This is a genomic window from Pseudoalteromonas sp. SiA1, assembly GCF_018732205.1.
Lineage (GTDB): Bacteria > Pseudomonadota > Gammaproteobacteria > Enterobacterales > Alteromonadaceae > Pseudoalteromonas > Pseudoalteromonas tetraodonis.
The window spans coordinates 3,069,606-3,126,090 of the sequence record NZ_CP076084.1 but is presented as its reverse complement, the minus strand read 5'-3'; the positions used below and the strand labels follow the sequence as shown (position 1 = coordinate 3,126,090).

General features: G+C 41.8%; 61 protein-coding genes and 3 rRNA genes (2 of these 64 only partly in view). 48 read left to right on the top strand and 16 right to left on the bottom strand.

Annotation, left to right across the window (positions count from 1 at the left end):
• Window positions 1-1,435, bottom strand: partial view of an ABC transporter transmembrane domain-containing protein gene (locus KK487_RS14515; RefSeq protein ID WP_036957096.1) — the 5' portion only. It extends 344 nt beyond the left edge of the window; only the first 1,435 of its 1,779 coding nucleotides appear in the window; it begins with the start codon at window positions 1,433-1,435; its stop codon lies beyond the left edge, outside the window.
• A gap of 88 nt (window positions 1,436-1,523) precedes the next feature.
• Between KK487_RS14515 and KK487_RS14510 the strand changes: the two genes are divergently transcribed.
• The 4 genes from KK487_RS14510 (at window position 1,524) to KK487_RS14495 (ending at window position 3,369) form a co-directional block, all read left to right on the top strand.
• The gene (locus KK487_RS14510; protein ID WP_013466088.1) at window positions 1,524-1,922 is read left to right on the top strand and encodes a DUF3224 domain-containing protein; all 399 of its coding nucleotides are present in this window, start codon (window positions 1,524-1,526) and stop codon (window positions 1,920-1,922) included.
• 17 nt (window positions 1,923-1,939) lie between these two features.
• Window positions 1,940-2,122, top strand: coding sequence for a hypothetical protein (locus KK487_RS14505; protein ID WP_008109493.1), 183 nt, complete (start codon window positions 1,940-1,942; stop codon window positions 2,120-2,122).
• A 9-nt stretch (window positions 2,123-2,131) separates the two neighbouring features.
• Window positions 2,132-2,749, top strand: coding sequence for a LysE family translocator (locus KK487_RS14500; protein WP_013466086.1), 618 nt, complete (start codon window positions 2,132-2,134; stop codon window positions 2,747-2,749).
• Window positions 2,750-2,826: 77 nt separating this feature from the next.
• Window positions 2,827-3,369: a PH domain-containing protein gene (locus KK487_RS14495; protein ID WP_036957097.1), complete on the top strand. Its 543-nt coding sequence runs from the start codon at window positions 2,827-2,829 to the stop codon at window positions 3,367-3,369.
• 62 nt (window positions 3,370-3,431) lie between these two features.
• Here KK487_RS14495 and KK487_RS14490 read toward each other — a convergent pair whose 3' ends face one another.
• Together KK487_RS14490 and KK487_RS14485 are read right to left on the bottom strand one after the other, a co-directional pair.
• The gene (locus tag KK487_RS14490; protein ID WP_008467278.1) at window positions 3,432-3,776 is read right to left on the bottom strand and encodes a rhodanese-like domain-containing protein; all 345 of its coding nucleotides are present in this window, start codon (window positions 3,774-3,776) and stop codon (window positions 3,432-3,434) included.
• A gap of 5 nt (window positions 3,777-3,781) precedes the next feature.
• The gene (locus KK487_RS14485) at window positions 3,782-3,970 is read right to left on the bottom strand and encodes a YgaP family membrane protein (RefSeq protein ID WP_008467276.1); all 189 of its coding nucleotides are present in this window, start codon (window positions 3,968-3,970) and stop codon (window positions 3,782-3,784) included.
• A 131-nt stretch (window positions 3,971-4,101) separates the two neighbouring features.
• Between KK487_RS14485 and KK487_RS14480 the strand changes: the two genes are divergently transcribed.
• Genes KK487_RS14480 through KK487_RS14470 form a run of 3 tightly spaced genes read left to right on the top strand, consistent with a single transcriptional unit; the run spans window position 4,102 to window position 8,745 of the window.
• The gene (locus tag KK487_RS14480) at window positions 4,102-4,404 is read left to right on the top strand and encodes an ArsR/SmtB family transcription factor (RefSeq protein WP_008467273.1); all 303 of its coding nucleotides are present in this window, start codon (window positions 4,102-4,104) and stop codon (window positions 4,402-4,404) included.
• Between the two features lie 5 nt (window positions 4,405-4,409).
• A complete protein-coding gene (locus tag KK487_RS14475) occupies window positions 4,410-7,685 on the top strand; it encodes an efflux RND transporter permease subunit (RefSeq protein WP_036957123.1) in 3,276 nt (1,091 codons plus the stop codon).
• Window positions 7,675-8,745, top strand: coding sequence for an efflux RND transporter periplasmic adaptor subunit (locus tag KK487_RS14470; RefSeq protein ID WP_128583458.1), 1,071 nt, complete (start codon window positions 7,675-7,677; stop codon window positions 8,743-8,745). The genes KK487_RS14475 and KK487_RS14470 overlap by 11 nt, the downstream gene beginning before the upstream one ends.
• Here the strand turns inward: KK487_RS14470 and KK487_RS14465 are convergent.
• From KK487_RS14465 to KK487_RS14435, 7 genes are all read right to left on the bottom strand, one after another.
• Complete coding sequence (locus tag KK487_RS14465) at window positions 8,742-9,419, bottom strand: nitroreductase family protein (RefSeq protein WP_013466082.1); 678 nt, start codon at window positions 9,417-9,419, stop codon at window positions 8,742-8,744. The two genes, KK487_RS14470 and KK487_RS14465, sit on opposite strands and share 4 nt — an antisense overlap.
• 212 nt (window positions 9,420-9,631) lie before the next feature.
• Window positions 9,632-10,870, bottom strand: coding sequence for an ABC transporter permease (locus KK487_RS14460; RefSeq protein ID WP_013466081.1), 1,239 nt, complete (start codon window positions 10,868-10,870; stop codon window positions 9,632-9,634).
• Complete coding sequence (locus tag KK487_RS14455; protein WP_033102758.1) at window positions 10,863-11,570, bottom strand: ABC transporter ATP-binding protein; 708 nt, start codon at window positions 11,568-11,570, stop codon at window positions 10,863-10,865. The genes KK487_RS14460 and KK487_RS14455 overlap by 8 nt, the downstream gene beginning before the upstream one ends.
• Window positions 11,570-12,736 carry an efflux RND transporter periplasmic adaptor subunit gene (locus KK487_RS14450; protein ID WP_033102757.1) on the bottom strand — a complete coding sequence of 389 codons (1,167 nt, stop codon included), beginning with the start codon at window positions 12,734-12,736 and terminating at the stop codon, window positions 11,570-11,572. Before KK487_RS14450 ends, KK487_RS14455 begins: the two co-directional genes overlap by 1 nt.
• 48 nt (window positions 12,737-12,784) lie before the next feature.
• The gene (locus KK487_RS14445) at window positions 12,785-13,495 is read right to left on the bottom strand and encodes a YIP1 family protein (RefSeq protein WP_013466079.1); all 711 of its coding nucleotides are present in this window, start codon (window positions 13,493-13,495) and stop codon (window positions 12,785-12,787) included.
• A 194-nt stretch (window positions 13,496-13,689) separates the two neighbouring features.
• A complete protein-coding gene (locus KK487_RS14440) occupies window positions 13,690-14,367 on the bottom strand; it encodes a TorF family putative porin (protein ID WP_016899323.1) in 678 nt (225 codons plus the stop codon).
• 372 nt (window positions 14,368-14,739) lie between these two features.
• On the bottom strand, window positions 14,740-15,903 hold the full coding sequence (locus tag KK487_RS14435; RefSeq protein WP_033102756.1) for a hypothetical protein: 1,164 nt from the start codon (window positions 15,901-15,903) through the stop codon (window positions 14,740-14,742).
• Between the two features lie 266 nt (window positions 15,904-16,169).
• Here KK487_RS14435 and KK487_RS14430 point away from each other — a divergent pair, with 266 nt between their 5' ends.
• From KK487_RS14430 to rrf, 21 genes are all read left to right on the top strand, one after another.
• Window positions 16,170-18,128 carry an AsmA family protein gene (locus KK487_RS14430; RefSeq protein WP_215521875.1) on the top strand — a complete coding sequence of 653 codons (1,959 nt, stop codon included), beginning with the start codon at window positions 16,170-16,172 and terminating at the stop codon, window positions 18,126-18,128.
• 274 nt (window positions 18,129-18,402) lie between these two features.
• A complete protein-coding gene (rplN, locus tag KK487_RS14425; protein WP_008115397.1) occupies window positions 18,403-18,771 on the top strand; it encodes a 50S ribosomal protein L14 in 369 nt (122 codons plus the stop codon).
• Between the two features lie 10 nt (window positions 18,772-18,781).
• Window positions 18,782-19,096 carry a 50S ribosomal protein L24 gene (gene rplX, locus KK487_RS14420; RefSeq protein ID WP_004589210.1) on the top strand — a complete coding sequence of 105 codons (315 nt, stop codon included), beginning with the start codon at window positions 18,782-18,784 and terminating at the stop codon, window positions 19,094-19,096.
• A gap of 16 nt (window positions 19,097-19,112) precedes the next feature.
• Window positions 19,113-19,652: a 50S ribosomal protein L5 gene (gene rplE, locus KK487_RS14415; protein ID WP_010392500.1), complete on the top strand. Its 540-nt coding sequence runs from the start codon at window positions 19,113-19,115 to the stop codon at window positions 19,650-19,652.
• 10 nt (window positions 19,653-19,662) lie between these two features.
• Window positions 19,663-19,968, top strand: a complete 306-nt coding sequence (gene rpsN, locus KK487_RS14410; protein WP_006794245.1) for a 30S ribosomal protein S14 — start codon at window positions 19,663-19,665, stop codon at window positions 19,966-19,968.
• 21 nt (window positions 19,969-19,989) lie between these two features.
• Window positions 19,990-20,382 (top strand): 30S ribosomal protein S8, encoded by a 393-nt coding sequence (rpsH, locus tag KK487_RS14405; protein ID WP_016899320.1) that lies wholly within the window; start codon window positions 19,990-19,992, stop codon window positions 20,380-20,382.
• 13 nt (window positions 20,383-20,395) lie between these two features.
• Window positions 20,396-20,929, top strand: coding sequence for a 50S ribosomal protein L6 (gene rplF, locus KK487_RS14400; RefSeq protein WP_006794247.1), 534 nt, complete (start codon window positions 20,396-20,398; stop codon window positions 20,927-20,929).
• A 9-nt stretch (window positions 20,930-20,938) separates the two neighbouring features.
• Window positions 20,939-21,289: a 50S ribosomal protein L18 gene (gene rplR, locus KK487_RS14395; protein WP_008115388.1), complete on the top strand. Its 351-nt coding sequence runs from the start codon at window positions 20,939-20,941 to the stop codon at window positions 21,287-21,289.
• A gap of 9 nt (window positions 21,290-21,298) precedes the next feature.
• Complete coding sequence (rpsE, locus tag KK487_RS14390) at window positions 21,299-21,805, top strand: 30S ribosomal protein S5 (RefSeq protein WP_008115387.1); 507 nt, start codon at window positions 21,299-21,301, stop codon at window positions 21,803-21,805.
• A 3-nt stretch (window positions 21,806-21,808) separates the two neighbouring features.
• The gene (rpmD, locus tag KK487_RS14385; RefSeq protein WP_008115384.1) at window positions 21,809-21,991 is read left to right on the top strand and encodes a 50S ribosomal protein L30; all 183 of its coding nucleotides are present in this window, start codon (window positions 21,809-21,811) and stop codon (window positions 21,989-21,991) included.
• Between the two features lie 4 nt (window positions 21,992-21,995).
• On the top strand, window positions 21,996-22,430 hold the full coding sequence (rplO, locus tag KK487_RS14380) for a 50S ribosomal protein L15 (protein WP_013466073.1): 435 nt from the start codon (window positions 21,996-21,998) through the stop codon (window positions 22,428-22,430).
• Between the two features lie 10 nt (window positions 22,431-22,440).
• Window positions 22,441-23,769, top strand: a complete 1,329-nt coding sequence (gene secY / locus KK487_RS14375; protein ID WP_008115380.1) for a preprotein translocase subunit SecY — start codon at window positions 22,441-22,443, stop codon at window positions 23,767-23,769.
• A 22-nt stretch (window positions 23,770-23,791) separates the two neighbouring features.
• Window positions 23,792-23,905: a 50S ribosomal protein L36 gene (gene rpmJ, locus KK487_RS14370; RefSeq protein WP_002959476.1), complete on the top strand. Its 114-nt coding sequence runs from the start codon at window positions 23,792-23,794 to the stop codon at window positions 23,903-23,905.
• A 125-nt stretch (window positions 23,906-24,030) separates the two neighbouring features.
• The gene (gene rpsM, locus KK487_RS14365; RefSeq protein WP_008115377.1) at window positions 24,031-24,387 is read left to right on the top strand and encodes a 30S ribosomal protein S13; all 357 of its coding nucleotides are present in this window, start codon (window positions 24,031-24,033) and stop codon (window positions 24,385-24,387) included.
• 12 nt (window positions 24,388-24,399) lie between these two features.
• Complete coding sequence (gene rpsK / locus KK487_RS14360; RefSeq protein WP_002959471.1) at window positions 24,400-24,786, top strand: 30S ribosomal protein S11; 387 nt, start codon at window positions 24,400-24,402, stop codon at window positions 24,784-24,786.
• A 21-nt stretch (window positions 24,787-24,807) separates the two neighbouring features.
• Window positions 24,808-25,428 carry a 30S ribosomal protein S4 gene (gene rpsD / locus KK487_RS14355; protein WP_002959461.1) on the top strand — a complete coding sequence of 207 codons (621 nt, stop codon included), beginning with the start codon at window positions 24,808-24,810 and terminating at the stop codon, window positions 25,426-25,428.
• 24 nt (window positions 25,429-25,452) lie between these two features.
• Window positions 25,453-26,439: a DNA-directed RNA polymerase subunit alpha gene (locus KK487_RS14350; RefSeq protein ID WP_008115371.1), complete on the top strand. Its 987-nt coding sequence runs from the start codon at window positions 25,453-25,455 to the stop codon at window positions 26,437-26,439.
• 39 nt (window positions 26,440-26,478) lie between these two features.
• A complete protein-coding gene (rplQ, locus tag KK487_RS14345; protein ID WP_013466072.1) occupies window positions 26,479-26,880 on the top strand; it encodes a 50S ribosomal protein L17 in 402 nt (133 codons plus the stop codon).
• 980 nt (window positions 26,881-27,860) lie between these two features.
• Window positions 27,861-29,394 (top strand): 16S ribosomal RNA (locus KK487_RS14340).
• Window positions 29,395-29,689: 295 nt separating this feature from the next.
• Window positions 29,690-32,576 (top strand): 23S ribosomal RNA (locus tag KK487_RS14335).
• A gap of 134 nt (window positions 32,577-32,710) precedes the next feature.
• Window positions 32,711-32,825 (top strand): 5S ribosomal RNA (gene rrf, locus KK487_RS14330).
• Together the 16S, 23S and 5S rRNA genes form the textbook arrangement of a ribosomal RNA operon.
• Window positions 32,826-33,907: 1,082 nt before the next feature.
• On the opposite strand, the gene KK487_RS14325 is transcribed toward rrf, so the two are convergent.
• A complete protein-coding gene (locus tag KK487_RS14325) occupies window positions 33,908-35,446 on the bottom strand; it encodes a phosphoenolpyruvate carboxykinase (protein WP_215521874.1) in 1,539 nt (512 codons plus the stop codon).
• A gap of 138 nt (window positions 35,447-35,584) precedes the next feature.
• Between KK487_RS14325 and KK487_RS18610 the strand changes: the two genes are divergently transcribed.
• Window positions 35,585-35,713, top strand: coding sequence for a hypothetical protein (locus KK487_RS18610; RefSeq protein ID WP_013464244.1), 129 nt, complete (start codon window positions 35,585-35,587; stop codon window positions 35,711-35,713).
• Here the strand turns inward: KK487_RS18610 and hslO are convergent.
• Entirely contained in the window at window positions 35,710-36,555 is an 846-nt protein-coding gene (hslO, locus tag KK487_RS14320; RefSeq protein ID WP_013464245.1) for an Hsp33 family molecular chaperone HslO, read from the bottom strand. The two genes, KK487_RS18610 and hslO, sit on opposite strands and share 4 nt — an antisense overlap.
• Window positions 36,556-36,567: 12 nt before the next feature.
• Window positions 36,568-36,990 (bottom strand): ribosome-associated heat shock protein Hsp15, encoded by a 423-nt coding sequence (hslR, locus tag KK487_RS14315; protein ID WP_013464246.1) that lies wholly within the window; start codon window positions 36,988-36,990, stop codon window positions 36,568-36,570.
• Window positions 36,991-37,191: 201 nt separating this feature from the next.
• Here hslR and gspC point away from each other — a divergent pair, with 201 nt between their 5' ends.
• The 13 genes from gspC to KK487_RS14250 all read left to right on the top strand — a co-directional run bounded on the left by gspC (window position 37,192) and on the right by KK487_RS14250 (window position 49,224).
• Window positions 37,192-38,136 carry a type II secretion system protein GspC gene (gene gspC / locus KK487_RS14310; protein ID WP_013464247.1) on the top strand — a complete coding sequence of 315 codons (945 nt, stop codon included), beginning with the start codon at window positions 37,192-37,194 and terminating at the stop codon, window positions 38,134-38,136.
• A gap of 23 nt (window positions 38,137-38,159) precedes the next feature.
• Window positions 38,160-40,226 carry a type II secretion system secretin GspD gene (gene gspD / locus KK487_RS14305; protein ID WP_016900322.1) on the top strand — a complete coding sequence of 689 codons (2,067 nt, stop codon included), beginning with the start codon at window positions 38,160-38,162 and terminating at the stop codon, window positions 40,224-40,226.
• Window positions 40,219-41,784 (top strand): type II secretion system ATPase GspE, encoded by a 1,566-nt coding sequence (gene gspE / locus KK487_RS14300; protein ID WP_286673120.1) that lies wholly within the window; start codon window positions 40,219-40,221, stop codon window positions 41,782-41,784. Before gspD ends, gspE begins: the two co-directional genes overlap by 8 nt.
• Window positions 41,785-41,786: 2 nt before the next feature.
• Window positions 41,787-43,022, top strand: coding sequence for a type II secretion system inner membrane protein GspF (gene gspF / locus KK487_RS14295; protein ID WP_016900324.1), 1,236 nt, complete (start codon window positions 41,787-41,789; stop codon window positions 43,020-43,022).
• A gap of 69 nt (window positions 43,023-43,091) precedes the next feature.
• Window positions 43,092-43,514, top strand: a complete 423-nt coding sequence (gspG, locus tag KK487_RS14290; RefSeq protein ID WP_016900325.1) for a type II secretion system major pseudopilin GspG — start codon at window positions 43,092-43,094, stop codon at window positions 43,512-43,514.
• A 49-nt stretch (window positions 43,515-43,563) separates the two neighbouring features.
• A complete protein-coding gene (locus tag KK487_RS14285; protein WP_016900326.1) occupies window positions 43,564-44,151 on the top strand; it encodes a prepilin-type N-terminal cleavage/methylation domain-containing protein in 588 nt (195 codons plus the stop codon).
• Window positions 44,151-44,525, top strand: a complete 375-nt coding sequence (gspI, locus tag KK487_RS14280) for a type II secretion system minor pseudopilin GspI (RefSeq protein WP_016900327.1) — start codon at window positions 44,151-44,153, stop codon at window positions 44,523-44,525. Before KK487_RS14285 ends, gspI begins: the two co-directional genes overlap by 1 nt.
• A complete protein-coding gene (gene gspJ, locus KK487_RS14275; RefSeq protein ID WP_013464254.1) occupies window positions 44,526-45,191 on the top strand; it encodes a type II secretion system minor pseudopilin GspJ in 666 nt (221 codons plus the stop codon).
• Window positions 45,191-46,177 carry a type II secretion system minor pseudopilin GspK gene (gene gspK, locus KK487_RS14270; protein WP_013464255.1) on the top strand — a complete coding sequence of 329 codons (987 nt, stop codon included), beginning with the start codon at window positions 45,191-45,193 and terminating at the stop codon, window positions 46,175-46,177. The genes gspJ and gspK overlap by 1 nt, the downstream gene beginning before the upstream one ends.
• Window positions 46,174-47,382, top strand: coding sequence for a type II secretion system protein GspL (gspL, locus tag KK487_RS14265; protein ID WP_036957275.1), 1,209 nt, complete (start codon window positions 46,174-46,176; stop codon window positions 47,380-47,382). The genes gspK and gspL overlap by 4 nt, the downstream gene beginning before the upstream one ends.
• Window positions 47,379-47,852 (top strand): type II secretion system protein M, encoded by a 474-nt coding sequence (locus KK487_RS14260; protein WP_016900330.1) that lies wholly within the window; start codon window positions 47,379-47,381, stop codon window positions 47,850-47,852. The genes gspL and KK487_RS14260 overlap by 4 nt, the downstream gene beginning before the upstream one ends.
• Window positions 47,853-47,855: 3 nt before the next feature.
• Window positions 47,856-48,614 carry a type II secretion system protein N gene (locus KK487_RS14255; RefSeq protein WP_013464258.1) on the top strand — a complete coding sequence of 253 codons (759 nt, stop codon included), beginning with the start codon at window positions 47,856-47,858 and terminating at the stop codon, window positions 48,612-48,614.
• Window positions 48,615-48,636: 22 nt separating this feature from the next.
• Entirely contained in the window at window positions 48,637-49,224 is a 588-nt protein-coding gene (locus tag KK487_RS14250; RefSeq protein WP_036957273.1) for a UPF0149 family protein, read from the top strand.
• A 12-nt stretch (window positions 49,225-49,236) separates the two neighbouring features.
• On the opposite strand, the gene KK487_RS14245 is transcribed toward KK487_RS14250, so the two are convergent.
• A complete protein-coding gene (locus KK487_RS14245; protein ID WP_013464260.1) occupies window positions 49,237-49,443 on the bottom strand; it encodes a hypothetical protein in 207 nt (68 codons plus the stop codon).
• Window positions 49,443-49,802 carry a hypothetical protein gene (locus KK487_RS14240; protein WP_013464261.1) on the bottom strand — a complete coding sequence of 120 codons (360 nt, stop codon included), beginning with the start codon at window positions 49,800-49,802 and terminating at the stop codon, window positions 49,443-49,445. The genes KK487_RS14245 and KK487_RS14240 overlap by 1 nt, the downstream gene beginning before the upstream one ends.
• Before the next feature lie 282 nt (window positions 49,803-50,084).
• Between KK487_RS14240 and ccoG the strand changes: the two genes are divergently transcribed.
• The 4 genes from ccoG (at window position 50,085) to KK487_RS14220 (ending at window position 53,888) form a co-directional block, all read left to right on the top strand.
• On the top strand, window positions 50,085-51,515 hold the full coding sequence (gene ccoG, locus KK487_RS14235) for a cytochrome c oxidase accessory protein CcoG (RefSeq protein ID WP_138764663.1): 1,431 nt from the start codon (window positions 50,085-50,087) through the stop codon (window positions 51,513-51,515).
• A gap of 81 nt (window positions 51,516-51,596) precedes the next feature.
• The gene (locus tag KK487_RS14230; RefSeq protein ID WP_013464263.1) at window positions 51,597-52,571 is read left to right on the top strand and encodes a serine/threonine protein kinase; all 975 of its coding nucleotides are present in this window, start codon (window positions 51,597-51,599) and stop codon (window positions 52,569-52,571) included.
• A 35-nt stretch (window positions 52,572-52,606) separates the two neighbouring features.
• Window positions 52,607-53,230 (top strand): thiol:disulfide interchange protein DsbA/DsbL, encoded by a 624-nt coding sequence (locus KK487_RS14225; RefSeq protein ID WP_028834987.1) that lies wholly within the window; start codon window positions 52,607-52,609, stop codon window positions 53,228-53,230.
• A 19-nt stretch (window positions 53,231-53,249) separates the two neighbouring features.
• Window positions 53,250-53,888: a thiol:disulfide interchange protein DsbA/DsbL gene (locus KK487_RS14220; protein ID WP_008113400.1), complete on the top strand. Its 639-nt coding sequence runs from the start codon at window positions 53,250-53,252 to the stop codon at window positions 53,886-53,888.
• Window positions 53,889-53,962: 74 nt separating this feature from the next.
• Here KK487_RS14220 and trmA read toward each other — a convergent pair whose 3' ends face one another.
• The gene (gene trmA / locus KK487_RS14215; RefSeq protein ID WP_036957271.1) at window positions 53,963-55,060 is read right to left on the bottom strand and encodes a tRNA (uridine(54)-C5)-methyltransferase TrmA; all 1,098 of its coding nucleotides are present in this window, start codon (window positions 55,058-55,060) and stop codon (window positions 53,963-53,965) included.
• Between the two features lie 164 nt (window positions 55,061-55,224).
• Here trmA and KK487_RS14210 point away from each other — a divergent pair, with 164 nt between their 5' ends.
• Window positions 55,225-56,349 (top strand): DUF5610 domain-containing protein, encoded by a 1,125-nt coding sequence (locus KK487_RS14210; RefSeq protein WP_036957269.1) that lies wholly within the window; start codon window positions 55,225-55,227, stop codon window positions 56,347-56,349.
• Between the two features lie 66 nt (window positions 56,350-56,415).
• Window positions 56,416-56,485 carry the 5' portion of a glutamate racemase gene (gene murI / locus KK487_RS14205; RefSeq protein ID WP_036957268.1) on the top strand. 719 nt of this gene lie beyond the right edge of the window, so the window shows 70 of its 789 coding nt (coding positions 1-70); the start codon lies at window positions 56,416-56,418; its stop codon lies beyond the right edge, outside the window.

The following is a 56,485-nucleotide window of genomic DNA, read 5'->3' as shown; positions in this document are numbered from 1 at the left end:
AGCCTTGTGGTAACTGTTTTATAAATTCATCAGCATGTGCATGTTTGGCGGCCGCATAAACTTGCTCGTCACTGGCGCTTGGGTTGCCATAGCGAATGTTATGCATGACATCAGAGCTAAATAAAATCGGGTTTTGTGCCACCATGCCCATTTTGTTGCGTAAGGTGTTTAACGACAACTGTTTAATATCTATATTATGAAACTTAATCGCTCCGCTGGCTGGATCGTAAAAGCGCTGCAATAGTTCAAATAAGGTAGTTTTACCCGCACCGGAAGGGCCAACAATAGCCACAGTTTTACCTGTTTCAATATTTAAGCTGATATTATTTAATGCGCTTACATCTGGGCGAGAAGGGTAATTAAAACTAATACCTTCAAGTGAAATTGCACTGTTGCTGGTTGTTGCATGTAACTCATCATCTTGTGGAATTTCGGGGTTTTGTATTTTACTTTCAACGGCGAGCAGTTCGAGCAATCTTGCTGCGGCTCCTGCGGCGCGCTGTAGTTCACCATAAACCTCTGCAACGGTCGCTACCGACATGGCCACCATAATGGCATAAAACACAAAAGCACCGAGTTCACCGCCCGTCATAGTGCCTGCTAACACATCACTACCGCCTACCCAGAGCATGGCACTAATAGCACTAAAGGTAAGAAAAATAACAGCTGCAATTAAAAACGAACGTTGTTTAATTCGGCTTTTAGCCACATTAAAGGCCTTTTCGGTTTCAAGCGCAAAAGCAGATTGTTCTTGATGTTCGTGGCTATAACTTTGTACCACTTTTATGTTTTGAATGATCTCACCCGCGTAGGTGCTTATATCGGCAATAGCATCTTGGCTAGAACTGGCGAGTTTGCGCACCTTTTTACCAAACACTATCATAGGCACCAGTACTAAAGGGACGCAGGCCACAACGACCAAGGTAAGCTTTAAATTAGTAACAAGCAGCATAATTAAACCACCGACTAACATTAGCGCGCTTCGCAGTGCCATAGAAAATGACGAGCCAATAATAGATTGTAATAATGTGGTGTCGGTGGTTAAACGCGACATCAGCTCGCCGCTACGATTTTCTTCAAAGTAACTCGGGTGCAAGGTAACAATACGATTAAACACGGCTTTTCGAATGTCGTTACTGACTCGTTCGCCAATCCACGACATTAAATAAAATCGGCTGAATGTACCCACTGCCAATAAACTGATCAAACCAATTAATACCAACACAGCTTGTTGTAATTGCGCTTGCGAGCCGGCAATAAAGCCATGATCAATCACAAATTTAACGCCTTGCCCTAGCGATAAGTTAACTCCTGCGGTGGCAAGTAACGCCACTAAAGCCCCTAAAACTACCCATTTATAAGGCTTAATAAAATTGAATATAGGGAATAAAGCGCTAAAGGCGGCTTTATCTGAAGCAGGCTTGTCTGTAGGCATAGTAGATTCTTATTGATGATTAAGGTATAGATATGGCATCAATAGATTAAAAATCAATAGTATTAAAAATCATCAATAAGGAAAAATTATGACAACTAAACAGGTAACAGGCGAGTTTACCGTTTCATTAGCGCCTATAGAGGGGTATGCACACGGGCAGCAAGGCGTTAATTTAGGTCGTATGTCGATTGATAAACAATTTACTGGTGGCCTAACCGCAACTAGCCAAGGTGAAATGCTCAGCGCCATGACCCCCACCCAAGGCAGTGCCGGTTATGTGGCTATTGAACAAGTAATAGGCGAACTTGATGGTTTGCAAGGTGGTTTTGTACTGCAGCATTTTGGCACCATGGATAAAGGCCAAGATAGCTTGATTTTAAAAGTGGTACCCGACTCAGGCACTGATGAGCTCGCAGGATTAACCGGCAGTATGAAAATACGGATTGAGCAAGGGATTCACCATTACGATTTTGAATACATGTTATAAGTTCAATAAGGATTAAAATGCAAAAAGTAATCGAATTCAGAAAGGCCCGTTTTTTGGGTGGGGTAGATATAGTCGCACTAAATGATCGCATACAGGAATTAAACCAAGACGGCTGGAAAGTAATAAACGCAGTGCCATTGACAGGCTTTTATGGGCAAGTGCATGGTTATGCATTACTTATTGAAAATGAAGAAATATAAGGGTTACTAATGGCATTATCATTATGGTTTAGCTTAGCACTGGTATGCATGATGGGCGCAATGTCGCCAGGGCCTAGTTTAGCTGTGGTATTAAAGCATAGCTTAAATGGCGGGATGAAAAATGGCATGCTGGCAGCGTTAAGCCATGGTTTTGGGGTTGGCTTATATGCAGCGGCCTCATTATTGGGATTAGGCGCATTGATGTTGCAGTTTCCTACTGTGTATCAATTTTTAGTGTACTTAGGGGCAGCCTATTTAGCGTATTTAGGTTTGAAAATACTATTTTCAAAACCTAACGACAGCGAGCTGCAAGTTCAAAAAAGTGCAGTGAGCAGTTCTAAGGCGTTACAAGATGGTTTTGCGATTGCATTTTTAAATCCTAAGTTGGCAATTTTCTTTTTGGCGCTATTTTCGCAGTTTATCGATCCAGAAAACCTTACATTAAACATCGGTATTATTATGTGCTTAACCGTTTTTGTAATAGATACTGGGTGGTATTTATTGGTGGCTTTACTCACTGATGTGTCTAAAAAGCGCTTTGGCTTTACCAAGCAAAATGTGTGGTTAGATAGACTATTAGGTATGGTATTTATTGCGCTTGCGATCAAAGTGGTAATAGGATTTTAACTATCAAAGTGATTGAATTGCGTACAGTTGGTAATTAATGTAACTTAAAAAAACTATAATTTAAAAGTGATAAAACGATGTCTAATATAATTTTAAAAAGTGCCACTTTTGATAACAAAGTCAAACAGTACTGGATGTGTTTAGCTGCAATATTTAGCCTTTTTCCAGTTGTAACTATTGTGCTTTTACCCGTTGTATTGCTTTTGGTGTGGCTAGTCGCAGGGCGAGTATTAGCAGCTATGTCGGCCGATTTACTAGAGCGCAAGCTAGTGGTTAAACGTGGTATTTTGTTTAAAGAAGAAAAATCGATTCCGCTTGAAAAAATCACTGATGTGGGATTAAGTCAGGGGCCATTAATGCGACTATTTGGTTTATACCGCTTAAGCTTTGAAACTGCAGGGCAGTCTGGTCACGGTGCATTAGTATCGTTACTTGGGGTAGTTAATGCCAGTGAATTTCGTGAAGCCATTTTAACTCAAAAAGATAACCTCACTGCAGATCAGCCAGCCCAATCTAATAACGATGAACCACAAAGCCAAGTAGAGCTCATCCGCTCGCTTACCTACAGCGTAAAAAATATCGAGCAAATGTTAGTCAACTTGTTGGATGAGAGGAAGTAAGGCGCAGGTATACATTAATTTTCGGCGATCGGTTGATCGCCGAGAGATTTAATTTTTGGCCTTTAAAATGCCTGACAAACAGCTTCTGCTTTACAGGTAATAACTGTGACGTTTTCATAACCTACGCGTGTCAGTGCTTCAGCACTTAGTGTTGCACGCGCACCACTAGCGCAATGTAAGTAAATAGGGCGTGCTGCGTCTTTTTCTATTTCCATTAACTTCATTTCAAGTAAGCCGCGCGGAATATTAATTGCGCCGGTAGCGGCTTTGGTTGCATGTTCAGCCGGTTCACGCACATCAATGAGTAATCCTTTGTTTTCACTGATCTCCTGTTTAGCTTGTTCGGCGTCGATACGACGTTGATTAGGCGTAATAATTTTTAGTAAATCGGGGATAGATGTAAGCATGGTGATTATTCCTTAAAGCCAAGTTTGCGTAATAGAGTGATCATTGGGCACCAGCTAGTAAAAGCTGATTGGATTAAGTTTACAGCGATAAAAGCGGTAAAGTATATCCACTTCGGATCGTGATACGTTTGCAAAAGGATTGATACAACAATCATGATGCCAGCGATAAGACGAAGTGCGTTATTGAGTTTCATAATAGTAGGCCACTTATTTGATTGAGTACAGAGCTACTATATTAGATATTATTAAATTAGTAAATTCTAATATTAGACATTTCTTATCTAGCAATTTATACTAAGTGCATATTTTAGAATAAGAGCATAGTATGAAAATTGACTTTACAGCGATGGCGACTAATGTAGATCAAGCTGAGCAGCTATTAAAAATATTAGCGAATAAAAATCGACTAATGATTTTATGCTCATTACAAGATACCGAAATGAGTGTGTCGCAGCTTAACGAAGCCGTACCGCTAGCGCAGTCTGCGTTATCACAGCACCTAGCGGCACTGCGCAAAGCCAATGTAGTGGCTACTCGCCGCGAAAGCCAAACTATCTATTACCGCGTGATTGATCAAAATGCCGTGCATTTGTTAGGCACATTATATGGACTGTTTTGCAAGGGCTAAAAGTTATGAGCATGATTGATAACGCAGTAAAAAGCAGCTTAAGTGGCCGTATTCCGGTTATTATTTTTGTGTTGTCGATTTTGTTTGGCTTATTTGCTTTACAACAAACAGCGCGAGAAGAAGAACCACAAATAGTGGTGCCTATGCTCGATATATACGTATCGGCGCCCAACGTAGAAGCTCCAGAGGTAGCCAGATTGGTTACCCAGCCACTTGAAAAGCTACTTGCCCAACTTGGCGGTGTGGAACATATTTATTCCACTACACAAACGAATGCCGCAGTGGTTACACTTCGCTTTGAGGTTGGCCATGACCGCGAACAAGCTATTTTAGATACCTATGCAAAACTTAACAGTTATCAACATACTATGGCTTCTGTTATCAAAAGTTGGCAAATACGGCCCGTTGAAGTGGATGATGTACCTATTGTTATGCTGGGGCTATACAGTAAAGACCCACAACTTTATGGTGATTACGAGTTAACCCGCTTTGCTAACGAAATAGCCAACAGTTTACAGCGTATTGAACACACCAGTGAAGTAAAAGTCATTGCTGGTCGTAAACGAACCCTCACCATTAATTTAAATGCCAGCGCATTGGCTGCCCACCAAACAACCGTAAATGACGTTTTTTATGCATTAAGCGTGTCTAATCAACTAACGCAAGTAGGCAGTGTGGTTGATGGTCAGCAGCAAATTGAATTGCAAGCAGGTGATGTTCTACGAAGTCAATCTGCTGTAGAACAGCTAGTAGTGAATGTTGTTAATGGCAAAAGTGTTTACTTGCTTGATGTTGCAAACGTTATTGATGGCCCAAGTGAAGCTAAGCATTACCAATGGCTTGCTCAATCGGCAAACCAGCAGCATTTACCAATGGTAACACTAAGCGTTGCAAAACAAACCGGCACGAACGCTGTTGCCGTCGCCAACGATGTTCATCAAATGATGACGCAGCTAACACGCACGCTATTACCCACTGAGGTGAGCTATGCGGTATTAAGAGATTATGGCCAAACTGCCGATGAAAAAGTAAATAACCTCACTTCAAGTTTAGTCTTTGCGGTCTTTACTGTGGTGATATTTGTGGGGGTGTTTTTAGGTTGGCGTCCGGCGGTTGTGGTAGGGCTGGCTGTGCCTATTTGTTATGGCATTACACTCTCATTAGATTTTGCATTTGGTTACACCATTAACCGGGTGACCTTATTTGCGCTTATTTTATCTTTGGGTTTACTGGTAGATGACCCAATCACAGGTATTGATAATATTAGCCGCTTTTTGAATAAAAAAGGCGATAAAAAACAGCAGATTGTTGGTGCAATGAGCGAAATTCGAAATGCCTTGCTTATGTCGACACTCACTATAATGGTGGCGTTTATTCCACTGGCATTTATCACCGGAATGATGGGGCCGTACATGGCACCTATGGCATTTAATGTGCCGGTTAGCGTGATGGTTTCTACCATTGTTGCATTTTTTGTAACCCCTTGGCTTGCGATGAAGTTACTCAAGCCTGATAACGAACAACCCTCCGAGCTTGCTCCTAAAGTTGGTGCATATCAAAGAATATTAAGCCCATTATTGGTTTCTAAGGGGCGAGCAAAACTTGTTTTGTGGCTAACCCTAGCATTATTTATTATTAGCGCCATGTTACCCGTGATGCGTTTGGTGCCTTTAAAGCTACTCCCTTTTGATAATAAAAATGAGCTGCAAGTACTGATAGATATGCCAGAGGGGACTAATCTGGAGCGCACAGCTGCATTTACTAAACAAATCCAAACACTCACATGGCAATTAAACGAAGTAAGTGAAATAGCGGCCTATGTTGGCCAACCCTCTAGTATGGATTTTAATGGTATGGTGCGCGGTTATTATCGCCGTGAGGCAGCGAATCTCGCCGAGCTGAGGGTATTGTTAGTGGATAAGTCTGAGCGCGATCATCAATCCCATGGAGTGGTTATGCGCCTTCGCGAACAGCTCGCGATGCTAGCAACCGATGGCATTGTAATAAAAGTCGTTGAAGTACCACCAGGGCCGCCGGTACTGAGTACCTTAGTTGCTGAGGTTTACCGGGATGCTTTTGTTGATGAGCAAACACATTCTCACGCTGCCCAGCAGTTAGCTGCGCGTTTACAACAAGAGCCTCATGTAGTTGAAGTTGATACCTCAATGGTGGCACCCTCGCCATTACAACGTTTTGTTACCAATAAAACCAAGGCCGCACTCAGTGCGGTTTCAACTCAAAATATTGCACAAACACTCAGTATTGCCTCTCAAGGTGAAAACGTAGGTGTACTTTATGTGAGCAATGAAACAGAGCCCGTTGATATTAAATTACAGCTACCGTACAGCGAGCGAAATCAGCTTTCGCAATTACTTGCACTTCAGGTAAGGGGCGACAGAGATTTAGCTAAAACCAGTAACGAGTTTGGTTTTAGCAGTGCGCCAAGGCCGTTAGTATCGCTTTCAGAACTCGGTGAATTTACACAACATCATGTTGCTAAAACGATTGTTCGTAAAGATCAGCGCGACGTGATTTATGTTATGGCTGAGCTTAATGGGCGCACACCAGCGGAAGTGATTGCTGATGTGAATGCTGATTTAAATGTATCAAACGATGAGTTTGTTAAAACATCGTGGGTAGGTCGTCACTTTTTTAATAATGGCGGAACTGCTCCATGGCAATTACCAAAAGGAACCCATGTCAGCTTTAGCGGCGAGGGGGAATGGCGCATAACCATTGATGTATTTAGAGATATGGGCATTGCCTTTGCGTTTGCGCTCAGTGCCATATTTATAATTTTACGGGTACAAACACAGTCGGCGAGTTTATCGCTGATTATCATGTCGGCTATTCCGTTAACAGTGATAGGTATAATGCCAGGTTTTTGGCTGTTAAATCAGTTTGGTGAGCGCTCCATAGCAGGTGCCCCAGAGCCGGTATTATTTACTGCCACAGCGATGATAGGCATGATTGCCCTTGCAGGTATCGTGGTGCGTAACTCACTTATTTTGGTTGAGTTTATTAATCAAGCTCGCGGCCAAGGCATGGCAATTAAAGAGGCGCTTGTTGCAGCGGGTACGGTGCGAATGCGCCCTGTGCTCCTAACCGCAGGTACCACTTTGTTGGGTAACTTAGTGATCACACTCGATCCGGTATTTAGCGGGCTCGCGATTGCGATTATTTTTGGCATTGTGGCGTCTACATTATTTTCATTATTTGTAGTACCGCTTGTTTATTATTTAGTGTTTGCAAGCACAGAGGATAAAGCGCATGCAGGGTAAATCAAAACTTATAGGCACATTTGCCGCGTTATTTGTCATTATTATGGCTGTGTTTTATATGGCAGGCAGCTTTTCTGACAAGAAAGCTGCTGGCTTAAAAGAATCACAAATAACGAGCTATCAAGGTGAGCGAGTAACGGTAACGCTGCAAAGTATTGCAGGCACTGAGCAGGTACCAGGTAGTGTAATAGCAAAACAAAATACGCAAATTTCATCGCATGTTATGGCGCAGGTTGAGCAGTTAAAAGTACGTGCTGGCGATAAAGTCGCTAAGGGAGATTTACTTATTATGCTCAAGCAAGATGATTTTAAAGCGGCGTTAGCGCAAAGCAGCGCAAATATTAATGCGGTGCAAGCGTCGTTAACGCAAGCTAAAAAGCAACTAGCCAGAATGATTGATTTAAATGCGCAAGGATTAGTATCTGTTAGTGAATTAGATGACGCCAAAGCAAAGTTTGAAAACTTAACCGCTAATTTAGCGGTTGCTAAGCAACAGCAAACGCAAGCTCAGGTATCGCTTAATTATACGCGTATTACTGCCCCTATTTCGGGCGTGGTCGTTGAGCGTCTAACTGAACCTGGCGATACTGCAACACCCGGTAAACCGCTGATTACTTTGTATAACCCATTACAGTTACAGCTTGAATTTAATGTACGTGAACAACAAGCAGTAAAATTAAGAGTAGGGGACAGTTTAAATGTGGTATTACCTTCTCTAGATATAACAACACCCGCAACGGTGAGCGAAATTGTACCAGTGGCAGATAACGCGGCGCGCAGCTTGCTTATTCGTTTAGAAGCCGATGCGCAACTTGGTTTAATGCCAGGCCTTTATGCTCAACTACAGTTACCAATAAAAAGTACCCAAGGTGTATTAATTGATCCACGTTGGGTGCATGAATTTGGTCAGCTCAATATGGTGTATGTACTTGAAAACGAAACGCTGGTTAAACGTTTCGTGCGTTTAAGCAGTATTATAAATAACCAGCAACACGTAATAGCAGGCCTAAAAGAGGGTGATGTACTTGCTGTTGATTACATGCCAAGTCAAAGCGACTAAATAAAACTCGCAATTTCATCAATCGACTTTTTATCTAGGGCGTGCAGCGGCACTGTTGCATGCTCATCTGGGTAACCGGTAATAAGTAACATATAAGGGCGTTCGTTGTCTTTATCACGCCCACAAATATCGGTTAGAAAACTCATCGGTTTTGGTGTGTGGGTAAGTGTTGCAAGGCCTGCGCGGTGCAAGGCTTGAATTAAAAAGCCAGTGGCAAGGCCTACCGATTCATGCACATAGTAATTGGTGTTTTTATCGTCCGTATTTACACCCCCCTTTTTTTGACTAAACACCGCGATTAACCATGGCGCGTGCTCTAAATAGGGTTTGTTAGCATCGGTGCCTAAGGGTTTTAATGCATCAAGCCATTCTTCGCCTGCGCGACCTTCATAAAATGAGCGCTCTAGCTTTTCAGCGGCCTCTCGTATTTGTTTTTTAACATCTGCACTATTAATGGCCACAAAATGCCATGGCTGGTGGTTTGCGCCACTAGGTGCTGTACCTGCCGCTTTTATACAGGTTTCGATGATTTCTTTTGGCACTGGGCGGTTACTAAAGCTGCGAATACTATGACGGCGTTGACTCGTTTGTAAAAACTCATTCGCACGCGTCAGCATTTCCTCTTGAGGGTATTCTATAAAATCGGCTAATGGTTGGCTTTTATGATTTTGCATGGCTGTTCGCTTCTTATTTTTAGAGTGTGTGGTTTAAAATAGCAGCAAAGGCTTTATCTGCTAAGGTTTATAAAACCCGCGCTACGCATAAAATATTTATATCATATTACAAGGCTTAGCCAATAGATAAGAGCCTATTAGGTATCCTAAAACAGTAAAAGTCAGCTATTTTAGGATACTATTTTAAGCAAACAGGTCGCTATTTTGAGTGTTTATTCATAACGTAAGGCATCAATGGGATTAAGCCTAGCTGCTTTTATTGCGGGAGCTAAACCAAATACAATACCGATTAAAGAGGTAAAACCAAACGACAGCATAATAGCCCAGCCTGGTATATAAGCGTCGGGCATGCTTGGTACAGAGAGCGAAATGAGCTCGGCAGCACCATAGCCAATGACTAAGCCAATTAAGCCTCCAAATAATGACAGCACCACGGCTTCAACTAAAAATTGCAGCATGATAAAACCAGGAGTCGCCCCCAGTGCTTTTAATGTGCCTATCACACGGGTGCGTTCGGTGACAGATACAAGCATAATGTTCATTACACCAATACCGCCAACAACAAGACTGATACCTACAATCCCTGCGGTAATTGCTGTAGCGCTACCTGTAAATTTATCAACGTTAGCGCGTGCTTTTTCAGCTGTTTCAAATTCAAAGTCGTTTTCTTGATTGTCTTTTAGTTTATGTAATTGGCGTAAAATGCGAGTGATTTTAGCAAGTACCAATTCTTCATCACTGTCTTCTTTGAGTCTAAACATAATTTGTACATTGCTGCTGCTACTTGGACCCTCTAATGCGCTCATGGTACTGATGGGAATATTAATATAATCGTCTTGATCGAACCCCAATAAACTACCTTGTTTTTCAGCCACGCCAATAATTCTAAACCACTCGCCGCCAAGTTTAATATATTCGCCTACAGGGTTTTTTGGCAGGTTTAGCTTTTCAATAATGGATGGACCAATAAAAGCGACTCGACGGCGCTTTTCATCATCCTCTGCGCGAATAAAGCGCCCAAGTTCTGGAAAGGTTCTATACGCTTTTTGGTAATCTTGCTCTGTACCCATTACTCGTGATGAGTGGCTTTTATTTCCATATTCAGCGCCACCAGAAAAACGCCAAGTAAACATCAGTGCAGTGAGTGTTTCAGCCTCTTTTACTCGGGCTTTTAAGACTAAAAAATCGTTGTAAGTGAGTTTAGCATTTTTGCCCACCATTTCTTGTTCAATGCTGGTAAAGGGTTTAATTGTGGTTACATCAGGTGCCATATCTGCGAGTTGATCGTTAATTTGCTTAGTAAAGCCTTGCATAACGGCTACCACTGTAATAACCGCGGCAACCCCAATTATAATCCCTAAACAAGTGAGTGCGCTTCGCATGGCATTGGCTTTAATGGCCATTAGTGCTGCTTTTGTTCCTTCCATAATTGCAATAGCAGATTTAAACATGCTGTTTGTCTCCTTCACCTTTACGCACATCGCTCACTACCTTGCCATCAACTAAGCGAATAACTCGCTGGCAATGATCTGCAATATCTTGTTCGTGAGTTACCAAAATAATGGTGTGGCCTTCATTATGTAGCTCATCAAATAGCGCCATAATTTCAGTGGTAGTTTTGCTGTCTAGATTCCCGGTTGGTTCGTCACCGAGTAAAATATGCGGTTTAGTCACTAGCGCTCGTGCAATGGCAACACGCTGGCGTTGCCCACCAGACAACTGGCTTGATAGATGATCCACTTTATCACCGAGTCCTACACGTTTGAGTGCATCGAGGGCTTTTTGTTTACGTTGTTTTGCGGGTATAAACCTATAAACCAAAGGCTGCATCACATTTTCAAGTGCCGACGCACGCGGAAGTAAGTTAAAGCTCTGAAAAATAAAGCCAACACTTTCGTTACGCTGATGAGCGAGCTCGGTTTCTGTCATACTTTTTACAAGTTTATCTTTTAAAAAGTAATCCCCAGTAGTTGGAGTATCTAAGCAACCCAATAAGTTCATTAAAGTTGACTTACCTGAACCTGAAGGACCGATTATAGCGACATACTCGTTTTCATTAATGACCACGTTTACATCATCTAGGGCCTTAAATATTTGCTCACCCATTTTGTATTGCTTGTTAATATGCTCAAGCTTGATTACCGCCGACATTATTGCGCATCCTTGGCAGTTGTTTGCTTAACTTTTACCGTATCATTTTCTTTTAGTTTACTGATAGGACGTGCAGGGCCAATAACAATTCGCTCCCCTTTATTTAAACCTTGGGTAATTGCTTGCTCTATATCTGAAGAAATACCCACTTCTACATAGGCTTTGCTTACAGTGTTATCGTCGTTTAAACGCCATACAAACGTTTTGTCATCTTCTTTTTGTACGGCTTCGATAGGGAGCTTTAAGCCATTCACAGCAAGGCTTGTTGCGATTTCTGCACGGCAGCTCATACCTGCATATAGTTGCCTATCGGTATTATCAAGTAACACTTTCACTCGAAATGATAAACCTTGTGAACCTGCTTGGTTTTTTGCTGAGGTTCCAATGTTAATGACCTTGCCAGTGAAGGGTTGATTGGGGTACGCAGCAGCATAAATATCTGCATGCTGGTCCAATTTAATGCCAGCAATATCAGTTTCATCAACTCTGAGCTCAGCTAAAATAGCGCTTGGGTCGGCAACCAGCATTAAATCTGAGCCAATAATATTAGTGGTGCCGGCAATAACGGTTTCGCCTTCTTTAATATTTACTGAGGCGAGCAAACCACTCATTGGAGCACGAAATACACTTTTGCTAAGTCTATCTTCAGCGATTGAAAGAGAGGCTTTGGCTTGATTATAAGACTCTACTCTGGCTTCAATATCTATTTTGGCAAGGTCGCGTGCATTTTGTAAGTTCTCGTATACTTCTTGCCCTGCTAGGCCTACGTCATAAAGCTCTTTTTGACGTTTAAGCTGACGTTCAAAGTTCAAAAGGCGTGTTTTACTGTGTTTAATTTCTATTTCGCTAGCTCGCAATACCGCTTTATTACGTGTTACTTCTGACTCAAAAGCAGTGGTATCTAAGCGCATTAAAATGTCGCCTTGTTTTACACTTTGCCCTTCTTCAACAAACACCTTGTCGACTCGTCCGGTTACCTCTGAACGTAACTGCACTTGAGTATTAAAGACTAAATTGCCAGAGGCCATAATGGAGTCTGCAATACTACCTTGCTCAACCTGTGCAACATTTACCTCTGGTGCTTTTTCATCGCCAGTAATTTGCTTTGATACGATAAGAGCAATAAAAGCTGCAATTGCAAGGGTAATGATAATCGCTTTTTTCATTTTTATTTCCGTATTTATGAGTAGGCAGAAAAGTTTGCCTACATTCCTTTAAGCAACAATAATAATTGTCCAGATGCTGTAAATGATAATGGTCGGTAGCGCAGCAAAAAGAAGTGCTTTATTAAAGCTGAAATTAGTCCAACACTTTAACCCAATAGCAACCAAAGCTATGCTCCAAAGACTAAAAATACTTAAACTCTCCATCATATTATAGAAGCTATCTCCAAGCTCTAATCCCAGAAATAACTGATTTATAGACGCGTAATTGAATAAACTAATAGGTAATTCATTGTTACTGGCTGTAAGAACTAGCGCAACAACACCTAAACTTGAAATAACCATGGGCATCATGCTCCAAACACCAAAACCATACCACGCACCATAGCTATAATTAGCATCAGGGTCTTGCTTAGATATCAACATGTAATACCCAGATAGGAGTGCATTTATAAAAAGAAGGCCGAAAATACCCCCGCCAATTGCAAACCACACTTGGTTATCGAGGCTTTGCTCCATACTTTGACGGATCATTTTTTTCTCGCCGATTGTGGCATCCACACTCGCTGCAGCAACCTGCTGGTCTAAAATAAATTGTGAGTCTGCAGTGGTATAAAATGTATAAGCAGAGGCTGCAAGGGTTAGAGCGAGAAGTGCAAAAGCAAGCCAAGACCAGCCTTTAGCTTCTTTTAGCCCATTAAAAGCCTTGCTTGGGCTGATAAAAATGTCGATACAAGCAGATAGCGCGTTAGATGACTTCATGATTATTCCTTTATGATTTTCTCAATAGTGAACTATATAGTTATCAGTCATATACTAAGGTAAAAGCGAGGTAAGTTGATTTATTAATTGTAACGGTTTGTTAACAAGGTGTGGCGTGATTAGATCTAGTTAAGTTATTTAAAACGAGAAAGGGCCTTTCGGCCCTTAGTGTTGCAGCAAGTAACACATTCTTTTTATAGGCTAAAGTCGACAGCGTAGGCTACATAAGCTTTAACATCTGAGCCGTCCATGTCGTTATCAGATAGGCCAAAGGTAAAACCATCTTTAGACACTGATACACCATAATCAATAATATTGTCATCACCGATGAAATCGCCTGAGTAATGCCCTATGTGTAGCGCCATTTCAGTGCCATTGCTACCAACAGCGAAGCTGTAATCGGCGTTTAAATACAGTGAATCACCAAAATCAGTACCATCACCACTGGCAGCAGATGTTGCAAGTACGGCTGCACCAAATGTAAAACCTTGCACACTAATGCTACCGTAAACTTCTGAAAAATCTGCATCGGCACCTGATGCCGCATCTGGGTAAGCGTAATAAATATAACCTACGTCATAACTTACGTTTTCATTAATAGCGCCGCCAAAACCGGCGTATAAGTCTAGTTCGTAGGTCATTTCATCGGCCCAAGACGCATTTGACGCCCACGTACCTGCATAAAATCCAGATTCATTAGCGTAATCAATACCGCCAGATACAGCTGCATCGCCCCCAGTTTGCTCTTGTCCGCGCCATAAGTAGTTAGAAGTAGCGGCTGCATTGGCTGTTACTTCGGCAAATGCAGTAGTTGATGTCATTCCTGTTAATGCCAATGCACCGATGAGTATTGTTTTTTGTAGTTTTAGCATGTTTCATTTCCCATTGTATGATTTTGCACGCCAAGGTTTTTTATTATAAACGACTACAACCTTTTGAACGGCGGCGTATTATTACGTTACTGCAGGGGGAATTGCACTGTATGTGCCAGCTTCCATTTATTTAATAAAAAATAAATTTTATATTATAAAACAAGGTGTTGAAGTTATGCGCAAAGACGCTTAGTGAAAAGTATGTAAGGAAAGAACACACTGCTGGTGCAAAAAAAAGCCTGGCTGCACCATTAGAGCGCTACCAGGCTATCTATATTAGGATCTATTGACCTTTGAAAATTTAACCTTGAAAGGTCTACAGACCCTAACGTTAAGCTAGTTTATTAAAGCTAATTGCGTTTGATATACGTTTTAACCAAAAATGGTACGCATAAGTGTAATTGTTTCGTTTACACTACGGCCTTTTTGTACTTCGCTAATAATAGAGTCACGTTTAGCACGAATATGTTCTGGGATATCATCAGCAGCAAGAGCGCGATCCACTAAAATCTCAGCAGATTCTTTACCTCGGCGTGGCGCTTTACTGCTGCTCGAAGTGCTACGTGTAGGTTTATTTAGTAGCTTAATGTAGTTAGAGTTATCTGCAGTATTCGTATCTGCATAATAAAAAAAGCAAGGTATTAGCGCTTTTATATCCACTAACTGAGTTTCTAGTTCATTACCTGCATTGGCCATTTTAAACCATGACATAGCGTGAATGCTTTGTACTACATCTTGCCAGTAACGCTCAAAGTCACGGTTATTTAATTTGGTGATACCAAGTGCGGAGCAAAGTGCATCTAAGCGACTGTTACTAATCGGTGTAAATACATCAGGGCGGCGCATTGCTAATAAACGGGTGGCAGGCGCCAGAGTTGGTTTTTCATCACTACCATTAAATGCACTCAAATAAGCAATTACAAATTGTTGGTAATTACCTAGCGCTACATCACCCTCAAGTGGAATGTTGCTGAGTGCATCGTCGAATGCACCTGGCAAATCAGCCAGCATCAGGTGAAAACCTTTGGCGCTTTTGGTAGAGGCAAACCATTCTACATCAAAGTTATAAGTACTCGGATCGAGTGATGCCATATGCTTACCGCTAAAAGCGAGTAAGTCTTCAGGGATCATATCTTTTAACGGCTTTTCACGCAGGCCTGAGATATAAGCAGTTAAACGTAATTGCTCATCAAGTGCCACCAGTTCTTTATGTTGTTCTACAAACATACTCACTACCGGCCAAGGTGCTACCCGTAATGTTTTTAACTGTAAAAAGCTAATCGCTGAAATAAGTTGGTCGTGCAGTTTTTTTAATAATGGTAATTGTGAGGTTTCGAGTAAGTCGTAATTAATGCGGTCGCGGCTTGCACTTAATAGCTCGTAACACCAACCTAAAAAATCTTCTGGATGGTTTTCCACTTTCACGGCCATCAGGTTTAGGCTTAGCTCTGAAGATTGCTTCAGAATGTTTTGATAAATTTGACTTTCTTGTTCGCCTAATGCCATTTTTGACGGTGAAATTAGCAGTTTCTTCATGCCTTGTAGACTCTCCGGTTAGATATATTTTTTAGTCGCTACATTTTAGCTTATTTAGGCTAAATACAACAGGGGCGCGCATCATACCGAACAATTGCAGCAATGTAATCAGGGGCATGAATCTTTAAATTTATTAAAATGAGTTTTGAAAACCTGATTTTAAAAAGGGATGCCCTAATTGATATGTTTTTTATTTATTTAACAATGCTTTTAGTGTTAACTCCCGCTATGATAAGAACATTATTTGCACGTTTGAAAGGATGATCATGAAGACCTTATTTAAAGTTATTGGTGTCATATTATTGCTATGCATAGCGTTAATTGTTGCTGCACCTTTTTTAATTCCTACTGATACCATTTTTAATAAAGTGTCTGAGCAGGTTGAAAAAACAACCGGGCGCACATTAACCATAAAGGGCGATAAAACCCTCAGTGTATTCCCTGCATTAAAATTAGAGCTTAATGATGTGCATTTTGCCAATATGCCTAGCGGCTCTCGCGCTGATATGGCAAGTATGCAGCAACTTGCCATTCATATTCCTTGGCTTTCATTACTCGGTGGCGAGTTAAAGCTAGAAAAGTTTGTCATTAATGAGCCTGATATTTTGCTAGAAACCGATAAAAGCGGTAAAGCTAACTGGCAGTTATTTGATGCAGTGGCCAAGCAACCTGAGCAGCAAACTCAATCGGGTGAGGCAGTCAAACTACCTGAAAACTTTGATATTCAATTAGGTGAAGTCGCTATTTATGGCGGGTCGTTTACATATTTAGATGGTCAAACGGGTGCTAAACAACAAATTAGCGATTTAGAACTGGCTATATTACTGCCTTCACTGCGCAAACAGCTCGAAGTCAAAGGGGCTATTACTTATATGCAAGAGCGATTTGAGCTTGATGTAAAACTTGATACTCCAGCAAAAGCGATTGAAGGTGCCCCATTTAATGTAAAGCAAACGCTTAACTCACGTTTAGTCGATTTAACGTTTGATGGCAGCATAGCCAAACAAGGCCAAGATATTAAAGGGTTATTAGCACTTAACGGTGATTCAGTTAAAAATATTGCTAACTGGCAAGGGGTTGACTTAAACGCTAAAGACAATGCGTTTAATGCCTTTAGTATCAATACCCAAATGCACTTGCTCAGTGAGGAGTTTAACCTAACAGAATTAGTTGCAACGCTCGATGCTCTCGAGATTAAAGGTAAAAGTAAGGTGAATCTAGGCAGCCGTTTAGCGGTTAATGCTGATATTGACCTAGGGATGCTTGATTTAAATCCTTACTTACCAGAAACCGTAGCTAAAAAAGAAGCCCCAGTAAAAGACGAGTCTAAGCCTGCAGAGCCAATAGTGTGGGATGATACTAAAATTGATTTAAGTGGCTTAAGTGCATTAGATGCAAATGTGATTGTTCGTTCAAGTGGTTTAAAAGCTAACGACATTAAACTAGGCGCTAATCAGTTTACTATGGCACTTAAAAATAGCATTGCTAAATTAAGCTTAGATAGCTTTGTCGCTTATGAAGGAACAGGTAAAGGGGTGGTTACTATCAATGCCCAAAATACCCCTTATAAAATAGCAACCAACTTCGATTTAGATAAAATAGAGGCACAGCCCTTACTTACTGATGCTGCAGGCTTTGATAAGCTAATGGGCAAGGGCTCTTTAAGTTGGAATCTAACCACAGCAGGGCAAAGCCAAAAAACGTTTATTAACGCGCTTAATGGTAAGCTAGGGTTCAAGTTCGCGGATGGTGCCGTTAAGGGAGCAAACGTAGCGGAAATGGTGCGTAAGGGTAAAGAGCTAGTTAAAGGCAACTTTAATGCCGTGTCTGAGGGATTAGATACAGGATTTGAAGAATCTGAGAAAACCGATTTCTCTGCACTTTCTGGTAGTTTTAACTTTACCAATGGCGTAGGCAAAAATACTGATTTATCGTTGATCAGCCCTTTAATACGCATTTCAGGTGAAGGAGACGTTGATTTACCGCAAACGCTCGTTAACTATCGACTAGTAACAGGCGTCGTGGACTCTATTGAAGGTCAAGGTACAACCGATGACAGTACTGGCTTTAAAGTTCCTTTACGCATAAAAGGCCCGTTTCATGACGTGAATATAAAGCTTGATGTAAGCAATGCTTTAAAAGATGAAGCTAAGCAAAAGCTTGATGATGCAAAAGACAAAGCTAAAGATAAAATTAAAGACAAATTAAAAGGTTTGTTTGGCTAATTTTAATTACTGATATAAAACAAGGCATCAACAAGATGCCTTGTTTGTTTTATAACCACCTGTAAATTAGATAAATAGCATAGAAAACCTCGTTTTAATTTAGCATCCCTATTAAATTAATTAAAAAATAACCTACCACTCCCCCCTCAATGCTGATACAATTGCCCGCCCTTAAGAGACATCTAGTATGTTTTTTGAGTGGAATTCAATCGAAATGTCTTGATTTTAAACAAATTTAAGACAAGTTGTAATTACTACACCGGAGGTCATTAACATGATCCAAATGCAAACTCAGCTGGAAGTTGCTGATAACAGCGGCGCTCGCAAAGTGCAGTGTATAAAAGTCCTTGGTGGTTCACACCGTCGCTATGCAGCGATTGGCGATATCATTAAAGTTTCTGTAAAAGAAGCGATTCCTCGCGGTAAAGTGAAGAAAGGTGATGTTAAAAACGCGGTAGTTGTGCGTACCAAAAAAGGCGTTCGTCGTCCAGACGGTTCATTGATCCGTTTCGACAGCAATGCGGCTGTTATCTTAAATGATAACTTGCAGCCTATTGGTACTCGTATTTTCGGCCCTGTGACTCGCGAACTTCGTAATGAAAAGTTCATGAAAATCGTTTCACTAGCCCCAGAAGTACTGTAAGGAGTCTATCATGGCAGCAAAAATCCGTCGTGATGACGAAGTAATCGTACTAGCAGGTAAAGACAAAGGTAAGCGCGGCAAAGTGCTTTCAGTTGTAACCGAGTCTGGTCGAGTATTTGTCGAAGGCATTAACTTAATCAAGAAACACCAAAAGCCGGTTCCACAGTTGAACCAAGCTGGCGGTATTGTTGAGAAAGAGGCGTCTATCGACGTATCAAACGTTGCGATCTACAACTCGGAAACGAGCAAAGCAGATCGTGTAGGTTTCAAGATTGAAGATGGTAAGAAATTACGTATCTTTAAATCTACTGGTAAAACTATCTAATAGTTGGAGTAGAATGATGGCGAAACTGCATGAAGTATATAAAGACAAAGTAGTTGCTGAACTTCAAGAGAAGTTTGGTTTCAGCTCTGTCATGCAAGTCCCTCAGATCGAGAAGATCACATTAAATATGGGTGTGGGCGAAGCCTTAGCTGACAAGAAGATTTTAGATAACGCTGTTGCGGATCTAGAAGCTATCTCTGGTCAGAAACCTTTAATCACTAAAGCACGCAAATCTGTTGCTGGCTTCAAAGTGCGTGAAGGTTACCCGATTGGTTGTAAAGTAACCCTACGCGGCGAGCGTATGTGGGACTTTTTTGAGCGTTTGGTTTCAATCGCTATCCCACGTATCCGTGACTTCCGTGGTGTGAGTGCTAAGTCTTTTGATGGACGCGGTAACTACAGCATGGGCGTACGTGAACAAATCATCTTCCCAGAAATTGATTATGATAAAGTAGACCGTGTACGCGGTATGGATATCACAATCACTACATCTGCGAAATCAGATGAGGAAGGCCGTGCGTTGTTAGAAGCGTTTAACTTCCCATTCAAGAAATAAGGGTAGGGTTATGGCAAAGAATTCTATGAAAGCGCGCGAAGCAAAGCGCACTAAACTAGTTGCTCAGTACGCTGAAAAGCGTGCAGCACTAAAAGCTATCATCAGTGATGTTAATACATCTGAAGATGATCGTTGGGACGCGGTACTTAAGCTACAAGCTTTACCTCGTGATTCTAGCCCTGCACGTCAACGTAATCGTTGTAACATTACGGGCCGCCCACATGGTTTCCTTCGCAAATTCGGCATGAGCCGTATTAAAGTTCGCGAAGCAGCTATGCGCGGTGAAATTCCTGGCCTTAAAAAGGCTAGCTGGTAATAGAATCATGGGAGTAAGACTATGAGCTTGCAAGATCCTATCGCGGATTTATTTACACGAATCCGTAACGGTCAGTCAGCGAAGAAAGTATCTGTAACGATGCCTAATTCGAAACTGAAAGTAGCAGTAGCTAATGTATTAAAAAATGAAGGTTACATCGCAGACTTCTCAGTAAGTGGTGATGTAAAACCTGAGCTTTCTATCGAGTTAAAGTACTTCGAAGGCAAAGCTGTTATTGAAAATATCCAGCGTGTAAGTCGCCCTGGTCTACGTATCTATAAGAGACGTGACGAATTACCAAAGGTAATGGGTGGTTTAGGTATCGCTATCGTATCAACTTCTAAAGGCCTAATGACAGACCGCGCAGCACGTAGTGCAGGCGTTGGTGGTGAAATCATTGGTTTTGTAGCTTAATCGGAGGGGAACTATGTCTCGCATAGCAAAGGCACCAATAAACGTTCCTGCCGGTGTAGAAGTTACATTAAAAGGCCAGGAAATCACAGTTAAAGGCAAAAACGGTGAACTTACTCGTACTATCAACGATGCAGTTGAAGTACAAGTTAACGACAACGTTATTACAACTTTACCTCGTGAAGGCGTAGCCAATGCATGGGCACAAGCAGGTACTGCTCGCGCTCTAATCAACAACATGGTTGTTGGTACGCATGAAGGTTACGAGAAGAAACTTCAGTTAGTAGGTGTTGGTTACCGTGCTGCAGCTAAGGGCAAAGTTTTAGACTTAACTCTTGGTTTCTCGCACCCAGTTAATTTCGCAGTTCCTGAAGGAATTACGATTGAAACTCCAAGCCAAACAGAAGTTCTAGTTAAGGGCGTAGATAAGCAGTTAGTTGGTCAAACAGCTGCTAACATTCGTGCATACCGTAAACCTGAGCCTTATAAAGGTAAAGGTGTTCGTTATTCAGATGAGAATGTACGCCGTAAAGAGGCTAAGAAGAAGTAAGGTAAGACGATGGATAAAAAAACAGCTCGTCTACGTCGTGCTAAACGCACTCGTAGAAATTATATTGAACAAGGCACAACGCGTCTTGTTATCCACCGCACGCCACGTCACATTTACGCTCAAGTTGTAAACGCTGAGGGTAATGTACTGGCTGCTGCTTCTACTGTTGAGAAAGCTATTAGCGAAACAGTTAAAGGCACAGGCAACGTTGCAGCTGCACAAGCAGTTGGTAAAGCGGTTGCTGAACGTGCGGCTGACAAAGGCATCGAAAAGATTGCTTTTGATCGCAGTGGCTTTAAATATCACGGCCGTGTGAAGGCGCTAGCTGATGCTGCGCGTGAAGCCGGTTTGCAATTCTAGGAGTAGACAATGGCTAACGTAGAAGCAAAGCAACAACAGCCTGATTTAGCTGAAAAGCTAATCGCGGTGAACCGTGTGTCTAAAGTAGTTAAAGGTGGTCGTATCTTTAGCTTTACTGCACTAACTGTAGTTGGTGATGGCGCAGGTAAAGTAGGTTTCGGTTATGGTAAAGCACGTGAAGTTCCAGCTGCTATTCAAAAAGCAATGGAAAAAGCACGTCGTAACATGATCAACGTAGACCTAAATGGCAACACATTACAGCATCCTGTTAAAGGACGTCATGCTGGCTCACAAGTGTTTATGAAACCAGCATCTGAAGGTACTGGTATCATTGCAGGTGGTGCTATGCGTGCAGTACTTGAAGTGACTGGTGTGCAGAACGTACTTTCTAAATGTTACGGTTCTACTAACCCGATCAACGTTGTACGTGCAACGATCTCAGCTCTTGAGAACATGAATTCTCCTCAGTCGATCGCTGCAAAACGTGGTCTTCGAGTAGATGAGATTTTGGGGTAAACCATGGCTAATAAAACTGTAAAAGTAACACAAGTAAAAAGCTCTATCGGTCGTTTACCGAAGCATAAAGCTACATTACGCGGTCTTGGTTTACGTCGTATCAATCACACTGTTGAGTTAGAAGACACAGCATGTGTACGTGGTATGATTAACCAGGTTTATTACATGGTTAAGGTAGAGGGGTAATTCGATGCATTTGAATACACTTTCACCTGCTGCAGGTTCAAAAACTGCTCCAAAACGTGTTGGTCGTGGTATCGGTTCTGGTCTTGGTAAGACTGGTGGCCGTGGTCACAAAGGTCAAAAATCACGTTCTGGCGGTAAAGTACGCGTTGGTTTCGAAGGCGGTCAAATGCCTATGCAACGTCGTCTACCTAAGTTCGGTTTCACTTCTCGCAAATCATTAGTATCTGCAGAAATTAACCTATACGAAATCGCTAAAGTTGAAGGCGATGTGGTAGACCTAAGCGCGTTACAAGCAGCTGGTCTAGTTAAAAAGAACGTTCAGTTCGTTAAAGTTGTTAAATCTGGCGAAGTTTCACGCGCTGTTACCGTTAAAGGCCTTAAGGCTACTAAAGGTGCACGCGAAGCTATCGAAGCTGCCGGAGGCAAGGTAGAAGACTAAGGAAGTACTAATGGCTAAACCAGGTCAAGATACACAAAGTGCACAAGGTGGACTTTCGGAATTGAAGCGCCGATTACTCTTCGTATTGGGTGCTATCATAATTTACCGTCTAGGTTCATTTGTGCCGATCCCTGGGATTGACGCCGCTGTACTTGCCGATTTCTTCGAGCAACAAAAGGGCACCATTGTTGAGATGTTCAACATGTTTAGCGGTGGTGCGCTTGAGCGAGCTTCAGTGTTAGCACTGGGTATCATGCCGTATATCTCGGCTTCGATTATTACGCAACTATTAACGCATATGTATCCGCCGTTTATAGAGCTTAAGAAAGAAGGTGAGCAAGGGCGTAAAAAGATAAGCCAGTACACACGCTACGGCACGCTTGTGCTTGCTACTATCCAATCAATCGGTATTGCCACAAGCTTACCGGGCATGATGAACGGGTTAGTTGTTAACCCAGGTATGGGATTCTATTTCACCGCAGTGGTGAGTTTAGTAACCGGTACTATGTTCCTTATGTGGTTGGGCGAACAGATAACAGAACGTGGTATCGGTAACGGTATCTCAGTTCTAATATTTGTTGGTATTGTAGCTAACCTGCCGTCTGCTATTGGTTCGACAGCCGAAATGGCGCGCCAAGGTGATTTGAATGTTTTTGTACTGTTGATGGTTGCGGTTATAGTATTCGCTGTTACTTATCTTGTTGTATTCTTTGAACGTGGACAACGACGTATCGTTGTTAACTACGCCAAACGTCAACAAGGTCGTCAAGTATTTGCTGCTCAAAGCACGCATTTACCTCTGAAAGTAAATATGGCGGGTGTTATTCCACCAATCTTCGCTAGCAGTATAATTCTGTTCCCTGGTACAATTGCAAGCTGGTTCGGCCAGGGTGAAGGTCCGGTTGCTGATGTGCTACAAGCAATTGCTACAACGTTGACTCCAGGTCAGCCTTTGTATGCAATGGTTTTAGCTGCGGCTATCATCTTCTTCTGCTTTTTCTACACAGCGTTGGTTTTTAACCCGCGTGAAACGGCAGACAACCTGAAAAAATCTGGCGCATTTATCCCAGGTATTCGTCCAGGTGAGCAGACATCTAAATACATTGATAAAGTGATGACACGCCTGACATTGGCAGGTGCTTTGTATATAACCTTTATCTGTCTGGTGCCCGAATTCATGACTATGGCATGGCAAACGCCATTCTATTTCGGCGGTACATCAATTTTGATTATCGTTGTAGTAATCATGGACTTTATGGCACAAGTACAGACGCATCTGATGTCACATCAGTATGATTCTGTGCTGAAAAAAGCGAACCTTAAAGGCTACGGTCGATAAGGTCAGTTTACGGAGTTGAGCAATGAAAGTACGTGCTTCCGTTAAGAAAATATGCCGTAACTGTAAAGTTATTAAACGTGCTGGTGTAGTACGCGTAATTTGCAGTGAGCCTAAGCATAAGCAAAGGCAAGGCTAAGTAAACAGTCGTGCAGGCTGAGGTTTCTCGGCCTGTGTTTTTAGTTGTGATTTGGTCTTCGTTTGAGTATCCTTACGGGCTTTTCAAACAGATGATTACCAAATTCAAATATAGGAGATGTGTTAGTGGCCCGTATCGCTGGCATTAACGTCCCTGATCATAAACATGCAGTTATTGGTTTAACAGCTATTTATGGCATAGGTAAGACTCGCTCTAAGGCTATCTTAGAAGCGACTGGTATCGCCGAGACCACAAAAATCGGTGAACTTTCAGACGAAACACTTGACGTATTGCGTGAAGCAGTTGGCAAGTACACTGTAGAAGGTGACCTTCGTCGTGAAGTTACTTTGAATATCAAGCGCCTTATGGACCTTGGTTGTTTCCGTGGCCTACGTCACCGTCGCTCTTTACCACTTCGTGGTCAAAGAACAAAGACTAACGCGCGTACCCGTAAGGGTCCTCGTAAGCCTATTAAGCGATAAGGGGATAGTAAAATGGCTAAGACACCAATTCGTCGTAAAAAGGTTAAAAAGCAAGTTGCTGATGGTATGGCTCATGTTCATGCGTCTTTCAACAACACTATTGTAACGATTACCGACCGTCAAGGTAATGCACTATCATGGGCTACTGCCGGTGGTTCAGGTTTCCGTGGTTCACGTAAATCTACTCCATTTGCTGCTCAGGTTGCTGCAGAGCGTGCAGGTACTGCTGCTCAAGAATACGGTTTAAAAAATCTAGAAGTTTTCATCAAAGGTCCAGGTCCAGGTCGTGAATCTGCTGTACGTGCTTTGAATGCTGCTGGTTACCGTATCACCAACATTACTGACGTGACGCCAATACCACACAATGGTTGTCGTCCACCGAAGAAACGTCGCGTTTAACAATAGGTTAGGAGAAATAACATGGCAAGATATTTGGGCCCTAAGCTCAAGCTGAGTCGTCGTGAAGGTACTGACCTGTTCCTTAAGAGCGGCGTAAGAGCTATCGACTCTAAGTGTAAACTTGAGACTGCACCTGGTCAGCACGGCGCTCGTAAAGGACGCTTATCTGATTACGGTTTACAATTACGTGAAAAGCAAAAAGTACGTCGTATCTACGGTGTATTAGAAAAGCAATTCCGTAACTACTACAAAGAAGCTGCTCGCCTTAAAGGTAATACAGGTGAAAACTTGTTACAGCTTTTAGAGCAACGTTTAGACAATGTTGTATATCGCATGGGTTTTGCTAGCACACGCGCTGAAGCACGTCAGTTAGTAAGCCACAAAGCGATTCTAGTTAATGGTCGTGTTGTGAACATTCCTTCATACGTAATTACTCCAGAAGATACTGTTGTAATCCGTGAGAAGTCTAAGACACAAGCACGTATCATCGCTGCTCTAGAGTTGGCTGAGCAACGTGAAAAGCCGACTTGGGTTGAAGTTGACGGTAAGAAATTGGAAGGTAGCTTCAAGCGCCTACCTGAGCGTTCAGATCTGTCTGCGGACATTAATGAACAACTAATCGTCGAACTTTACTCTAAGTAAAGTTAAGAGTTAAGAGAGGATAAAATGCAGGGTTCTGTTACAGAATTTCTAAAACCAAGGTTAGTCGATATCGACGCTATAAACCCAACGCGTTCTAAAGTAGTTTTAGAACCACTCGAGCGTGGCTTTGGTCACACTTTGGGTAATGCCTTACGCCGTATACTGTTATCATCTATGCCTGGATGTGCAGTAACTGAAGTTGAAATCGACGGTGTATTGCATGAGTACAGCGCGAAAGAAGGCGTACAAGAAGACATCATTGAAATACTACTAAACCTTAAAGGTCTAGCGGTAACGTTAGAAGGCAAAGATGAAGTTTTTCTGACCCTGACTAAATCTGGTGTAGGCCCTGTGACTGCGGCAGATATTCAGCACGATGGCGATGTAACAATTGCTAACCCAGATCATGTTATTTGTAATTTAACTACAAATAACAGCGAGATCAGCATGCGTATTCGTGTTGAGCGTGGTCGTGGTTATGTGCCGGCATCTAGTCGTTTATCCTCTGATGACGATGAGCGTCCAATTGGTCGATTGCTGCTTGATGCATCATTCAGCCCAGTTGAACGTATTGCGTACTCGGTTGAATCAGCCCGTGTTGAGCAACGTACAGACTTAGACAAGTTAATCATTGATATGGAAACAAACGGCACTTTAGATCCTGAAGAAGCGATCCGCCGTGCGTCTACTATCTTAGCTGAGCAACTAGATGCATTCGTAGATTTACGCGATGTAACTGAGCCAGAAGAGAAAGAAGAGAAGCCAGAATTCGATCCTATTCTACTTCGTCCAGTTGATGATCTTGAACTAACAGTACGTTCAGCAAACTGTTTGAAAGCCGAGCAAATTCAATATATCGGTGATTTAGTTCAGCGCACTGAAGTTGAGCTTCTTAAAACGCCTAATTTAGGTAAGAAGTCTCTAACTGAAATAAAAGACGTGCTAGCTTCACGTGGTCTTTCTCTAGGTATGCGCCTAGAAAATTGGCCGCCTGCAAGCCTAGCTGAATAATCTAAATCACTATATTAGTTTAGTTAGAAGGATAGGGTCATGCGCCATCGTAAGAGTGGTCGTCAATTAAACCGTAACAGTAGCCATCGTAAAGCGATGTTCAGCAATATGGCAGGTTCTTTGGTGAAACATGAAATCATCAAAACTACTTTGCCTAAAGCGAAAGAGTTACGCCGTGTAATTGAACCTTTAATCACACTGGCTAAGACTGACAGCGTAGCAAATCGCCGTTTAGCATTTGCCCGCACGCGTGATAATGAAGTAGTTGGTAAATTGTTCAGCGAAATCGGTCCTCGTAATACAGACCGTCCAGGTGGTTACACTCGTATTCTTAAGTGTGGCTTCCGTGCTGGTGATAATGCACCAATGGCTTATATTGAACTAGTTGGTCGCCCAGCGGCGAGCGAAGAAGTTCAAGAAGACGCACAGTCTGCAGAGTAAGTCTTTAAAGAGACACCAAAAAGCCGAGCTTATGCTCGGCTTTTTAATACCTAAAATTTATCACACGGTAATAGGGTCGCGACAAGTCCTCCCCAATTTTTTTATCAATAATAAACAACAGCCCCATATCAATAAAGGCAGTCTATTTGCTACTAACAGAAAAATAGTTCGCTTATTTAAATACTTTCTTCATGTTACCCCTGACCTATATATGCTATTTAGCTATGATTGGTAAAAATAAGCTAATTATATAACTTAAGGTTGTGATTAACGTCATAGGTTGAAACAGTAAATACATAAGTAAAGAAAGCCTTACCTATATGCTATGTTTTTTGCCAAATGCCCTTAGTGTTCTACTAGCTAAAATAGTTATAGCAAGAAATCGGATGCTATTTGCAAGCGATTTCAACATCAACATCAACACGTTATCATTAAAAAATAACTTATAACCTCATTTGAAGCTAAATATGCTTGAGTTTAGTTGTCTTTTTAAGCGTTTAGTTGTAATTTTGTTCGAACAGTCATTTATTTCAAGTTTTCTTCAAAAAAGGGTTGATCTGTTTTCGGATCTCCCTATAATGCGACCCCACTGAGACGGCAGAGCGCAACGCATAGCGAGGCACGAGCTACTCAGTGAGTCGAGTAAAACTTAGTTTCGAAAACTTTCAAGTTTAACAAAATTAAGTGTTGACAAAAAAATAGGAAAGCGTAATATGCGCAGCCCTAGCGAGATAAAGTTAAGCGCTTTAATCGCAACGTTCTTTAACAATATAAAGCAATCATCTGTGTGGGCACTCGTACAGATTGAGTTCTAACAGCCAAGCTACTTAGGTAGTGAGGCAAGCAAATTTAGAGTCTCAATTGAACTGAGTGACCAACAGAATAGTTACTTAGGTAATTATTCAGCACAGTCAATTCAATATCGAAAGATATTAAATAAATTCAGAATTCATTGAGCTGTCGAAAGACAAAAAACTTTTTAATTGAAGAGTTTGATCATGGCTCAGATTGAACGCTGGCGGCAGGCCTAACACATGCAAGTCGAGCGGTAACATTTCTAGCTTGCTAGAAGATGACGAGCGGCGGACGGGTGAGTAATGCTTGGGAACATGCCTTGAGGTGGGGGACAACAGTTGGAAACGACTGCTAATACCGCATAATGTCTACGGACCAAAGGGGGCTTCGGCTCTCGCCTTTAGATTGGCCCAAGTGGGATTAGCTAGTTGGTGAGGTAATGGCTCACCAAGGCGACGATCCCTAGCTGGTTTGAGAGGATGATCAGCCACACTGGGACTGAGACACGGCCCAGACTCCTACGGGAGGCAGCAGTGGGGAATATTGCACAATGGGCGCAAGCCTGATGCAGCCATGCCGCGTGTGTGAAGAAGGCCTTCGGGTTGTAAAGCACTTTCAGTCAGGAGGAAAGGTTAGTAGTTAATACCTGCTAGCTGTGACGTTACTGACAGAAGAAGCACCGGCTAACTCCGTGCCAGCAGCCGCGGTAATACGGAGGGTGCGAGCGTTAATCGGAATTACTGGGCGTAAAGCGTACGCAGGCGGTTTGTTAAGCGAGATGTGAAAGCCCCGGGCTCAACCTGGGAACTGCATTTCGAACTGGCAAACTAGAGTGTGATAGAGGGTGGTAGAATTTCAGGTGTAGCGGTGAAATGCGTAGAGATCTGAAGGAATACCGATGGCGAAGGCAGCCACCTGGGTCAACACTGACGCTCATGTACGAAAGCGTGGGGAGCAAACAGGATTAGATACCCTGGTAGTCCACGCCGTAAACGATGTCTACTAGAAGCTCGGAACCTCGGTTCTGTTTTTCAAAGCTAACGCATTAAGTAGACCGCCTGGGGAGTACGGCCGCAAGGTTAAAACTCAAATGAATTGACGGGGGCCCGCACAAGCGGTGGAGCATGTGGTTTAATTCGATGCAACGCGAAGAACCTTACCTACACTTGACATACAGAGAACTTACTAGAGATAGTTTGGTGCCTTCGGGAACTCTGATACAGGTGCTGCATGGCTGTCGTCAGCTCGTGTTGTGAGATGTTGGGTTAAGTCCCGCAACGAGCGCAACCCCTATCCTTAGTTGCTAGCAGGTAATGCTGAGAACTCTAAGGAGACTGCCGGTGATAAACCGGAGGAAGGTGGGGACGACGTCAAGTCATCATGGCCCTTACGTGTAGGGCTACACACGTGCTACAATGGCGCATACAGAGTGCTGCGAACTCGCGAGAGTAAGCGAATCACTTAAAGTGCGTCGTAGTCCGGATTGGAGTCTGCAACTCGACTCCATGAAGTCGGAATCGCTAGTAATCGCGTATCAGAATGACGCGGTGAATACGTTCCCGGGCCTTGTACACACCGCCCGTCACACCATGGGAGTGGGTTGCTCCAGAAGTAGATAGTCTAACCCTCGGGAGGACGTTTACCACGGAGTGATTCATGACTGGGGTGAAGTCGTAACAAGGTAGCCCTAGGGGAACCTGGGGCTGGATCACCTCCTTATACGATTTAGAACTTATTTGTTCGTAGTGTCCACACAGATGATTGTTAGTTAGTTTGCTCTTTGAGTTTACTAATTAATATGCTCTTTAAAAATTTGGAAAAGCTGATAATAAAATTCGTATGAATAACAGTGTTATTTGTACAGAGTTTTCAAAAGTAAAAAAGAATGATAGCAGTATCATTCAGTGCCATTTAATAAACGTTTACGTTTGTTGATTGGTATCTACTTTAGTATTCAATATTAACTTCTGGCGAAGTTAAACTGTCACACAACAAAGACCCGTTTGGGTTGTATGGTTAAGTGACTAAGCGTACACGGTGGATGCCTTGGCAGTTGGAGGCGATGAAGGACGTATTAACTTGCGATAAGCCTAGTCAAGCTAGTAAAAAGCACTTGAGACTAGGATTTCCGAATGGGGAAACCCACCTGCTTGCAGGTATCGTTAACTGAATACATAGGTTAACGAGGCGAACGCGGAGAACTGAAACATCTAAGTACCCGTAGGAAAAGAAATCAACCGAGATTCCGATAGTAGCGGCGAGCGAAGTCGGAACAGCCCTTAAGCTTATTATGTGTTAATGGAAGGCTCTGGAAAGTGCCACGATACAGGGTGATAGTCCCGTACATGAAAACGCATTTTAAGTGAAATCGAGTAGGTCGGAGCACGTGAAACTTTGACTGAATATAGGTGGACCATCATCTAAGGCTAAATACTCCCAACTGACCGATAGTGAACCAGTACCGTGAGGGAAAGGCGAAAAGAACCCCTGTGAGGGGAGTGAAATAGAACCTGAAACCGTGTACGTACAAGCAGTAGGAGCCCACTTGTTGGGTGACTGCGTACCTTTTGTATAATGGGTCAGCGACTTATATTTTGTAGCGAGGTTAACCGATTAGGGTAGCCGTAGGGAAACCGAGTCTTAACTGGGCGAATAGTTGCAAGGTATAGACCCGAAACCCGGTGATCTAGCCATGGGCAGGTTGAAGGTTGAGTAACATCAACTGGAGGACCGAACCCACTAACGTTGAAAAGTTAGGGGATGACCTGTGGTTAGGAGTGAAAGGCTAATCAAACCGGGAGATAGCTGGTTCTCCCCGAAATCTATTTAGGTAGAGCCTCGGACGAATACTTACGGGGGTAGAGCACTGTTAAGGCTAGGGGGTCATCCCGACTTACCAACCCTTTGCAAACTCCGAATACCGTAAAGTACTATCCGGGAGACACACGGCGGGTGCTAACGTCCGTCGTGAAGAGGGAAACAACCCAGACCGCCAGCTAAGGTCCCAAAGTCATAGTTAAGTGGGAAACGATGTGGAAAGGCCCAGACAGCCAGGAGGTTGGCTTAGAAGCAGCCATCCTTTAAAGAAAGCGTAATAGCTCACTGGTCGAGTCGGTCTGCGCGGAAGATGTAACGGGGCTAAACTATGCACCGAAGCTGCGGATTCAAAATTTATTTTGAGTGGTAGGGGAGCGTTCTGTAAGCGGTTGAAGGTGTACCGGGAGGTATGCTGGACGTATCAGAAGTGCGAATGCTGACATGAGTAACGATAATGCGGGTGAAAAACCCGCACGCCGGAAGACCAAGGGTTCCTATCCCATGTTAATCAGGGTAGGGTAAGTCGACCCCTAAGGCGAGGCCGAAAGGCGTAGTCGATGGGAAACGGATTAATATTTCCGTACTTGGTATAATTGCGATGGGGGGACGGAGCAGGCTAAGCAAGCATGGCGATGGTAGTCCATGTGAAAGTGTGTAGGCTAGTGACTTAGGTAAATCCGGGTTGCTGTTAGGCTGAGACACGAGACGAGTCACCACGGTGATGAAGTTGCTGATGCCATACTTCCAGGAAAAGCCTCTAAGCTTCAGATTATACCGAATCGTACCCCAAACCGACACAGGTGGTCAGGTAGAGAATACTAAGGCGCTTGAGAGAACTCGGGTGAAGGAACTAGGCAAAATCGTACCGTAACTTCGGGAGAAGGTACGCTCCGATTGGTGATGAGACTTGCTCTCTAAGCTGATTGGAGCCGCAGTGACCAGGTGGCTGGGACTGTTTATTAAAAACACAGCACTGTGCAAAATCGCAAGATGACGTATACGGTGTGACACCTGCCCGGTGCCGGAAGGTTAATTGATGGGGTTATCTTCGGAGAAGCTCTTGATCGAAGCCCCGGTAAACGGCGGCCGTAACTATAACGGTCCTAAGGTAGCGAAATTCCTTGTCGGGTAAGTTCCGACCTGCACGAATGGTGTAACCATGGCCACGCTGTCTCCACCCGAGACTCAGTGAAATTGAAATCGCAGTGAAGATGCTGTGTACCCGCGGCTAGACGGAAAGACCCCGTGAACCTTTACTACAGCTTGGCACTGAACATTGAACCTACATGTGTAGGATAGGTGGGAGACTTAGAAGCAGAGACGCTAGTTTTTGTGGAGTCGTCCTTGAAATACCACCCTTGTAGTTTTGATGTTCTAACGTTGGCCCCTGAATCGGGGTTACGGACAGTGCCTGGTGGGTAGTTTGACTGGGGCGGTCTCCTCCCAAAGAGTAACGGAGGAGCACGAAGGTTGGCTAAGTACGGTCGGACATCGTACGGTTAGTGTAATGGTAGAAGCCAGCTTAACTGCGAGACAGACACGTCGAGCAGGTACGAAAGTAGGTCATAGTGATCCGGTGGTTCTGAATGGAAGGGCCATCGCTCAACGGATAAAAGGTACTCCGGGGATAACAGGCTGATACCGCCCAAGAGTTCATATCGACGGCGGTGTTTGGCACCTCGATGTCGGCTCATCACATCCTGGGGCTGAAGTCGGTCCCAAGGGTATGGCTGTTCGCCATTTAAAGTGGTACGCGAGCTGGGTTTAGAACGTCGTGAGACAGTTCGGTCCCTATCTGCCGTGGGCGTTTGAGAATTGAGAGGGGTTGCTCCTAGTACGAGAGGACCGGAGTGAACGAACCGCTGGTGTTCGGGTTGTCATGCCAATGGCATTGCCCGGTAGCTACGTTCGGAACTGATAAGCGCTGAAAGCATCTAAGCGCGAAGCAGGCCTCGAGATGAGTTCTCACTAGACTTTTAAAGTCTCTGAAGGGCCGTTGAAGACTACAACGTTGATAGGCAAGATGTGGAAGTGGTGTGAGCCATTAAGCTAACTTGTACTAATTACCCGTGAGGCTTAACCATACAACGCCAAACGCGTTTTATGCGACAGTTTAAGCGCAGAAGTTAATAGACTAAAGTAGATTACTTGATTACTCTTTATTATCAGAATTCCAAATTTTAGTAAGGTCGATTAAATCGAACTTACACCAAATTTGCTTGGTGACAATAGCGTTTTGGACCCACCTGACCCCATGCCGAACTCAGTAGTGAAACGAAACAGCGCCGATGATAGTGTAGCATTTGCTATGTGAAAGTAGGACATTACCAGGCTCCAAATTTAGAAAGCCCGACTAGAAATAGTCGGGCTTTTTTACGTCTGCAGGAAAGTAAAACCCCAAAGCCAAGACCTCGCACCGAACTCAGTAGTGGCCGCTCTTGCACATCCTGTACTCCACGGCATTCGTATTCCTATACATCAAACAAAACAGCCCGAAGGCGAGCCCTGCACAAGGCCGCCCCGACACAATGGTGGTCTAGCATTTGCTATGTGGCTCTCTACCGCTGTGGGCACTACGACATCACCAGGCTCCAAATAAGAGAAAGCCCGACTAGAAATAGTCGGGCTTTTTTACGTCTGCAGAAAAGTGAAAATGCAGGTTCGAGGTGAAAGGTATTAGGTTAAAGGAAGAGAGTTGATCAGAGCTGACACCACGATATTCTATTGCGTTGTTCCTACGAAGTAGTGCACCATGGCTCCAAACTGAGAAAGCCCGATTAGCAATCGTCGGGCTTTTTACGTACGCAGGAATGACACACTAAAGGCCTGTGGTGATAGATGTTATGTAATACCAATCCGCAATAATACTCAATTATTTTGCGGGGCTAAACATGTCGCTATCTGTGTTAAAAAATTCTTATTTAGAACAACTAAATAGCGAATTTTTTGCCTAGCTATCAACCCGTTTTTCCTGCCTCAAAATAGACCGCTTAATTAAGCGAATTGGTATAAAATGCTAAAGGAGTTCAGCGATTAAGCCCAACGTGATTACTTAGGACTGTGTACAATACTAATCTACTTTGTTGGTGAAGTCATAGTCGTGTGTGATCTTGAATATAGAAGGGGAAGCGTGTATTTCACATCGCTATCAAGTCTAATGTACGCATTTATTGCTAGCCTAAATATATAATGTCTAAACGAATCAGCTACGGTTTTTTTAAGGCCTTATAAGATCGCTGTATGCATATAGAAAAACTTATTTAAGCTGGGCTGAAAAGTGACTATGGTCTTTATTTTAGCTATTAGATGATTTTGCAGAATATATTATAGAAATGATATTTATTGAGTAAAAACAAGTAGGATCAAAAACGCCAACTCAAGGTTGGCGTTTTAATTATGAGGCTAAAGGTGATTATTAAACTTTAGGGCCTGCATTTTTAATTTCTTCAGATACGTCGTATTTTGCGAAGTTTTCTGTGAAATCAGCGGCTAGTTTAGCTGCATATTCAGCATACTTAGCTTTGTCTTCCCATGTATTGATTGGGTTAAGCAGCTTGCTATCAACGCCTGGTACTGCAACTGGTACGTCTAGATTTAGCACGTCAATGTGTTGAGTTTCAACACCAGCTAATTTTCCAGATACGATTGCGTCAACAACAGCACGTGTTGTTGGAATATTGAAACGCTTACCAATACCGTAAGGACCCCCTGTCCAGCCTGTATTAACTAGGTAAACTTTAGCGCCGAACTCGCGTACACGCTTCATTAGAAGTTCTGCGTAGACACCTGCAGGACGTGGGAAGAAAGGTGCGCCAAAACAGGTTGAAAATGTAGATTCGATGTCACTGGTAGAGCCAATTTCTGTAGAGCCTACTTTTGCAGTGTAACCACTTAAGAAGTGGAATGCTGCAGCTTCTTCGGTTAGTACAGATACTGGAGGAAGGACACCACTTACATCACATGTTAAGAATACAACCGCTTTAGGCTCGCCTGCACGGTTTTCAACTTTGCGTTTTTCAACATGCTCCAGTGGATAAGCTGCACGGCTATTTTGAGTTAGGCTGGTATCATTAAAATCAGGAACGCGATTTTCATCAAGTACGACATTTTCTAAGATGGTTCCAAAACGGATAGCATCCCAAATAACAGGTTCGTTTTTCTGAGAAAGGTCGATACATTTAGCGTAACAACCACCTTCGATATTAAATACGCTACCAGGTGCCCAGCCGTGCTCATCATCACCGATTAAGAAGCGAGTTGGATCGGCTGATAACGTTGTTTTACCTGTACCAGATAAACCAAAGAATAACGCAGTATCGCCTGCTTCGCCTACGTTAGCAGAACAGTGCATTGGTAATACACCTTTCGCTGGTAGTAGGAAGTTTTGCACAGAGAACATCGATTTTTTCATTTCACCCGCGTAGCGCATGCCAGCAAGTAACACCTTACGTTGAGCAAAGTTAATAATAACTGTGCCATCGCTATTGGTACCATCGCGTTCTGGATCACATACAAACGAAGGTACATTCATTACTTGCCACTGAGGGAAGTCTGCTTTGTTGTATGATTCTGGTTGGATGAACATGTTTTTAGCGAAGATATGGTGCCAAGCAGTTTCTGTTGTTACAACCACTGGAAGATAGTGCTCTGGATCAGCGCCAACTTCAAGGTGAGAGATAAAGTGGTCATTGCTTTGCACATGTGCTTCTACACGTGCCCATAACGCGTCAAACTTATCTGCATCGAATGGGCGATTTACATTACCCCATTGGATTTCATTTTCAGTACTTGATTCTTGAACAATAAAACGATCTTTTGGAGAACGACCGGTACGACGACCAGTGTTAGCTACAAAAGCACCATTGGCGGCTAAAGTCCCTTCGCCACGGCTGATAGCGTGTTCGACAAGTTCAGCTGCAGTTAGATCGACAAAACGGGTAGCGCTTGAAGTCATGTTTATACCTAAATTGTGTGAGATTGAACGGGATAGCTCTGGGTCTTAGTAACCTTTAAGCTGCAATTATAGTAACAGATGGATTAAGGATATTCGAGCTTATAAACGCCGTAAAAACATATAAATTAAGGAAAAAACATGAATAATTTCAATGATACCGGTGTCATGAAAAATGCTCAGCTTGTGATACCGGTGTCATTTTTTAGGCACAAAAAAGCCATAAAAAATTATGGCTATTTTGTGCTGTGTTTTATAAAAGTAGATTAGTTAAATATACTTTTTATATCTTGCTCGTTAAACACATAATCTTTTAAACAGTAATGGCAGCTAATTTTAATCTCACCATTTTTTTCAACATCGTCCAAAAGCGCTTGTTGGCCAACATTAACTAAAGCCGTCATCGTTTTTTCGCGGTTACAGCCACATTTAAATTGAATTGGTTGAGGATCAAATACTCGCGGATTATCTTCATGATAAAGACGCGTTAAAATAGTATTGGCATCGAGCTCTAATAGCTCTTCATCTTTAATGGTATTGCTGAGTGCTTCTAAGTGAGCAAAATCTTCAATCGACTTTTGTTTATCAACAGGTAGCACTTGTAAAAATAGCCCACATGCTTTGGCGCTTCCCTCTGTGGTGTCGGTTGCAAACCAAAGGCGCGTTTTTAATTGTTCAGATTGCTCAAAATAGCTTTCTATACATTCACTTAAGGTATCATGCTCTAAAGGCACTATACCTTGGTAACGCTCCCCTTGCGTTGGAGTAATAGTGATAACCATGTAACCTTGGCCTATAAGCTCTCTAACTGTTGACCCTGTCACTTCACTTTGAAGTCGTGCTATGCCACGCATATTTTGTTGGTCGTCACCATTAATAACTGCATATTTTACCGGCCCATCACCTTGTAGTTGAACGGCAATTTCGCCTTCAAACTTTAATGTTGCTGTTAATAAACAGGTTGCAACAAGCAGCTCACCTAGTAATGCTTTAACGGGCTCTGGGTAATTGTGTTTAGCAATCATTTCATTGTAAGCGTTGTCTATTTGTACGAGTTCGCCACGAACATCGAGATTGTCGAATAAATAGCGATGAAGTAAATCTTGTTGCATGAGCGGCTATACCTAACTTGATTTCATTTTTAAAAGTTCGCGTCTTTGCTTTTTATCAGGCTTTTTAACCGGATGAGGTGCAAAGAAGCTGTTATTTTTGCGTGCGATAGTATTTTCTTCACGCTTAGCAATACTTGCATCAGATTCTTGATACAAGGTCTGTGCAATGGGGGCGCTTTGGCGCTTTTCAAGTATATTTAATACTGTGACAGTTTTTTCATCAACGCCCTGGGCTAGCTTTATAACGGCGCCAATTTCTACAATTTTGCTGGCCTTACTACGTTGACCATTATAATGTACTTTGCCGCCTTGTACCATTTCGCGTGCTATTGCTCGCGTCTTATAAAATCGAGCAGCCCATAACCATTTATCTAACCTGACTTTAAGTTCGCTCGAGTTTTCTGAGTTGTCGTTAAGTTTAGCTTTTTTTGTCATGGAACATCTCTAGTAAATTCGGTTATTAGCTAAATTACCATGAAATAGGTATGCCATGAAGTTATAGCTTGATTCTGTAACTAATGAGGAAGATAAATTAATCTGTTTACAAAGTTTAATATTAGCGTGCTTGTTGAATGAAAAATGAAAAGGTACTATGGCTGGGTGATTTCGCTATAAATTAAAATAAGAACACTACTTATGGAACAGCACGTTCAACAATTTAAACTGCTATTAAACCGTTTGCCACACGCTAAATTAAGCGTGTTAGTTATGGTTTTAGTTATTGTTTATATTGCATTTTTGTCATCAAAGCTCGTTTGGCTTTTATGGCCGCACCCAGTAACAACTCCTCTTGCTCCCAGTAGCTACTCTAGTCAAGTCACGGGCGGCAATAACCAGTCTGTCGATTCGATTATTGGGCAATTTTTATTTGGTAAAGTAAATGTAACAAAAAACACCAATACTGCCCCCCAAGCCAAAGTTATTAATAATGCCCCTGAAACGCGCTTAAGTATAAATTTAACCGGTATTGTTGCTGTGAGTAATGATGATAAAGCGGGGATGGCCATTATTGAATCGCAAGGTCGCCAGGCGAGTTACTTAGTTGAAGATGTTATTCAAGGTACACGTGCAAAGGTATCGCAAATACTCCCAGACCGTGTCATTTTAGATGTAAGCGGCCGCTTTGAAACCTTAATGCTTGATGGGCTCGACTTTACCAAAACGGTGTCTATGCCGGTACTAGCCGCGCGAGATGAGCCTGAGATGGGGCCGTTAGCACCTTCATCGCAAAGTGAAGAGCAGATAGATGCGACTGCCAACCTTGAAGTAAAAGAAGCATTAATAGAAACCCGCGAAGAGCTTTTAGAAGAGCCAGGTAAACTATTTGATTACATACGTGTTGCCCAAGCTATGAATGATGGGGAACTTATTGGTTACCGTTTGAGTCCAGGTAAAGAGCCTGAATTATTTAAACAAATGGGATTACAAAATAACGATTTGGCCGTGGCAATTAACGGCTATCAATTAACTGATTTAAAACAGGCTATGGCAGCAATGAATGAGCTGCGAAATAGTACCGATGCAACTATCACCATAGAGCGTGATGGTGAGCAAATCGATGTACTTTTTAGTCTGCAATAACTTAGCTTTGGAGTTTTAACATAATGGTTCAGGTGCTACACCTCAAAAAAATTAAAAAAGGGTTAGCTAAGTATGCGGCACTTTTTTTAGCGGCAAGTCTTTCTATGTCGGTTGCTGCTGTTGAATATGCTGCTAACTTTAAGGGCACAGATATTAATGAGTTTATTAATATTGTGGGCAAAAACCTTAATAAAACCATCATTATTGATCCTAACGTGCGTGGCAAAGTTAATGTGCGCAGTTATGAGTTAATGGATGAGGCACTTTATTATCAATTCTTTTTAAATGTATTAGAAGTTTACGGCTATTCAGCTGTTGAAATGGATAACAACATTATAAAAATAGAAAAAAGTTCAGATGCTAAAAAATCCAATGTACCGTTAATTACAACGGACAGCGATGCAGCTGGCGATATGATGATCACTCGGGTTGTGCGAGTTAAAAATGTCAGCGTACAAGAGTTAGGCCCTTTGGTTCGCCAGTTTAGTGACCAAAAAGATGGCGGTCATGTTGCTAACTTTAATGCCGCTAACGTGATGATGCTAACAGGACACGCAGCCTCAGTTAATCGTTTGGTAGAAATTATTCGCTCTGTTGACCAAGCGGGTGATAAGCGCGTTGATATTGTAAAACTTAAATATGCAACAGCTGATGATGTGGTATCGGTAGTTGATAATATTTATAAAGACAGTGGCAAGGGCAGCGTTCCTGAGTTTTTAATTCCTAAAGTTGTGGCTGATGGCCGAACTAATAGCGTGATTGTGAGTGGTGAAGGTCAAGCTCGTACCCGCGCCATTGAGCTTATTAAACGTCTCGACGGCGAACTTGAAAGCCAAGGTAATACCAAAGTATTTTACCTAAACTACGCAAAGGCAGAAGATTTAGTCAAAGTACTTCAAGGTGTGAGTAAATCGCTGGCAGAGGATTCAAAAGGCGGAGCAACCAACAATGCGCGTAGTAGTAATAGAAACGACACGAGTATTGAAGCACATCCTGATTCAAATTCTTTAGTGATCACCGCTCAGCCAGATACGATGCGTTCACTTGAATCGGTTATTGAGCGTTTAGATATTCGCCGCGCACAAGTATTAGTAGAAGCCATTATTATTGAAGTGATGGAAGGTGATGGCGTTAACTTTGGCCTGCAATGGATTTCAGAGCAAGGTGGGATGCTACAATTTAATAATGGTACAACAGTACCTGTTGGTTCGTTAGCCGTAGCGGCAGAACAAGCCCGTGATAAAACGGTGACTAAAAATATCATTGGTACTGAATCAGGTACTGTCACCAAATATGATGAAACAACTGAAGGTGACTACGGCCCACTAGCCTCATTACTTGGTGGTATTAATGGTTTAGCCATGGGAGTGATAAAAAACGACTGGGGCGCAATTGTTCAAGCGGTTTCAACCGATACTAACTCTAATATCCTAGCGACTCCATCTATTACCACTATGGATAACGAAGAAGCATCTATTTTAGTTGGTCAAGAAGTGCCTATTATTACCGGTTCACAAACAGGTAGTAACAATGAAAATCCATTTCAAACGGTTGAGCGTCAAGAGGTGGGTATTAAACTTAAAGTGACACCACAAATTAATGATGGTTCAGCGGTGCAGTTGACCATAGAGCAAGAAGTTTCAAGTGTTAGTGGCGCAACAGCAGTCGATATTTCGGTGAACAAGCGCGCAATTAAAACTACTGTAATGGCCGATGATGGCGGTATGGTGGTATTGGGCGGCTTGATTGATGAAGATGTACAAGAGAGCGTTTCAAAAGTGCCACTATTAGGCGACATTCCTATTTTAGGCCACTTGTTTAAGTCAACTAATACAACAAAGCGAAAACGTAATCTAATCGTGTTTATTAGACCGACCATTATTCGCGATGGCGTTAGTATGAATAAGCTCAGCTTTAGTAAATATAACTTTATTCGCGGTGAGCAATTTAAAAAGCGTGAAGATGGCATTAACTTGATGCCAATGTCTGATACGCCTATTTTACCTGAGTGGAATGACGAATTAGTGTTACCACCTACGTACGAAGAGCATTTACGCAAACAAAATGCACAAGAGCGTAACAATGACTAATGCGATAGAAGATATTAATCAAGACGTTGTTCATCCAGCTGCACATAACAACGATGAAATGCTTGAACAAGAGGATTTAATTGAGCTGCCTGCAAAGCGTTTGCCGTTTTCATATGCAAGGCGGGTGGGTGCGTTACTTAGTAAACATAAGGATAACCGAGTTGTTTACTACCGTGGCGAGTTGGATATTGATGTATTGCTAGAAGTGCGCCGCATTGCAGGACATGGCTTCACACTTGAGCAACTAGAAGATGATAAATTTGAGTTATTACTAGAAGCATCGTATCAACGTGACAGCTCAGAAACTCAGCAAATGATGGAAGACATTGGTAACGAGGTTGATTTATTCTCACTAGCTGATGAGCTTCCTCAAACTGAAGATTTACTTGCTGGTGATGACGACGCGCCTATTATCAAACTCATTAATGCCATGTTGAGTGAGGCCATTAAGGAAGTCGCATCTGATATCCACATTGAAACGTTTGAACAAGAACTGGTTATTCGTTTTCGAGTGGATGGCGTACTTAAAGAAGTTTTAAAACCTAATCGTAAATTAGCCTCTTTGCTGGTATCGCGTATTAAAGTAATGGCCAAACTCGATATTGCAGAAAAACGTATACCGCAAGATGGCCGTATTAGTTTACGTATTGCAGGGCGTGCAGTAGATGTGCGTGTATCGACTATGCCATCGAGCTTTGGTGAGCGAGTCGTATTGCGTTTGCTTGATAAAAACAATGCGCGTTTAAACCTTGAAGATTTAGGCATGACCGCGAAAAACCGAGAGCTATTTGCTGATTTAATTAGTAAGCCTCACGGTATAATCTTAGTTACAGGCCCTACAGGCTCTGGTAAAAGTACCACGCTTTATGCAGGTATGAGCCAAATTAACTCGCGGGATCGCAATATTCTAACGGTTGAAGATCCAATCGAGTACGAAATTCCTGGCATTGGCCAAACACAGGTTAATACCAAGGTTGATATGACTTTTGCCCGTGGTCTGCGCGCTATTTTACGTCAAGATCCTGATGTAGTTATGGTCGGTGAAATACGAGATTTAGAAACAGCCCAAATTGGTGTACAAGCATCGCTGACTGGTCACTTAGTTATGTCTACATTGCATACCAATACCGCCTCAGGTGCAATTACCCGTATGGAAGATATGGGTGTTGAGCCATTCTTATTATCGTCTTCATTACTGGGGGTATTATCCCAGCGCTTAGTACGTACCTTATGTAATAGCTGTAAAGAAGGTCACGTTGCAGATGAGCGTGAATGTGAATTACTCAGCGTATCGTTTGACAATGCACCGACGATTTACCGCGCGGTAGGGTGTGAAGAGTGTAACTTTAATGGCTACCGAGGTCGTACTGGTATTCACGAGTTATTAGTTGTCGACGAAACCATTCGTGAAATGATCCACAGCGGTAAAGGTGAGCAAAGCGTAGAGAAATATATTCGTAAACGCAGCCCAAGTATTCGTCAAGATGGTTGCAGCCGTGTGCTTGCAGGTAAAACAACGCTTGAAGAAGTGCTGCGCGTAACGCGTGAGGAAGGTTAGCTATGGCGGCGTTTGAATACCGCGCATTAGATGGCCGGGGAAAAGAAAAAAAAGGAATTTTAGAAGCGGATACAGCAAAGCAAGTTCGCCAACTTTTACGTGATCAAAAGCTAACCCCCCTCGAGGTGGTGCCAGCTGCTCAAGATGATAAACAAGTTCGAGGTCAAAAAGCGCCATTATTAGGCTCTTTATTTAAGCCGACAATATCAACGTCAGATCTTGCTTTGATTACACGTCAACTTGCGACCCTAATTCAGTCAGCCTTACCCGTTGAGGGTGCCGTGATGGCGGTGGCTGAGCAGTGTGAAAAACCACGGCTAAAACGTATGTTAATGTCTGTGCGCTCTAAAGTGGTGGAAGGGTATACGCTTGCTGATGGGATGAGTGAATTTCCGCATGTATTTGACGATTTATACCGTGCAATGGTGGCCGCAGGTGAAAAGTCAGGTCACTTAGATCAAGTACTTAACAGATTGGCTGATTACACCGAGCAACGCCAACACATGCGTAGCCAAATTACGCAAGCGATGGTGTATCCCATTATTTTGGTCGTGTTCGCTATTGGTATTGTTTCAGTATTATTAGGTACTGTGGTGCCTAAAATACTAAAAACGTTTGAAAAAACCAAACAAGTATTACCTTGGACAACCGAATGGGTCATGGCGGGTAGTCATTTTGTACAAAATTATTGGTTTGTTAGTTTATTAGCGATCACGGCGATTGCTATTGGAATTAAATACGCACTTAAAAAACCTAAAGTACGGTTTTGGTGGGATGCAAAAGTATTACATATGCCAGGCATAGGTAAGGTTGCTAGAGGTATTAACACGGCGCGCTTTGCCCGTACATTAAGTATTTTATCGTCAAGCTCAGTGCCGCTACTTGAAGGAATGCGTATTTCAGGTGGGGTGTTGGTTAACGAAAAAATAAAGCAAGCAGTGGCAGATGCCGCAGAAAGAGTCAGTGAAGGGGCGAGTCTTCGTGCTTCACTACAGCAAACTAAGTTGTTTCCACCAATGATGCTACATATGATAGCCAGTGGTGAAAAGTCCGGTGAACTTGAGCAAATGTTAGAGCGTGCTGCTAACAATCAAGATCGCGAGTTTGAAAGTATGGTTAATGTATCATTAAAATTATTGGAACCGGCAATGATTGCCTCTATGGCAGTGATTGTGCTTTTCATAGTAATGGCAATTTTGCAGCCAATTATGGCAATGAACAAGGCCGTAGGTCTTTAAGTATTTTTTATATTAATGATTTAAACAAATCATTTTTGCTTAGTGTTTTTAGAATAACGAGGTAATAACGTGAATAAACAATCAGGTTTTTCTTTATTAGAAGTCATGGTGGTACTGGTTATCATCGGCATGATCATGTCGATTGTGGCACCTAATATTATGGGCCAGCAAGAAGAAGCGGCTATTGATAAAGCGCATTTAGATATTCAGCAGTTAGAAGATGCGATGAGTTTGTACAAGCTTAAAAATAAAAGCTACCCAAGTACAGAGCAGGGTTTAGAGGCATTAGTTACTAAAACCAGTATTGAGCCCATTCCAAAGCGTTTTCCTGATGGTGGCTTTATTAGCAAGTTACCAGAAGATCCATGGGGTAATAATTATCAATTAATCAGCCCTGGAGAAATAGGTAAATTTGACATCTTTTCGATGGGTCCAGATGGCGAACCAGCCACCGAAGATGACATTGGTAATTGGGATGAAGATAAGCAGTAATGACCAATAACCTTACCATGCACTTAAACATAATACATTGGGGCTTGCCATGCAGGTAAGCCCTAAGCACCTGAGTGCAAAGCATTATGGTTTTAGTTTAATAGAAATTTTAGTGGTATTGGTGATCATCGCCTTTGCCACCAAAATGGTGGTATACAGCTTAGATGGCGGCGCTGAAGAAGCGTTAGACAAGCAAGCAAATAGGCTGCATACCACCATTAATGCCGCATCGGAATTTGCGGTGCTTAATCAAATAGAATTAGGCCTTTTAGTTGAGCAAAATACGCTTGAATTTTTAGTTTTTGATGGCGAAAAATGGATTAGCTTTGATCGTGAAGCTTTATTTAAGCCAATTGAGATCGAACCCCAATTTAAATTAACACTTAATCTTGAAGACCTACCTTGGGCACAAGATAACTTACTAGAGCAGTCAAATTGGCGTGAGCTAATGAGTGGTAACAATGAAGACAGTTTATTAGAGCTTAAAAAGTTAAAAGTACCGCAAGTGCTTATTTTATCCTCTGCCGATGTAAGTGCGTTTCAGCTCATGCTTGAATTAAAAGATCAGTCAGAGCCGGTGTACTTTATTGAAGGTAAATTTGCAGCCCCAGTCGATTTTCGTCGAGAGCCCCAATAATGAAAAAATATCACGGGTTTACATTATTAGAAGTCTTAGTTGCACTGAGTATTTGTGCCATGGCGGGTATTGCGGCAATGCAAGCAACCGGTGAGCATATTCATCACTTATCAAGTATTGAAGAACAAACGTATGGCTCATGGGTCGCTGAGAATGTATTGGTAGAACAACGAACGAAAGGCGAAAAATGGCAAGGTAAAAATGGTACCCGCGGCAGTGAGATGATGGCGGGTATTGAATGGTTTTGGCGCCAAGATGTTGTGCCCACTGCCGACAAGAGCTTTGTAAAAGTCACTATTAATGTGTTTACGGATGATAAGTACGAAAATTCAATTTATGAGTTAAGCACTTACTTAAATAAAGGTAAGCCTTAAGTGAAGCAGCGCGGTTTTACATTATTAGAAGTGATGGTGGCACTGGGTGTGTTGGCGTTTGTGATTATGGCCACCCACCAAATACTTGATACCACAACGCGAGCTAAACAAGCATCAGATGAAAAAATTGCTGAACTAAATGGCTTACAAACTGCATTTAGATTGATGGATCAAGACTTTAGCCAAATGACTAAACGCCAAGTACGTAATGAAGCTGGAGATTTTCAAGAGGGATATTTACTTGCTGGACGCTACATTTTAGAAAGCCAGCTTGACGGTATTGCCTTTGTACGTGATGGTTGGATGAATCCCATTAACTTACTCCCTCGCTCAGAGTTACAAGCTGTTGGTTATCGCGTCATTGATGACAAGTTAGAACGCGTATATCGCATTTATGTCGATCAACTCGATAATATGGAGCCTCGTAGCCAAGTTATTTTAGCCGCAGTCGAAGAGCTTAAATTTGAGTTTTTAGATGGTAGCGGTAAGTGGCAAGAAGACTGGCAAATTAAGGCATTACCCAAAGCCGTTGCGGTAACTATAAAGCAAATGGATGCGGAGCCTATCAGGCGTGTGTTTTTAGTGCCAGGACTCGGTAAAGAGCTACCTAAACCAGTAACTGAGGGGACTAACCCGTCGCAACCTAATGGCCGGGGTACGCCTTGATGAACCAACAATCTTCGCGCGGCGCGGCTTTGGTTATTGTGTTATTTATTGTAGCGCTTGCAGCTATTTTAGCCGTTGAAATGAGTGCTAATTTAATGGTGCAAGTACAAAGAAGTACCAATTTACAAAGTCAGCAACAAGCGAAATGGTATGCCTATGGTGCTGAAGAGCTAGCAATTAAAGGTTTAATTCAAAGTAAAAAAGACGATCCTGAAAAAACCACATTAGCGCAGCCCTGGGCAAAGCAAGGCGATGTAAAGTACCCTGTTGAGAACGGCACTTTAAGCGGCCAGTTGACTGATTTACAAGCGTGTTTAAATTTAAACGCGCTTGGGGTTGAGCCAGACCCAAATAGCGGTAATAAAACTAACCCAGCACATAAAGCGTTGTTTGCTATTTTAGAAAATATAGATGATTTACCCAGTGATGAATCAGAAGAAGGGATGGCCGACAGTGTGTTTGATTGGCTTGATGAGAACAGTATAACCTATCGCTCTGGTGCCGAAGAGGGGGAGTATTTATCGCGTCAGTTTCCATATATGACGGCTAATAGCCTATTTGCTTCGGTATCTGAACTGCGTTTAATTAAAGGCTTTAACCCTTTAGTGATGGAAAAAGTGCTGCCTTTTGTCTGTGTGATCCCAGGTAGTACGTTACTTTCAATTAATGTTAATACAGTCACTGAAGAGCAAGCTTTATTGCTCAGTGGCCTAATAGACGAACTGAGTGTTTCGGGTGCTCAAGCGGTAATTGCAGCGCGACCTGAAAATGGCTTTGATAATATTGAAGAGTTTTTTGAGTCTGTTAAACAACAAGGCGGCAAAAATATCAAAGCAGTAGAAAAGCTTTTTAGTTTAAAAAGTGAATATTTTAAATTACAAACGCAGGCAAAATTTGTTGATTTGCGTTTTTCGATGACCACATTACTGTATGCCAGCAATGGCGAGGTAACGATACTGGCGCGAAAATTTGGAGGCGTACAGTGACAGAGATACTGTTGATCCGCACGGGTCAAACCGAGCAAGATTTACTTAACTGGTTAATATACTCACCACAAGAACAAGAAATAATAGCCAGTGGCGAGCTACAAAATGCCAATCAGTTAAGTGAACTAACTGAAAAAGCATTAACCCGAGAACTTGTGGTACTTTTACCATGTGACCAAGTGCAATTAAAAACGGTGACACTGCCAACAAAGTGGAGCCGTAAATTAGAGCAAGCATTGCCCTATATGCTCGAAGAAGATCTTGCATGTGATATAGACGACGTTTATATCGCGCTTGGGGAGCCAACTATGGTTGATGAGCAGCATGCAATTAAGATTGCGCTAACGAACCGTGATTGGTTTGAGCACTGGTTAGAGGTGTTTGAGCAACACCAGCTCACTGCTCATAAAATAGTGCCGGATGGCTTGTTATTGCCCAGTGCAGAAGAGCCTTGTGTAGCGGCAATTGAGCTCAACAAGCAATGGCTATTTAAAAAAGGTGACTGGCATATCGGTGCGGTTGAAAGCAGCTGGTTAAAGGAATATCTAACGGCTTTAGGTAACCCTGATATAAAACATTACAGCCCTGCAGAGCAATTTCCCGAAACGCTTACCTTGCATCCGCAAACCAGTGACTATGAGCTGCCGTTAGCATTATTTGCTAAGCAGCTAGATCAGCTTAAATTTAATTTGCGTCAAGGGCCTTACACGATTAAAAAGAAAACGGCTTTATGGTGGGGTTACTGGAAAAGTGCCACCATAATTAGTGTTATTGCTTTGCTATCGAGTGTGGCTATTAAAGCGGTTGAATTACATCAGCTTAATTCGCAGCTTGAGGTAGCTAAATCACAAGTAGTAGAGCGATTTCAAAAAGCCTTTCCAGGCACGCGGGTGCGCCCTCACTTAATTAAAAATCAAATACAGGGAGCACTGGATAAAGTACAAGGTACGAGCGATGCTGGCTTTTTAGATTTAACCAGCAAGCTGGTGAGTGTATTTTCACAAGTGAGCGAATTTACACCGCAAACCTTACGTTTTGATAAGCGCCGTAATGAATTACGTATTCGTGCTCGTGCAAAAGACTTTCAAACCTTTGGTAAGGTTAAAGCCATTCTTGAGCAGCAAGGTGTGACTGTTGAGCAGGGGTCGTTAAATAATGATGGTGATTATATCGTCGGCGAAATTAGACTGCGAGGTGCACAATGAAACAGCAGTTCATGAAATATTGGGGTTCATTAAAAGAACAAGAGCAGCACTTAATAATGGTTGCGGGTGGTGTATTTATTATTTTTGTTTTGGTAATGGGTATATTTAGACCCTTAAATACGGCAATAGAAAATGCGCAACAATCACAAATAAAACAACAAGAATTGCTAGCATGGGTAGACGACAGTATCGTTAAACTTAAAGCAGCAGGTAAAGCGCAAGCGGTGAGCAATCAAAACCTCAGCCAAATAGTGAATAATACGCGCGGTCGTTACAGCATTAATATTAGTAAAATGCAGCCAAATGATAATTCACTTCGTTTAACACTCGACTCAGTGGAGTTTAATCAATTAATCCAATGGATTGACGAGCTGGTTAATCAGCATGGTTTAAGCGTAGAAAATTTAGATTTAAGCCAAGATGATAAATCCGGTTATGTACGCGTTAGCCGTTTAGTATTAGAGAAGTAGTTAATGAAAAAAATAATAATTTTATCCATCGTTTTTGTAATTAGCTTTCTTGTTTTTAGCGTTATTAAATTGCCCGCTGCAGTGGCTTTAAATTTTGCTAAACCTTACTTACCTGCGCAGTTAGAGGTAGGGCAAACTTTTGGTACGCTATGGCAAGGTCAAATAATGCAGCTTCGCTTTCAAGGTGAACAGTTGAATAATGTACGTTGGGATATATCAGGCTGGTCAATCTTTAAAGCTCAAGTAAATACTAACTTACGTTTTGGTAATCCTCGCGAACGTGATGACATTTCTGGGTATGCAGATATTAGTTATTCTCTCACAAATGATGAACTTAGAATAACTGATACTGTAGTGCGTTCAACGGTTGAGCGCGCTATGCAGCGCATTGATTTACCGTTACCGGTTACTGCTAAAGGACGCGTTATTTTAGAGCTCGATGAGTACGTTTCAGGCGCTCCTTATTGCCAATCATTACAAGGTGAAATAGCCAGCCCTGATATTGATGTGCAAGGGCTAACTGGTTGGTTTAATATAGGCGATTTAAGCGGTAAGTTAAGTTGTAAGTCGGGCGATGTAGCCATACTTATCGAGCCAAATAATAGATTAGGGTTAGAGGCTGATGCTACACTAAAAGCCAATTTTGATTTTAAAGTAGCGGGATATGTTAAACCTGATCTCACTTTACCGAAAGAAGTTCATGACGCGGTGAAGTTTTTAGGTAGACCAGATAACCAAGGTCGGTATCCACTTAAATTTTAATATTTTATAAAAAAGAGTTTTAATGCAAATACCTCAGTTTACTGAGCAGCACGCCAAACTGCTCAGCGAGTTTTTAACTACCCAGCCCGGCGCTATGAGCCTTATTCAAAGCCAAGGTTATTTATTTGGCACTATTTGTTCACCTGAGCCATTAGAAGTACATCAATGGTTAGAGCAAATTCTACCTAATACCGCCAATGACCTTGATGAAGACATGTTGTTTTTGTTTATGGCATTACATCATCAAGTAAGTGAACAAGTATTTGAACTTGATTATAAGTTACCCGTTGAGTTTGACCTTGAGTTTTGTCAGCAGTGGTCTGCAGGTTTTTTAACTGCAAGCCAAACGTATACTCATAAGTTACTCCAAAGTGAGCAACTAGATATTCAATACAAGCAAGCGCTTGAAAGCGCACAGGCGACTCTTAGCTTTTTTGCATTAGATAAACCAACGATTGCACAGATTGCACAGCAAAATAATATCGATGAATTACATTTGTGTGCGCAGCAGTATGAATTAATGGGCGACTTTGCGTTAGGTTTTGCTGAACTTATAGAAATTGTCGCGCTTAATAGTGGTTTGTATACCGATGAAGGGTGGGATGAATAAGTAGGTAAAGCCTTAAGCGCCAATCTCTAATTCAATATCAGTGCAACCTTGTTTGCACTGTATTACTCCCTTACCAGGTTCGCTGGTGGCTAAATTTAACGTTAATACACCTTGGCAATGCTCACATTTAAGTGTTTTACCTTGTGCCAACTGCTTAAGCATAGTGCGGTGCTTGTGAAATGAGTTACTTGCTTTTTTATTTAATCCAGAAAAATCCATTATTTCACTCTCGCTTGCGCTAATGACTCTTTGATAATGCGACATACCGTTGTTAAACGTTCTGAATAAAAGTAAAGGTTTAGATCGCCTTGACGACAATAGCGTAGTTCAAACAACTTTACTGACTCATCATTGGTAAAGGTTTTATCAATATAGTCTTCTTCGGATCTTGAAAGTGCTAACTGTTTATTAATTTTGTTTCTTGTCATGGTTGCGACAGGAAAACGATCGACTTTAGTTGTGCTGCTTAACAAGCCTATACCATCACCGAGTAAGCGCTCACGAGGCTCTTTTACCAAGGGGTGATCAATGGTAAAAAATGCTAGGATCACAACCACTAGTATAAAAAATTTCTTCATAAATACACAAACCTTGATCCAAACAACACGTTAGTAGCCGGCAAGTGTAATAAAATACACCTTAAAAGCAAGTCACAAGTTGAATAAATTATTAGCAATCTAGTCAGTAATTTTAGCCAATATGCGTATAATAAGAGGAGTAATTAGATATTTCTGAAATATCTGAAAGTATACAAGTGCGACCTAAAGCGTATTATGTTTAGCATGTAAGTTGCTACACTTAGGCGAAAAGTACAAAAAGATTGCTGAATTTTTATTTCCTAGCGGCGTTGAGGAACTTCAATGGATAAGCAAATTAAAGTAAAAAACATACCAACAGAGGTTAAGATCCAAAAACCCGATCTGAGCCGTCAAGAAGATAGATTTAACCCACGCAACCGTATTTATGTGCGTGCTGTTTCAGGGCTTCATCAATTACTAAGACAACGTATTGGCTTTTTAGGCATGCTGGCGTTTATGTTATTGCCATGGATCAACTTTAACGGTCAACAAGCTGTTTTATTTGAGCTAATGGAGCAAAAATTTAATATTTTTGGCTTAACCCTGTGGCCACAAGACTTCACCATTCTTGCATTTATATTTATGCTAGCGGCGTTTGCCCTATTTCTGGTTACCACTTTTTATGGTCGAGTGTGGTGTGGCTATACATGTCCGCAAACAGTATGGACCTTCATTTTTATTTGGTTTGAAGAAAAGTTTGAGGGCAGCGCTAACCAACGTAAAAAGTTAGATCAACGGCCGATGGATTTTGACAAGTTCTGGCGTAAAACAGCTAAGCACACTAGTTGGGTATTATTTTCTTTATATACTGCGTTAACGTTTGTTGGTTACTTCACGCCTATTCGCGAACTACTGCCTGAATTTGTTACTTTTAATGTGGGCGGTTATGCCTTAGTTAGTATCATTGTATTTACTATTTGTACTTATGGTAACGCTGGGTGGATGCGAGAAATTATGTGTTTACATATATGCCCGTATTCACGTTTTCAGTCAGCAATGTTTGATAAAGACACTTTTACTGTAAGCTATGATGAAACTCGTGGTGAAAACCGAGGACCACGTTCTCGTAAACAAAACCCTAAAGAGTTAGGTTTAGGTGACTGTATTGACTGTAACTTGTGTGTGCAGGTTTGCCCAACCGGGATTGATATTCGTAATGGTTTGCAATATGAGTGCATAAACTGTGGCGCTTGTATTGATGCCTGTGACGGCGTAATGGATAAAATGAATTACCCTCGAGGCCTTATCTCTTACACCACCGAGCGTAATTTAGAAACACCAGAGAATAAAACCCATCCGCTGCGTCCAAAGCTGATTGGTTACAGTGTTATTTTAATCTTACTTACCGGTGCGCTGGTTGCTAATATCGCCATGCGTAAAACCATGGACTTTGATATTATTCGCGACCGCAACCAGTTGTATCGTGTCGATTTTAATGGTTTAGTTGAAAACACCTACACCTTAAAAGTGATTAACAAAGCACAATACGAGCAAACGTTCTCTATTGATGTAACGGGGTTAGATAATTATAAATACTTAGGTGATACTACCTTTACAGTAAACGCTGGTGAATCGCATAATGTACCGCTATCACTGGTAATGGATCCTTATGATTTAAAAGCGCCAATGACCGAGTTTAACTTTGTGTTGTCGCCAATAAACGAGCCCGATAATAAAATATCGCAGCCAAGCAACTTTTTTAAAGCACGATAAGTCGCTTTATTAAAGGCAAACGAGCACTGTTATTAACAAAAAAGCGGGATATTCCCGCTTTTCTTTTTATATAAGAAGTATATGAGTAAATTTAGCTTTATTGACTTAACCCCAGATCTTATTTTGGATGCCATAGAAAGCGTGGATATTTATGCTGAGTCAGGGTTGTTAGCGCTAAATAGCTACGAGAATCGGGTGTATCAATTTGTGGCCGAGGGTGCAAAGCGTTACGTCGTTAAGTTTTATCGCCCTGAGCGCTGGAGCAAAGCGCAAATTCAAGAAGAGCATGACTTTGCTTTTGAACTAGCTGCCGCCGAAGTACCGGTGGTGGCGCCAATAAAACACAATGGGCAAAGCTTGTTTGAACATCAAGGGTATTTGTTTACTTTGTTCCCAAGTGTAGGCGGGCGTTTATTTGAGGTGGACAATTTAGATCAACTCGATGTACTCGGGCGTTTAATCGGTCGTATGCATCAAGTAGCCAAAACGAAACCCTTTACCCAAAGACCGACCGTTACCTGTGATGAATATTTAGATACAGCTAAAGTTCATTTACAAAAAAGTAAGTTAGTCCCTATGGGATTAGAGACTTCCTTTTACACTATTTTAGATTTAGTCATTGCTCAAACTCAACAGCAATATAAAAATGTAGAAGGCATTCGCTTACATGGTGACTGCCATGCTGGTAATATCCTATGGGCAGGAGATGCATTAATGTTTGTTGATTTAGACGATAGCCGTCAAGGTCCTGCAATTCAAGATTTATGGATGATGCTCAGTGGCGATCGACAAACACAGCTGTTACAGTTAGACACTTTAGTGAATGCATATGAAGAGTTTTGCGATTTTGATCACTCACAACTTAAGCTGATCGAACCGCTTCGGGCTATGCGTATGATTCATTACATGGGGTGGGTTGCAAAACGTTGGAGTGATCCTGCTTTTGTACGGAACTTTTCATGGTTTGCAGATGACAAATACTGGGAGCAACAAATTTTAGCGCTTAAAGAGCAGTTTGCAGCTTTGCAAGAAGCCCCGTTAAAATTATTGCCATAATATTTTTATTTAAAAAGAAGTATAACGAGATATTCATGCTTAAAAAATTAAAACTAAGTTTACTGATCCTATGTTTACCTTTCGCAGCATTAGCTGCCAACTTTGAAGCGGGTAATCAATACACTGTAATTGATGTTGAAAAAAGTAAAACCCCGAATGTAACCGAGTTTTTCTCTTTCTATTGCCCACATTGTTTTAAATTTGAGCCGGTAGCCAAAGGGATTGCAGAAAACTTACCTGAAGGGGCTGAATTTGTAAAAAATCATGTCAACTTTTTGGGAGGCGTTTCACCACAAGCGCAAAGTAATTTAAGCTTTGCTTACTTAATCGCAAAGAAACACGGTCAAGCTGAAGCGGTAACAGCGCAAATTTTTAAAAGCATTCATATACAACGTGCGCCATTAACTGAAATTAAAGACGTTAAAAAGTTATTAGAGCTTAATGCAATTGATAACGCGACATTTGATAACGACATCGCTAGTTTGCCTATCATAGCAGCTGAACGTGCCATGCAAGATAAGCAGAATAAATATTCTGAACTTGGTGCATTAACTGGCGTGCCTACATTTATCGTAAATGACAAATACAAAATCAATATTAATACAATCAAGAGCCAACAAGAACTTGATGAGTTAATTAGCTTTTTACTAAAACTATAATTTTTGGAGCACCACAATAATGATCAAATTAGTTAAAGCAGGGTTACTTGCTGTATTACTCCCTTTAGCTGCAACCAGTTTTGCTGCCACTTACGAAGAGGGCGTGCATTATGATGTCGTCTCTGATCGTGCAACCAGAAAACCAGAAGTAAAAGAGTTTTTCTCTTTTTACTGTCCTGCATGTAATAACATGGAACCACTGCTGGCCGAGATCAAACCTAAGCTAGATAAAAACGTAAAGTTTAAGAAAAGCCATGTAGATTTTGTGGGTGTACGTGACCCAGAACATCAAACCATGATCAGCCAAGCATTAGCTACAGCTGAAGTACTACCTCAAAAAGATAAAATTATTTCAGCGATGTTTGATCATATCCATGCAAAGCGCGCTCGTTTTAATGAGCTTGCAGATGTAAAAGATGTATTTTTAGCTCAAGGCGTAGATGGCGACAAGTTTGATAAATTATTTGAAAGCTTCTCGGTACGTACACTTAGCTCTAAAATGAAACGTGACCAAGATTACTTTAAAGGCAAAGGGGCACTTCGTGGCGTTCCTACGTTTATCGTTAATGGTAAATACAAGCTTAACTTAGGTGGTGAGTCAGGCATTTCATCGCCAGAAGATGTAAGCGCACTCATTAATTACTTAGCAAATAAATAAGTAGTTTGGTTAAATAAAAAAGCTCCTTAAGGAGCTTTTTTTATTCTTACAACGTGCGCTGTTTAATGCTTTTTTTATTTACGTTGTAAAAACACACCAGATTCAATGTGGTGTGTATAAGGGAACTGATCAAATATTGCAAAGCGCTTAACCTCGTGGGTTTGCGTTAAGTGTTCAAGGTCACGCTCTAATGTGTCTGGGTTACATGAGATATAAATAATATTTTCATAATTAGCCACTAAGTCACACGTAAGCGTGTCCATGCCTGCTCTAGGCGGGTCGACTAAGATGGTTTGGCAGTTGTAACTACTCAAGTCAATGCCATCTAAGCGAGAGAAAGTACGCTCGCCTTTCATTGCCTGAGTAAACTCTTCGCTCGACATGCGAATAATATCTAAGTTAGTTACTTGGTTTTGAGCAATATTATATTGCGCTGAATGCACCGACGATTTTGATATTTCCGTCGCCAGCACTTTATTAAATGAACTAGCAAGTGCAATAGAAAAGTTTCCATTACCACAATACAGCTCTAGTAAATCATTGTTTAGTGGTTTACATAACTCTTGTGCCCACTCTAACATTTTAATATTCACCTTCGCATTAGGCTGAGTAAAGCTATTTTCTACCTGTTGATAGATTAGCTCTTGGCCATTCACCATTAAGCGCTCAGTAACAAAGTCATCGCCCAATTTTTCTTTTTGCTTACGTGCACGGCCAATAAAGTCAATTTTGTATTGGCTGCTTAGCTTTTCCTTTAAGGCATTGATCTCAGTTAACCAGTGTTCATCAAGTGGCTTGTGATATAGCAAGCTCACTAAAATTTCACCACTGAGGGTTGATAAATAATCTATTTGAAATAATTTACGACGTAGTACTTCGCAGCCTTTTAAATTTTCAATCATCACCTGCATAATTTCACCTACTAAAGGAGCTGCAGGGTCAAAGGTATCAACACGTATTTTATCTTTTGTTTGTTGATCAAACATAATATGAAACAGATCGTCACCATCGTGCCATACTCTAAATTCTGCACGTTGGCGGTAGTTAATGGGCTCAGAGCTAAATACTTCTAACTGTTTTACACCGAAACGTTGAAATTGCTCTGTAATACGCTGCTCTTTTTCATTTAATTGTGCATCGTACTGCGTGGTATCTATATTTATAACTGCCATTAACGGTATAACCTTATCGTTGAGATCTGTTTATCGGCGCTATTGTAGGGAGCGAAGCGTATTTGTCTAGTTTTGATCAAATATAGTGAGCTTTTTTTGAGCATTTTACTACAGTATAGGCTTACTTGGCCGATATAAGGGTAAGTCTAAATAGGAGTCTTCTCATGAAAATAGGTAACTTTAGTTTTGTTCCAAACAGTAATGCTAATAAATACAATACTAAACAAGCAATGCCACAGCCTAAAATAGACTCGCCACCAACTAGTTATCAGCAACGAGGAAAAGAACTGGCTGCTGCCGTATTAGGTGACAAAATGGCAAAAGAACTAGGTTTGCCGGTCGCTGAAACCAAAAAAGACAAACCACTGTTTGATTTTAATGAAGTCGTTAAAAATGTTTTAGACTTTGTAACAAGCTCGGTAAATAAAGCCAAAGCCAATGGTGCTAATGATGAGAAACTACAAGATATACTTAGCCAGGCACGTAAAGGAGTGCAGACGGGTGTTGATGAGGCTGTGGATGAATTAAAAGGCATGGGCGTATTTAATCAAGAACTTGAAGAGGGTATTGATAAGTCAAAAGAGAGTATCTTTAGTGGTCTCGACAAATTTGAGCAGAACTTATTTAACCCACAACCTGCAAGCGTAACTGTAAGTCAGGCGCAATATGTAAGTTTAAGCAATAGTGCTGATTACACATTCACCACAGCAGAAGGTGATGAGGTGAGTATTAGCTTTGCAGATGCTTATCAATCGCAATCATCTAGTCGCTATCAAAAAACAGATGATTCACAATCATTTAGTACGCAATTTTCTGAATCCCGTGAGCTCTCTTTCTCGATGTCAGTAAACGGTGAGCTTAATGAAGACGAGCAGCAAGCCATAAATGATTTAATGGCAGAGTTACAAGATGTAAGTAAAACCTTTTTCAGTGGCGATTTAGACAAAGCATTTGAACAAGCCCAAGAACTCAGTTTAGGGAATGAACAGCTGGTGGCATTCTCAATGGACTTACGTCAAAGCAAAACCGTTGCTGCCATTAAAGAGTATGAACAAATTAAGCCAACATCAGAAAAAGCCATTGCCGAAACTGTTGCCCCTTTTAATGATGATCTAAAATCGGCTTACTCTAAAGCGCAAACCCTAGGATTAGAAAGTCAGCTATCAGGTATCATTCAATGGCTAAATCAAGATCAACAAGAAATAGATAAACTGGTTGATTACACTAACACCATGTTTGAAAACTTAGATAAATTAAACGCCGCTACTGCAAAGCTAGGCACTGAGTAAAACTACTTTCTTTTACAAAAGCCACATGGCAAACTGCCGTTCTTAGTAAAGAGTAGGAATGGTAGTTTGTCAGCGCACATCATGGTATTTGATTCAGGTATAGGTGGAACCACCGTGCTTGAGCATATTCAGCAAA

Coding starts and splice junctions, on each gene's coding strand:
- KK487_RS14250 (WP_036957273.1), top strand. CDS start 48,637: ATGCAAATACCTCAGTTTACTGAGCAGCACGCCAAACTGCTCAGCGAG.
- gspC (WP_013464247.1), top strand. CDS start 37,192: ATGGAACAGCACGTTCAACAATTTAAACTGCTATTAAACCGTTTGCCA.
- KK487_RS14475 (WP_036957123.1), top strand. CDS start 4,410: ATGAGCATGATTGATAACGCAGTAAAAAGCAGCTTAAGTGGCCGTATT.
- KK487_RS14285 (WP_016900326.1), top strand. CDS start 43,564: ATGCAGGTAAGCCCTAAGCACCTGAGTGCAAAGCATTATGGTTTTAGT.
- KK487_RS14350 (WP_008115371.1), top strand. CDS start 25,453: ATGCAGGGTTCTGTTACAGAATTTCTAAAACCAAGGTTAGTCGATATC.
- KK487_RS14490 (WP_008467278.1), bottom strand. CDS start 3,776: ATGCTTACATCTATCCCCGATTTACTAAAAATTATTACGCCTAATCAA.
- KK487_RS14510 (WP_013466088.1), top strand. CDS start 1,524: ATGACAACTAAACAGGTAACAGGCGAGTTTACCGTTTCATTAGCGCCT.
- KK487_RS14440 (WP_016899323.1), bottom strand. CDS start 14,367: ATGCTAAAACTACAAAAAACAATACTCATCGGTGCATTGGCATTAACA.
- trmA (WP_036957271.1), bottom strand. CDS start 55,060: ATGGCAGTTATAAATATAGATACCACGCAGTACGATGCACAATTAAAT.
- gspK (WP_013464255.1), top strand. CDS start 45,191: ATGAACCAACAATCTTCGCGCGGCGCGGCTTTGGTTATTGTGTTATTT.
- hslO (WP_013464245.1), bottom strand. CDS start 36,555: ATGCAACAAGATTTACTTCATCGCTATTTATTCGACAATCTCGATGTT.
- gspF (WP_016900324.1), top strand. CDS start 41,787: ATGGCGGCGTTTGAATACCGCGCATTAGATGGCCGGGGAAAAGAAAAA.
- rpsK (WP_002959471.1), top strand. CDS start 24,400: ATGGCTAAGACACCAATTCGTCGTAAAAAGGTTAAAAAGCAAGTTGCT.
- gspD (WP_016900322.1), top strand. CDS start 38,160: ATGGTTCAGGTGCTACACCTCAAAAAAATTAAAAAAGGGTTAGCTAAG.
- KK487_RS14430 (WP_215521875.1), top strand. CDS start 16,170: ATGAAGACCTTATTTAAAGTTATTGGTGTCATATTATTGCTATGCATA.
- gspI (WP_016900327.1), top strand. CDS start 44,151: ATGAAAAAATATCACGGGTTTACATTATTAGAAGTCTTAGTTGCACTG.
- rplQ (WP_013466072.1), top strand. CDS start 26,479: ATGCGCCATCGTAAGAGTGGTCGTCAATTAAACCGTAACAGTAGCCAT.
- ccoG (WP_138764663.1), top strand. CDS start 50,085: ATGGATAAGCAAATTAAAGTAAAAAACATACCAACAGAGGTTAAGATC.
- rplN (WP_008115397.1), top strand. CDS start 18,403: ATGATCCAAATGCAAACTCAGCTGGAAGTTGCTGATAACAGCGGCGCT.
- rpsE (WP_008115387.1), top strand. CDS start 21,299: ATGGCTAACGTAGAAGCAAAGCAACAACAGCCTGATTTAGCTGAAAAG.
- rplE (WP_010392500.1), top strand. CDS start 19,113: ATGGCGAAACTGCATGAAGTATATAAAGACAAAGTAGTTGCTGAACTT.
- KK487_RS14210 (WP_036957269.1), top strand. CDS start 55,225: ATGAAAATAGGTAACTTTAGTTTTGTTCCAAACAGTAATGCTAATAAA.
- rplX (WP_004589210.1), top strand. CDS start 18,782: ATGGCAGCAAAAATCCGTCGTGATGACGAAGTAATCGTACTAGCAGGT.
- rpsH (WP_016899320.1), top strand. CDS start 19,990: ATGAGCTTGCAAGATCCTATCGCGGATTTATTTACACGAATCCGTAAC.
- KK487_RS14225 (WP_028834987.1), top strand. CDS start 52,607: ATGCTTAAAAAATTAAAACTAAGTTTACTGATCCTATGTTTACCTTTC.
- KK487_RS14480 (WP_008467273.1), top strand. CDS start 4,102: ATGAAAATTGACTTTACAGCGATGGCGACTAATGTAGATCAAGCTGAG.
- KK487_RS14230 (WP_013464263.1), top strand. CDS start 51,597: ATGAGTAAATTTAGCTTTATTGACTTAACCCCAGATCTTATTTTGGAT.
- KK487_RS14470 (WP_128583458.1), top strand. CDS start 7,675: ATGCAGGGTAAATCAAAACTTATAGGCACATTTGCCGCGTTATTTGTC.
- rpmJ (WP_002959476.1), top strand. CDS start 23,792: ATGAAAGTACGTGCTTCCGTTAAGAAAATATGCCGTAACTGTAAAGTT.
- KK487_RS14260 (WP_016900330.1), top strand. CDS start 47,379: ATGAAACAGCAGTTCATGAAATATTGGGGTTCATTAAAAGAACAAGAG.
- rpsD (WP_002959461.1), top strand. CDS start 24,808: ATGGCAAGATATTTGGGCCCTAAGCTCAAGCTGAGTCGTCGTGAAGGT.
- rpmD (WP_008115384.1), top strand. CDS start 21,809: ATGGCTAATAAAACTGTAAAAGTAACACAAGTAAAAAGCTCTATCGGT.
- KK487_RS14495 (WP_036957097.1), top strand. CDS start 2,827: ATGTCTAATATAATTTTAAAAAGTGCCACTTTTGATAACAAAGTCAAA.
- KK487_RS14240 (WP_013464261.1), bottom strand. CDS start 49,802: ATGAAGAAATTTTTTATACTAGTGGTTGTGATCCTAGCATTTTTTACC.
- KK487_RS14465 (WP_013466082.1), bottom strand. CDS start 9,419: ATGCAAAATCATAAAAGCCAACCATTAGCCGATTTTATAGAATACCCT.
- KK487_RS18610 (WP_013464244.1), top strand. CDS start 35,585: ATGAATAATTTCAATGATACCGGTGTCATGAAAAATGCTCAGCTTGTG.
- rplR (WP_008115388.1), top strand. CDS start 20,939: ATGGATAAAAAAACAGCTCGTCTACGTCGTGCTAAACGCACTCGTAGA.
- KK487_RS14255 (WP_013464258.1), top strand. CDS start 47,856: ATGAAAAAAATAATAATTTTATCCATCGTTTTTGTAATTAGCTTTCTT.
- KK487_RS14485 (WP_008467276.1), bottom strand. CDS start 3,970: ATGAAACTCAATAACGCACTTCGTCTTATCGCTGGCATCATGATTGTT.
- KK487_RS14325 (WP_215521874.1), bottom strand. CDS start 35,446: ATGACTTCAAGCGCTACCCGTTTTGTCGATCTAACTGCAGCTGAACTT.
- KK487_RS14500 (WP_013466086.1), top strand. CDS start 2,132: ATGGCATTATCATTATGGTTTAGCTTAGCACTGGTATGCATGATGGGC.
- KK487_RS14435 (WP_033102756.1), bottom strand. CDS start 15,903: ATGAAGAAACTGCTAATTTCACCGTCAAAAATGGCATTAGGCGAACAA.
- hslR (WP_013464246.1), bottom strand. CDS start 36,990: ATGACAAAAAAAGCTAAACTTAACGACAACTCAGAAAACTCGAGCGAA.
- secY (WP_008115380.1), top strand. CDS start 22,441: ATGGCTAAACCAGGTCAAGATACACAAAGTGCACAAGGTGGACTTTCG.
- KK487_RS14220 (WP_008113400.1), top strand. CDS start 53,250: ATGATCAAATTAGTTAAAGCAGGGTTACTTGCTGTATTACTCCCTTTA.
- rpsN (WP_006794245.1), top strand. CDS start 19,663: ATGGCAAAGAATTCTATGAAAGCGCGCGAAGCAAAGCGCACTAAACTA.
- KK487_RS14445 (WP_013466079.1), bottom strand. CDS start 13,495: ATGAAGTCATCTAACGCGCTATCTGCTTGTATCGACATTTTTATCAGC.
- KK487_RS14245 (WP_013464260.1), bottom strand. CDS start 49,443: ATGGATTTTTCTGGATTAAATAAAAAAGCAAGTAACTCATTTCACAAG.
- gspE (WP_286673120.1), top strand. CDS start 40,219: ATGACTAATGCGATAGAAGATATTAATCAAGACGTTGTTCATCCAGCT.
- rplO (WP_013466073.1), top strand. CDS start 21,996: ATGCATTTGAATACACTTTCACCTGCTGCAGGTTCAAAAACTGCTCCA.
- rplF (WP_006794247.1), top strand. CDS start 20,396: ATGTCTCGCATAGCAAAGGCACCAATAAACGTTCCTGCCGGTGTAGAA.
- KK487_RS14450 (WP_033102757.1), bottom strand. CDS start 12,736: ATGAAAAAAGCGATTATCATTACCCTTGCAATTGCAGCTTTTATTGCT.
- KK487_RS14505 (WP_008109493.1), top strand. CDS start 1,940: ATGCAAAAAGTAATCGAATTCAGAAAGGCCCGTTTTTTGGGTGGGGTA.
- KK487_RS14455 (WP_033102758.1), bottom strand. CDS start 11,570: ATGTCGGCGGTAATCAAGCTTGAGCATATTAACAAGCAATACAAAATG.
- KK487_RS14460 (WP_013466081.1), bottom strand. CDS start 10,870: ATGTTTAAATCTGCTATTGCAATTATGGAAGGAACAAAAGCAGCACTA.